Source organism: Chryseobacterium soldanellicola (assembly GCF_900100115.1).
GTDB classification, from domain to species: Bacteria; Bacteroidota; Bacteroidia; order Flavobacteriales; family Weeksellaceae; genus Chryseobacterium; species Chryseobacterium soldanellicola.
Genome location: NZ_FNKL01000004.1, coordinates 692056 through 749726 on the forward strand (window position 1 = coordinate 692056; position 57671 = coordinate 749726).

Genomic DNA, 57671 nt, shown 5'->3' on the forward strand with positions numbered 1-57671 from the left:
TGTCGTCGATTTTCTTCCAAATATAAAATTCAAACTTTTCTAATAATTTTTCGATCAGGTTATTGCTTAAAATCGGGAAAATTTGATTGGTATAAGTGTCAGAAAGAAATTCTATTTCTTTTTCTTTCATAACATTTTTAATTTTCATGGCCTGTTGATTCGCGTGTTTTGCAAGATCAAAATACAGATCATTTTTCATCAGTTCCACAAACTGTATTCCCAACAATCTTCCTTTTGCCAGCAAAGCACCTTTTTGTTTAATATTAAAAGCAAAATCCTGTTGAAGTTCCTGATTATTAATGACAATCGCCTCTCCTATCAATGCTCCGTTTTTTGTTCCGCCCAAGTAAAAAACATCGGTTAATTCGGCAACTTTTTCCAAGGTAAGATCACTGATTTCTGCAGTCAGCCCTTGTCCCATTCTTGCTCCGTCCATGAACAGGTATAAATTATTTTCTTTACAGAATTTTGAAAGATCTTCCAATTCTTTTAAGGTATAAATCGTTCCTAACTCCGTAGAATTTGAGATATAAACCAATTTCGGCATTACCTGATGCGGAACATTTTTATGGCTTTCCATAACAGGAATAATATCTTGCGGAGTTAATTTTCCGTCTTCTTTTTCAATGCTTAAAATTTTGTGTCCGGTCGCTTCGATCGCTCCGGTTTCATTATTCAGGATATGTCCTGTTGATGCGGAAATTACACATTGATAAGGTCTTAAAATTGAAGAGATTACAATCAGATTTGCCTGAGTACCACCTGAAACAAAATAAACATCCGAGTCTGGATTATCGATTTTTTCCTTAATTAATTCTTTCGCCTTTAAAGAATATTGATCTTCTCCGTAACCAGCCTGCTGATCAAGGTTATGACGTAAAAGTGCTTCTAAAATATGGGGATGACAACCTTCTGAATAGTCGTTTTTAAATGAAAATTTCATAGATCAAAAATAAAAAAAGTTAAACGAACAAGCGTAAATAATTAATAATATTTTGTTAGATTTGTATTGAAAATCATCTAACATTTTGAAAACAACATTAACAGAAGAGAATTATCTGAAGGCTTTGTTTCACTTAGTTGACAATGAAGGAAAAGTGACTATTAACGAGCTCAGCAAGTTTTTAAACGTAAAAATGCCGAGTGTTAATAATATGATGAAGAAATTTGCAGACAAAAGCTGGGTAATTTATGAAACGTATAAGCCGCTGAAAGTCACTGACAAAGGCAAGCGTGAAGCTGCACTTGTCGTAAGAAAACATAGGCTTACCGAAATGTTTTTGGTTAAAAAAATGAACTTCGGCTGGGAAAATGTCCATGAGATTGCAGAACAACTGGAACATGTTCATTCTCAGGTATTTTTCGATAAAATGGATGAAATTTTAGATTATCCTAAATTTGATCCGCATGGTGAGCCGATTCCTGACAAAGACGGAAATATTATTGCTCAGGATTTACAAAAACTAAGTTCGTGCAATGTTGGCGAAACTGTTATTTTTGCTTCTGTAACGCTATCTGATGACGCTTTTTTGAATTATTTAACGGAAAGAAAACTGCTTTTAAACACCAAAATTAAAATCAATAAAATTGAAAATTTTGATAAATCTATAACTGTTGAAGTTAATGGAAAACAGGAAGTTTTGAGCAGAAAAGCGACTGAGAAAATATTGGTGAAAAAGTAAATTATATTTTAAACCATTAAGATTTTATTAAGGAATTAAGAATATTAAGTTTATTGAGATGCTTCGACAGGCTCAGCATGACATCGCTACAAAATGGCAATAGTATTAAGAATGTCATGCTGAGCCTGTCGAAGCATCTCAAATTTTAAAACCAGATTAATTTTCAAAATTACTTCAAGCTATTCTTCAAAATCTCTGAAACTTTTTCAATTTCTTCCATCGTATTAAAGTAATGTGGTGAAAGTCTTACTATTCCATTGATGTTTTTATTTGTAAAATCAATCAAAGCTGAGTTTTTATACGTCACGGAGAAAAATATATTATTATCCTTAAGAACTCGTTGAATATTTTCAAGATCACCATCAGGACCACAAAATGTAATAATACTGCTCAACCGGTTTCCTATATCCCAAATTTTGAAACCACTGTTTTGAAGATTTGTTCTAAGCTTTTCTGAAAGTTTTCTGTTATAATTTTCTATCGTATCTAAACCGATAGTATTGGCATATTTTATAGCTTCCATAAAGCCTAGCAACGAACCGTAAGAAATTTCCCAATGCTCAAATCGTTTTGCCGTTTTGAATAGTTCGTAGTCATCATATTCTGACCAATGAGCTCCTCTCATATCCAATAATAACGGAGCATAATTTTGTTCTAAAACCCGATCCGAAACATATAAAAATCCTGTTCCTCTCGGTCCTCGCATGAATTTTCTTCCGGTCGCCGTTAAGAAATCACAACCAATTTTTTCAACATCCACAACCATCTGGCCAACCGACTGACAGGCATCTACTAAATATAAAATATCATATTGACGGCAAATTTTACCAACACCTTCAACATTTTGAATCAATCCGGAATTGGTCGGAATATGAGTGACCGCGACCAATTTTGGATTGTGTTGTTTGATTAAATTTTCCAGGTCTTCCAAATCTAATTCATTATCTGAAAGATTTTTCGTTCTTATCACTTTTACATTTAATTTTTTCTGTAAAGAAATAAAAGTGATCTGGTTAGAAATATAATCATCAACGGTTGTAATAATGCAATCCCCTTCTTTAAAAACAATACTTGACAAAGCTTTTACGTAGGCATCTGTCGCACTGTTCGCAAAAGCAATATTGGAAGATTTACAGTTGATCATTTTTGCTGTTTCTTCATAAAATTCTTCCAACAAAGTTGCATTGCGGTTGGCAACTTCATATCCTCCGAACTGCTCTTCCTGATGAAAATAATCAACCATTGATTCTACAACAACTTTTGGCATTAATGATGAACCGGCATTGTTGAGGAATATTTTATTATCGGATAATCCTTTTGTGTCTTGTCTTATTAATTCTAAGTTCATTTTTTATTTATAAATTTTAAGAAGAATCTATTTAACTTGGTCTGGATTCTTATGGAATAACAAATTTAATGTATAATTTAATCTAACAATTTTATACAAAAAATCCCGAAATTTCAATAACGGGATTTTATATTTTTTAGCTTTAATTTGCATTAATCTAAAACGCTCCAACCTCTCTTTGGATTGTTGTTTGAAGAAACTTCCTGTTCGTTAACAATGATATTTTCTTTTCTCTGACCGATGTAATCCAGCTCGCTCAATTTAGAGAAAATTGTTTCTAAACTCCTCAGCATCTGCTGAATATACAACAAAGGTTCTCCGCAATTGTGATGGTCATAATTTGTTTCAGCAACGATAGAAAGTTGGTTTAGCAACGTATGAGGAGCAATTTCACTCCATTCTAAGCTATAATTCAACATTTCTTCCAACTCTGCAGGCACCAAAACCTGAGTCGAATTGTATAAATGAAGCGCCAGTTTGGCAAAACTTTCAATCAAAAACACGGGCGGTTGCCATGGAATGATATTTCTGAACTGGAAATACATATCCCCAAACGTATTTACCATTGTGGTACACAGAAACTTAACGTTTTGTGCCAACGCAGTGTTTTGATTTTTATGGGAAGCTTTTTGAATGATTTTAAATGCATATTGCTGCAAATTTCCGATAGATTTTGCATAGCTGTTGTAATAATCCAACAACGCCGGATGACTTTGAATAGAAGTGCACGGCGGAATAAAATTAGAATCTACCTGCGCAATATTGGCTCTTAAGTCAACTTTTCCGACAATAAGATAATTTCCTCCTGAATAGCTGCTGTTCAGCGAAGTTACGGGAAGTAATTCGATATGATGATTCGGTTGTGCATTCGGATGGCGCGGTGGAATCTCTTCCGGATCAATATCTCCAAACGGAACTTTATCAAACGGATTAACAGAAATTAAGATATAATATTCACCATCAGCCTGATCTTCATTCATTGATTTTGCCAGTGATTTTACACTTACTCTTCTATCATTCAATTCAACCCTGTAACCTGCCAAAGTAACTGCGCTACAATGCTTTATAACCAATTGAACATCATTTGTTGCCGTATTGTGAACATCAAAAATCGTTTTATCCGTAAACTCGTTCGGAATTGGTAAAAGCCCGTAATTATATGTCGTAATGCCCAGAGAATTTGAATCTCTGATTGTGTCAATTAAAAAATTATCCTGATCGTTTAGGTGTCTTTGAGAAACCTTCATCCCGTCAACCCAATTGATTGCGAAATGCTTTATCGGCTGTATCATAGTAATACTTTTTAAAATTTGTGATTATGATTTTCTGGCTCCTTCTTCCTCATGCTGGATCACTCTTTTGCAGATCACCACGTCATTTTCCGAAATACCATTATTTGTAATATCCTGGTTGAAATCAATATATCTCCTAAAGCTGAAAAACGACTTTTTAATGTAAAAAATCCAGTAATAAGGTTCTTTTTCCTGATCCGAAAGATGAATAATTGATCCCGGATTTTTATGATTATAATCGTCTACCACTCTATAAAACCAATCCCCGAAATTCACTCCCGTCGGTAAGGTTTTAGCTTTAATTCTAAATCTGTTGGCGTCTTCTAAGTTCTTGCTTAGCTCAACATTCAATACCATTAATTTGTCAAAATCCACCCCATCAAAATCCGGCGGTTTCTGATCCGGTGAATACCTCCATGTTTTATAGATATCAAAAGGTATGCTGATAAACTGAATATAACAGTAATAAAATACCATCGGAACAACAAAAACAAACATACTTGTCGCAGCCATGATCGGATATCCGGTTCCTTTGCTGATCCAGTTAAAAATTAAGTAAAAAAGATAGCCTCCGAACGCAATACAGGTCAATGAAAGTATAGATTCAAACAAAATACTCATTGCCAGAGATTCGATATGCTTTTTGAAATATTTATCTAATAAATTGACGTGAATAATCCCGAAAATAAGGTAAAAAATCTGCGCAATAAGATACCAGTAAGGGTTAAATAAATTGCCCGCAAACCCGAAAAAACCGGGCAAAGCAAGACACAAGCTGCATAGCAGAACGTAAATAATAATGACTTTAATTTTAATGGCAGGCTTATTTCTTCTGATTACTCCTAAAATAATCATCATGATCACTGCAATCAGAGGCATTAAAATATACCTTAAAAAGATTCCTTTTACTGAAGAAATTTCCATTGTTTTTCTTTTCGAATTTATATTTTGTTGGTGATTGTAAATATAATAAAATATTTTACAGAAAAGTAGAATATCCCAGACGGCTGGCGTTTCTTTCGTCATCTTCGAGGCAAAACGAATATTCTTTTTTTTCTGTTATAAAATTTTCCTCCACATCCACGGTTACAGGTAAAAAATAATCATATAAAGCATTAAGCACTTTTCTGAACGCGCTTCCCGGAATATATTTTTTCATGTCCTCGTACGGGATCGGCCCAATATTGACCACCCAGTTTCTCTGCCCGTCCATATGACTTCCACTCGGAATATACGTCACTCCCAGCCTCGAATTTCCCAACAGCATTGAATCGTCTCTTTCTTCAATATCATCAATAATATTCGGGGTAAAAGTGATTTCTACAGGAACCTGCAAAAACGCGCTGATGCATTTTTCAAACCACTTTTTATCTCCTCTGATCTGGTGAAAAAACGGCAAAATATGAATGAAAATATAGGCATTCTTTTTGTCAAGCATTTTTAGCAAAGGCCAAAGTTCGCTCACCGTATCCAGCAGGCTGTCGGTATCACTGGCAATATCGAAATCAAATTCTTTAAGCAAAGCACTGATTTCGGTGAAAAATATTTCTAATTCGAAAGGTTTGAAAAATTTTCGGGCGTCATCTTCTACCCTTTTCTGCTTGCGGATTTCGCGAACTACATTTTCAACATTTTTGCGGGTTGCTCCTAATGACGGAGGGTGAAATAACCCTTCCGGAAGATAATCATAAATCCCTTCCCTATACGTTTCTATCGTAAAAACCTCTTCATCAAATCCCAAATAACTGCTCGTGATACTTTTAATATCCTTTAAATAAGCTCTGTCATTGATGCCTATTCTTTCGATAAAAATATTACTTACTGCTCTGTGATATTTCAAAAGATTGACTGCTACAGATTCTGCCCTGAAATCTGTCTGCAGCTTATTGTAATGCATATCTACAATATTATTCTCATACATATTGTGCTCCTTAGTGATTTGATTGTAAAGATAATATATCTCTTATGTTTGAAAAAATAATTTTAAATTAAATTTATTCTAAAAATACTAATTAATTGATAGTAAAAAGAATAATTTTCTACGAAATTAAAAGTTTATAGTTTAATTTTCAAATTTTCAAATTCTGAGCCGGGTATCTCAATGATTTAGAGATAAATAAAAAATAAATTTTACTTATATTTTATTTAGATTAAATTTTATTAATCCATAAGCCGTAAGAAATTCTTAATATTTAATTTTATTTCGGAAAGCGAGCCGTATCTTTGCCCTTCGAAAATGTTATTTAAAATGAAAAGTATTTATTCCAAAATTTTGCTTTTATTATCCATTTCTTCATCGTTATACTCTTATGCATGGGGATTGACGGGGCACCGTGTAATCGCAGAAATTGCCGAAAATCATCTCTCGGGTAAAGCAAAAAGAGAGATCAAAAAAATTATGGGGAGAGAACGCCTTGCATATTGGGCAAACTGGCCGGACTTCATCAAATCTGATACCACAGGTGCCTGGAAACAGGCTTCAGCTTGGCATTACGTAAACATCGACCCACAAACGGATTTCAAAGCATTTGAGCAAAATTTGAAAGCTCAGGCCGGACCAAGTCTTTACAGTCAGGTAAAAACATTGTCCGGTCAGGTAAAAGATGAAAAAACTTCTGAAAAAGACAGAAAAATAGCATTAATTTTCTTAATTCATATCATGGGAGATCTTTCTCAGCCTTTACACGTTGGAAGAGCAGAAGATTTAGGAGGAAATAAAATTAATGTCACTTATTTTGGTGATAAAACAAATTTACATTCAGTTTGGGACAGTAAATTAGTAGATTCGCAAAAATACAGCTATACGGAATATGCTACTCTTTTAGATATCAAATCTAATGACGAAGTAAAGCAAATCCAGACTGGAACATTGGAAGACTGGCTGTACGATTCTCATAAAATTGCGAATAAAATTTATGCTCAGACTCCAAACGATTCGAAATTATCATACGATTATCAGTATAAATTCAATGATACGCTTGAAAGACAGCTTCTTTACGGAGGTTTGAGACTGGCAAAATTATTGAATGATTTATTTTAATAATTAAGAATTTACGGTTGCCGATTGACACTCAATTATTACAATCTTCACGTTAATTTTCAATCATTTATTCTTGACTATAAAGGCGGAACTTCGGTTTCGCTTTTTTATTGTCACAAAGTTTGTCATGCTGAAAGCAACTAGACTCAAATCTTTTCAGATATTTTTAACTATGCTTAGATGCATGACAAACTTTGGATATTTTCCCTAATGTTTAATTGATACCTGCAACCCTAGCCCCGATTGCAGTGAAAATCCCGCAATGGAGCGGCGAAGCGAAGCGGAGCCGCGTAATGAGGAATTGCAACGGAAAGCGGGAAAAAGCTTCAAATAAAAAATAAAACAGCTTTTCGATGTAATCAAATAGCTCCTTAAAAAAATAGTAAAACTTATAATTTAAAAAACACTGCTCAATAATTCAAAGTACGATATGATAAAGTCACCATCTGAAACACAAGAGCTATAATCTACAACTAATTTTCCAGACTCAATTTAATTAAATGAAAAATATTGAAATAAGTGTAACCTTTTTACCTTTTCAAACGTATAATATATAGTAACTCTTTTTTGAGGATAAAATAGATGAGACAATTAAAAATCACTAAGCAGGTAACCAACAGGGAAACTGCTTCATTAGACAAGTATTTGCAGGAAATTGGTAAAGTAGAGCTAATTACTGCGGACGAAGAGGTAGAATTGGCACAAAGAATACGTGCGGGCGACAGAGCAGCACTTGAGAAATTAATCAAAGCCAACCTTCGTTTCGTGGTTTCAGTATCTAAACAGTACCAAAATCAAGGTCTTTCTTTACCCGATTTGATTAATGAAGGTAATTTAGGATTGATGAAGGCGGCAAAAAGGTATGATGAAACAAGAGGTTTCAAATTTATCTCTTACGCAGTTTGGTGGATCCGTCAATCAATTTTACAGGCGTTGGCTGAGCAGTCAAGAATTGTAAGATTGCCGTTGAACAAAATTGGTTCTATCAACAAAATTAACAAAGCATACGCTCACTTGGAGCAGGAAAATGAAAGACCACCTTCTCCGGAAGAGTTGGCTGAAGTTCTTGATATGAGCGAGGAAGATATCAAAGAATCTATGAAGAATTCCGGAAGACATTTGTCTATGGATGCGCCTTTGGTAGAAGGTGAAGATTCTAATCTTTATGATGTATTACGTTCAGGAGAATCTCCTAGCCCGGATAAAGATCTGATGCTTGAATCTCTTCAAATTGAGATCGAAAGAGCATTGAATACTTTAACTCCAAGAGAGGCGGATCTGGTAAGATTATACTTTGGACTGAACGGTAAACATCCGATGACGCTTGAAGAAATTGGTGAAACTTTCGATCTTACAAGAGAGAGAGTGCGTCAGATCAAAGAAAAAGCGATTAAGAGACTAAAACATAATACCAGAAGCAAGATCCTTAAATCTTATTTAGGTAAATAATTTTTAGCGAAACAATTTATTAAGCGGAGTTTGATTTTCAAGCTCCGTTTTTTTGTATATTTTCACGGATACTCACTAACTAGAAAATAATTTGGTATTTCGTAAGAATCTAAAGGATGCTTTTATTGTAAAGGTGTAAAAATTCTTATAATTAATTGTAAAATTATTTACTTTCAGAAATTTCCTTTCTGTATCGTACAGGTGTTGTTCCCGTATGTTTCTTGAAATAATTACTAAAATGCGCAGCTTCAGAAAAACCCAGTTTAAAAGTAATTTCCTTAATAGAGATCGAGGAATTCTCCAATAAAGCTTTAGCTTCGGAAATGGTTTTTTCGGCAATCCATGTTGCGATTGATTTTCCTGTTTTAGACTTTATAACGCTGCTTAAATAGTTAGGATGCAGATTTTGAGCTTGAGCGTAATCCTGAACCCTGAAAACAGTTTCCACTTTATCCGAACTTAAATCTCTGTAATGCCTTTCTAAAAGCTGTTTAAAAGATTTCACGATCTGTGAGCTTCTGTTTCCTTCGTAGATCGGGTTGTAATCCTGCCAGAAATATTCTTTAATCTTGAAAAATAAAACCGCGAGAAGATGCCCGATAATTTTATATTTATGAACGGAGCTTCCGATATATTCAGAACGAATTTGAAGATAAACTTTTTCCACGCTTTCATAAAATTCATCAGTAACGATTTTAGGCTTTACAGTTTCCGTTAAAAGAAAAGGAAAAGTGTTGAAAATTTCTTTACTAATGTATTTTTTAAGAAAAACTTCATCAAAAGTAATAAGATAAATTTCCTCGATTTTTTTCCAGCAAAAAGTCCTGTAATTGCTGGGATTGGTAAAATAAACCGAATGCGCTTTGACCTCAAACGAATAATCATCGATGGTATAATTCCCAGCTCCTTCTTTTATAAACAGAAAAGAGAAAAAATTCGGGCGGTAAGGTGTCGATTGATAAGGAAGCTCAAACCCGACTTCTTTCAAATTAAAAATAGAAAAACCTTCCGCCGTATCGATAAGATTGACAGGAAGGTTTAAATGCTGGTATAATTCAAATAAAGAATTGGATTCAAAATTCTGCTGCATCATGATCAATAGGTTTTCAGGATAAATTTACTAATCTATTTGTCATTTCCAAATTAGTTATTGCTTAAAATATTTTGTTTTTCTGCAATATTTATAGTTTGATTTAAAACTCCAATAATATTCTGATAAATAAAATCCAGTTCGTCAGAAGTAATACAATATGGTGGTACGAGATACATCACATTTCCCAAAGGGCGCATGATAATTCCTCTTTTTAAAAATTCGTTGTATAAAATCTTTCCGATTTCGTTAAAATAAGAAGTTTGTTCATCATTTTTAATTTCCCAGGCTAATATTGTTCCTGTCTGTCGGATATTTTCAACTTTTGAATGCTGTCGTAATGTTTTAGAAAAATTTAAATGCTTTTCACAGATTAAGTTGATGTTATTCAGAGTTTCTTCTTTCAAAAGAAGTTCCATACTTGCCAAAGCAGCCGTACAAGCCAACGGATTTGCCGTAAAAGAATGCCCATGAAATAAGGTTTTATATTTATCATCAGACAAAAAAGCATTGAAAATCTCGTTTGAACAGGTTGTGATTCCCATTGGCATCGTTCCGCCTGTCAAGCCTTTTGAAAAACACATGATATCGGGCTTTTCCGAAAGATAATTGGCGGCAAAAAGCTTTCCTGTTCGCCCAAAACCTGTAAAAACTTCATCCTGAATCATTAAAATTTCATTTTCTCTGCAAAATTTCATTAATTCATCTAAATGTTGAGCTTCATACATCAACATTCCCGCCGCGCCCTGAATTAATGGTTCGTAAATGAAACATGCAATTTCATCCGCATGATTTTCAATCTGATTTTTTAAGCTTTCCAAATTCTCAGAAGTCGGAGTATCAATGAAAATCACTTCAAACAACATTTCCCCGAAAGGTTTTGTCCAGACACTTCGCCCGCTTACAGACATTGCCCCGAAAGTATCACCGTGATAAGCATTTTTAAAAGCTAAAATTTTATTTTTTTCCTTTTCCTTATTATACGCGAATTGAATGCACATTTTTAAAGCAACTTCCACTGCTGTCGAACCGTTGTCAGAATAAAAAACTTTTTCTTGATTTTCGGGTAAAAGGTTTAATAAATTCTCTGAAAGCTGTATTGCAGGTTCATGGGTAAAACCGGCAAAAATAACCTGTTCCAATGTATTCAGCTGTTCAGAAACCCGCTGTGCAATATAAGGATGCGCATGACCGTGAAGTGTCACCCACCACGAAGAAACAGCATCAATGTACTTATTTCCCTGATCATCAAAAAGATAGATTCCTTTTCCTCTCACAATGGGAATGGCGTCGTCAGCAGTTTTCATTTGAGTGTAAGGATGCCAGTTGACGGCTCTGTCGCGTTCTTGTAAGTTCATAAGTAATGGGGTAATTGGTAATGAGTAATTTTGTGAATGGTCAATAATGAATTGTGAATTTTCCAGCCTTATATTGACAATTGAGTATTCACAATTCATAATTTCAGAAATTAAACTAGGCGTTAGTTTTCCAGGTTTCAAATTGATCCATCACTTTTTCGGCTTGTCTTTTCATCGGCTTTAATCCTAAAGTCTGCAACATTTGCATATCTTCCGAAACTCCCGGATTTGGCGTTACCAACAAGGTTTCTCTCTCTCCCGTAAAAATAGAATTGGCGCCAGCCATGAAACACCAGCCTTGCTCAAATTCAGTCATTTCAATTCTTCCCGCGCTTAAACGAACCATCGAAGAAGGCATGATAATTCTTGCAGTAGCGATTATTCTCACCATTTCCCAGGTATCCGTTTTTTCATTGTTTTCAAGCGGAGTTCCGGCTACTCTGGCCAATGCGTTGATAGGAACAGATTCCGGATGTTTTGGCATTGTTGCTAAGGTTAAAAGCATTGAAATTCTGTCTCTGTGCGTTTCTCCTAATCCGATAATTCCTCCTGAACATACTGTAATTCCTGCTTTTCTGACATTGTTTATGGTATTAATTCTGTTGTCAAAAGTTCTTGTAGAAATAATCTCTTCATAATATTGCTCCGAAGTGTCAAGATTGTGATTGTAAGCATATAAACCTGCTTCCTGCAGACGAATTGCCTGTTCTTCCGTCAACATTCCCAATGTACAGCAAACTTCCATTCCCAATTCATTTACACCTTTTACCATATCGATTACGCGATCAAAATCACGGTTGTTACGGACTTCTCTCCACGCTGCAGCCATGCAGAAACGGGATGAGCCACTGTCTTTTGCTTTTTGAGCATGCTCAATAACTTGTTCGGTCGGAAGCAAAGCCTGAACTTTAATATTGGTGTGATAACGCGCTGCCTGTCCACAATAAGAGCAATCTTCCGGACAGCCGCCCGTTTTTATTGATAATAATGTCGACATTTGAATTTCTTCAGGATTATGCCACTCGCGGTGAACGGTGGCAGCTTTGTAAATGAGCTCCAGTAAAGGTAAATTGTAAATTTCTTCTATCTCTTGTTTTGTCCAGTTATTTCTCAATTTTGTTGTATTCATTATCCTATTTTTGTTAATTGTTCTGTAATATTTTCTATATTTTCTCTTGTTAAATTTTCGATGTTGGGAATTCTGATAATTTCGGTTTCAGGTTGAATATTTTTACATATGATTTTTTCTGTATCGGGTGGAAAATTTCCATTAAGAATCAAATATTTTAGATTAATTTTTCTTTGATTTAAAGCCAATATCGACAATAAACTGTGATTGATACAGCCTAAATAATTTCTCACCACCAGCGCAGCAGGAATATTTAATTTTTCAATTAAATCAATCATAAATTCGGTGTCATTTAGTGGAACCATTAATCCGCCCGCTCCTTCTACGATTAAATTATTTTGAGTTTCAGGAAGTTGAAAATCATTGATCGTAATTGAAATTCCTTCTTCTGCGGCCGATTGGTGAGGCGATGCAGCGAGTTGTAAGCGATAGGTTTCAAGATGAATAACAACATTTTCACCAACCCAGTTTTGAATTTTCATGCTGTCTGAAAAATGTAAATCCCCTGACTGAACCGGTTTCCAATAATCAGCATTAAAATATTTCGTTAAAATTGCCGAACAAACGGTTTTTCCTACTTCCGTTCCGATTCCGGTTATGAATAATTTCATATAAATTCTTTAATAATTCTCGTTAGCTGTATAATTTCCTCTTCTGTATTGAAACTATGCAGGCAAATTCTTAATCTTTCGGTTCCTTCTTTTACAGCCGGACTAAAAACGGCATAGGTCAAAAATCCTTCATCCAATAAAGTTTCCTTTAAGGTTCTTAATTGATGATTATCAGGAACTATAATCGCCTGAATCGGGCTGTTTTCAGAAGAAGGAGTTTTTAAATTCTGTTGACGAAAAATTTTAATGTTTTCCTGAAGTTTTATTGATATTTCATTTTTTACTTTTAAAAACTCATAGCCTGTTTTTATACTCGCCCACTGAACGTCTTGCGCTGAAGTTGTGTAGATGAAAGGTGATGCAAAATTAATGAGATAAGAGCTTATGATATTATTACTTAAAATGGCTGCACCATGCGCTCCTAAGGCTTTTCCATAAGTTATAACGGTAGCTGTAACTTTACTTTGCAATTGATATTTTGTAACCAAACCATATCCAAAAACCCCAAAAGCATGAGCTTCATCAACAATTAAATGAGCGTTATATTTCTCAGCGATTTCTGCAATCTCTCGAATGGGTGCAAAATCCCCATCCATCGAATAAAGACTCTCAATAGCGATATAACAATTGCCGTTTTGTCTCTTTAAAATCCGCTCTAAATCTTCAGAACTATTATGCTTAAATTTCAACTTTTTCGCATGGGACATTTTACAGGCATCATGTACGGAACGATGAATTTTTTCATCAACGATAATCGTATCGTATCGAGTCGGAAGCGTCGAAAATAAAGCTAAATTGGTATTATAACCCGAAGAAAAAAGCAAAGCAGAAGAATAATTATGTTCTTTTGCAATATAATTTTCGGTTTCAATAACAATCGGACTGTTTCCGCTTATCAACCTGGAGCCGGTACTTCCAGATATTAATTGAGGATTTTTTATAATTTGCTTTACTAGTAAATTTTGTAATTCATTATGTCTTGCCAATCCCAGATAATCATTAGAATAAAAATCTATTCCTTCTGATTTTGGCTGTAAAATTCTCAAAGTCCCCTCTTCTTTTCTTTTTTCTAATGCTTCCTGAAAATGGCGAAAATTTTTAAGCATAATTAAACTTTGCAACTTCTTCAACGATAGCGTTGATCCATTGATCATGAAGTTCATGTTCGATTTTTAAAATATTTTCAGCATGAGGTTTCCAATTTTCTAAAAACTCATCCAATTGATTGATCATTTCCTCCAAATGTCCTTCTTCTTCAAGAATTATTGATTTAACCATAATTTTAGATGAAGTTTTTGTCAAAATATCCTGATAAACCGGATACAATTCATCGGCGCGAACTTCAATCGCGTAAGTCACAAAAAGATAGGCCGCATATTTTAATTCTTCTTTTGTTAAACTGAAATTATTCTGAAGATATTTACAGGCTTTTATATCCAAAGAATGAAGATATTGCCGTGTAGCAATCGGTGCCAGAAGCTCTTGCCCTTCATAACTTTTACAAAATTGAGAATCTAATTTTCCAATTTGTTTTTTTAGATAATAAGCATGACGATGCTCTTCTGCAGCATGTTTTAACTGAATTAAACTCACTTTCGTCGGATGTTCACAGGCAGAAATTTTTCTTGCGCCGGCATTTTCCATAAAAGAAAGCGTGTTAAGCCATTTAGCATGCGTTTCATCATCTTTTACAATTCTTTCAAGCAGATTAAAAAATTCCATATGTTTTATTTTAAAATCAAATGTAGTATATTGCCGGATGGTTGAATGGTGCCAGTTTTAATATTATGGATAGTCCGGTTGAAATTCCTTATAAAAGCTTCATTAAAGTTGATAGAAAATCTGATATTTCTATATATATGCAGATTACGAATCAACTGATTAATGCTATTCAGAGAGGTTATCTTCCATTTGGAACAAAACTTCCCGGAACAAGAATCTTGAGTCAAACCCTTGAGGTTCATAGAAATACAATTGTAAATGTATATGAAGAACTGTATGCTCAGGGTTGGATAGAGATTCAGCCCAATAAAGGAACTTTTATCATTGGAAAAGATCAGGAAAAGCCAATAAAAATTAGAGATTTTGAAAATAGTAATCTCGAAAATTATCCGAAAACAGCAGGTTTTTCTTTTAAAACTTCAAATATTTTAGACAATCCTTTTGAGCATTCCAATTGTGAATATATTTTTAATGACGGGATTCCTGATATTCGCTTAACTCAGATCGATCAGCATTCCCGGATTTACAGTTCAATTTTGAAAAGAAAAGCGCATAAAATAGGACAATACAATCAGGATGGAAGTGAATTTTTTAAACAAAATCTTTCTCAGTATTTAAATTTATCAAGAGGTTTACCTATTTCAAAGAATAATCTTCTGATCACCAGAAGTACAGAAATGAGCATTTATATTGTTTCTGAAATACTGTTATCTCAAAATGACACAGTTTTGGTGGGTGAATTAAGCTATTTTTCTGTAAACATGATTTTTCAGAAAACAGGCGTGAAAATCGAGACGATTTCTATTGATAATGAAGGGATTAATGTAGAAGAAGTCAGAAAAATATGTGAAAAACAAAAAGTAAGAATGCTTTACCTTACACCACATCATCATTATCCTACAACTGTGGCATTAAGTGCACAGCGAAGATTGGAATTGTTAAATTTAGCTCACGAATTTGGTTTTATTATACTTGAAGATGATTATGATTATGAATTTCATTACGATAAAAGCCCTATTTTGCCTTTGGCCAGCGCAGATACTAGCGGGATGGTTATTTATATCGGTTCTTTCGGAAAATCTCTTGCACCGGGTTTTCGAACGGGATTTATTGTTGCTCCCGAAAATCTTATGATTGAAATGAGAAAATATCTGGGAATCATTGACAGACAAGGAGATGTATTGATGGAACATGTCTTGGGTGAAATGATTTCTGAAGGTGAAATTAATCGTTATCTTAAAAAATCTCTCAAGATTTATCAGGAAAGGCGGGATCATTTTTCTTTACTTCTTGAGCAAAATTTAAAAGAATTTATTAATTTTCAAAAGCCTTCCGGCGGCTTAGCTATTTGGGCGGAATGGAAATATCCGGTTAATTTGATGCATTTTAGCCGTGAATGTGCAAAAAATAACCTATTTATTCCAAAAACATTGCTTTATCAAAATAAAAATCTTACAGCAATGAGATTAGGCTATGGAAATTTTAATTTCAATGAAATGGAAAAAAGTATTGAAATTTTTCACAAAACTTTAAAATCACTTATTTAATTCAAGTAATTGGTTAGATTTTTGAATAATAAATCCAAACCAATTATCCATTGAAACTAATCACATTCACAAATAAAGGAATTTATTGCCCGCAAGGAAAATTTTACATTGACCCTTGGCGGCCTGTCGATTTGGCAGTAATTACCCATGGTCATGCCGATCATGCCCGTTGGGGAATGAAAAAATATCTTTGCCATCATTTTACAAAACCAATTCTGCATCAGAGGATTTCTCCCGATATTGAATGTCAAAGTGTTGAATATGGGGAGGTTATCGATATGAATGGGGTTAAAGTTTCACTTCATCCCGCGGGCCATATTATTGGTTCTGCACAGATTCGTCTCGAATATAAAGGTTACGTGAGTGTGATTTCCGGAGATTATAAAGTTCAGGATGATGGTTTAAGTACTCCTTTTGAGCTTGTAAAATGTAATGAATTTGTTACAGAAAGCACTTTTGGTTTGCCGATTTACAATTGGCTTGAAGTTGAAGATTTAAATAAAAAGCTTCAAAATTGGGTTTTACGAAATAAAGAAAATCAAAAAACTTCAGTGTTCATCGGCTATTCGTTGGGTAAAGCTCAAAGAATTATGAAGGCTGTTGAAGGATTGGGAAAGATCCACGTTCACTACTCTATCGGAAAATTAAATGAAGCTTTTGAAACCGTAGGGATCGACCTTCCGGACTATGAAATTCCTGATTTTAGAGAAAGTGTGAAACATGTGCAGAATGAAATTGTGATCGTTCCGCCGGCTTTGCTGGACAGCAATGTGATTAAGAAAATTCCTAATGCTGCAACGGCAATTTGTTCAGGCTGGATGCAGGTTCGCGGTGCCCGAAGATGGCGAAGTGCAGATGCGGGTTTTCCTATGAGTGATCATGTTGACTGGAAAGGGTTATTACAGGCCATACAAGCCACAGAAGCGGAAATTGTTCATGTAACGCACGGACAAACCGAAGTTTTTTCTAAATATCTGAATGAATTAGGAATAAAATCCGACGTCGTTGAAACGTTATATGGAGATGATGAAGAAGAAGAAACCGAAAAAGAAACCATAGAAAATCCTGAGCCATGAAAAATTTTGCAGATCTGATCAATGCTTTGGAAAGCACCAATAAAACCAATGCCAAAATTGATGCAATCATTGATTATCTGGAACGTGCTCCGGACGAAGATAAGGTATGGTTCATTGCATTGTTTACAGGGAAAAGACCAAAACGGAACGTCAATACAAATTATATGAAAGAATGGGCCCTGGAGATTACAAAATTGCCCTTTTGGTTATTTCAGGAAAGCTATTCCTCGGTTGGAGATCTTGGTGAAACTCTTTCGCTGATTTTGCCTCCTCCGGCGAAAAAAATTGACCGTACACTTTCCCAATGGATGAATGATATTATTAATCTGAAGGGTAAAACTGATGTAGAAAAAAAAGAATTTGTGTTAAATTCCTGGAATGGTTTAGATTATACGGAACGGTTGATCTTCAATAAATTATTAGGAGGAAGCTTCAGGATTGGAGTTTCTGACAAAACATTAATTAATGCGTTAACAAAATTCTCAGATCAGGAATCAAGCACGTTAACACACAGTTTAATGGGAAAATGGCTGCCAGATGAAATTTCATTTAAAGAACTGATTTCAGCGGAAAAAATTAACCCCGATAATTCTAAACCCTATCCTTTCTGTTTAGCGTATCCTTTGGAAAAAGAACTGGAAGAATTGGGCAGTCCCGATGAATGGCAGATTGAATATAAATGGGACGGAATTCGTGGGCAAATCATCAAAAGAAATGAAGAAGTTTTTATCTGGTCAAGAGGTGAAGAACTAATTACAGAACAGTTTCCGGAAATTGCAGATGTTGTAAAAGCAATGAACGGCAACTTTGTTTTAGATGGAGAAATACTTGCGGTAAAAGATGATAAGGTTTTAAATTTCAATGAATTGCAAAAAAGATTAAATAGAAAAACATTAACTAAAAAAATGCTCTCCGAAATTCCTATTCAAGTTTTTGCTTATGATTTATTAGAGTTGGAAGGCACAGATCTGAGGGAAAAGCCAATCTCTGCCAGAAGGGCAATGCTGGAAGAATTATTACTAAATGAAGCTCCCGAGAATATAAAAATATCTAAAATTATTGATTTTGAAAACTGGCAGGATTTAAATGAAGTAAGAGAAAATTCGCGGGAAATAAACAGTGAAGGTTTGATGCTGAAACAGAAAAATTCCCCTTATCATTCCGGACGGAAAAAAGGCGATTGGTGGAAATGGAAAATCAATCCGTTGACTATTGATGCCGTTTTAATTTACGCTCAAAAAGGTAGCGGACGACGAAGCGCTTATTATACTGACTACACTTTTGCCGTAAAAAACGGTGACAGCTTGGTCACAATTGCAAAGGCATATTCCGGGCTTACTGATAAAGAAATTATGGAAGTCAGTAAATTTGTCAACAAAAATGCCATTGAAAAATTTGGACCTGTGAGGACAGTTAAAGCGGAGTTAGTTTTTGAAATCGCTTTTGAAGGAATAGGATTTAGCAATCGTCATAAAAGCGGTGTAGCATTACGTTTTCCGAGGATTGTAAGATGGCGGAAAGATAAAACAGTAAATGAAATTGATGATTTAGAAGAAGTTAAAAAATTGATACAATAAACCTGATATAATTAAAAATATAAATTTGACCACTTTTGAAAATACCAACGGATTCAACGTCATTCAGCAATGGATGGAGGGAAAAGGTATTTCACCATTTAGATTTCAGATTGAAACCTGGAAAAAATTCGGAAATGGCTACAGCGGAATGGTCGTAGCGCCTACGGGTTTTGGAAAGACATATTCCGTTTTTTTAGCTTTAATTTCAGACTTTCTAAATTATCCAGAAAAGTATGGTAAAGGATTAAAAATGATTTGGATAACTCCACTTCGATCACTTTCAAAAGATATTGCAAAAGCAATGCAGGAAGCAATTGACGAGATCGGTCTGGACTGGGCGGTAGGTATAAGAAATGGAGATACCGATCCAAAAGTAAGGCAGCAGCAGGTCAAAAATATGCCCGAAATTTTAGTCGCAACACCAGAAAGTTTACATTTGCTTCTCGGACAAAAAAATCATCCGAGATTCTTCCAAAATCTACAAAGTATTGTCATTGATGAATGGCATGAATTATTAGGTTCAAAACGTGGAGTTATTGTTGAATTAGGTATTTCCCAGCTCAGAAAATATGTCCCGAAAATTAAAATCTGGGGAATTACAGCAACCATCGGAAATCTTGATGAAGCCATGGAAGTATTGATTCCTTATCATATTAAAAAAACAAAAGTTACCGCCAAAGAGCATAAAAAGATTGATATTATTCCTGTTTTTCCGGATGAAGTAGAAATTTTGCCTTGGGCAGGACATCTTGGGCATAAATTAGCAGACAAAGTTGTTCCTATTATTTTAAATTCAAAATCGACAATCGTTTTTACGAATACCCGGAGTCAAAGCGAAATGTGGTATCAATTATTATTAGATGTTTACCCTGATTTTGCCGGCCAGATTGCAATTCATCACAGCTCGATCGATGCTCATTTAAGAATTTGGATTGAAGAAAATTTGAGTAATGGAAAATTAAAGGCTGTTGTTTCTACTTCATCTTTAGATTTAGGTATCGACTTCAAACCTGTTGATACTGTGATACAAATAGGTTCAGCTAAAGGTGTTGCAAGATTTCTTCAGCGAGCCGGGCGAAGTGGCCACTCTCCTTTTGAAACGTCAAAAATTTACTGTGTTCCCACCCATTCTTTGGAATTGATTGAAGTTGCTGCATTGAAGGAAGCGGTGAAGCAAAATGTTATAGAACCTCGTGAGCCTCAGGTGTTATGTTTTGATGTTTTGGTTCAATTTTTAATGACTTTAGCGATTGGCGATGGATTTTATCCTGAAGAAACCTATGAAAGGATTAAACAAATTTATACCTTTCAGGAAATGACCGATGATGAATGGAAAAATATTCTTGATTTTCTTACAATTGGCGGAAGCGCTTTAAAAAGTTATGAAGAATATCATAAAGTCGTTGTAATGGAAGATGGCCTGTTTAAAGTAACTTCAAGAAGAATTGCAATGCTTCACCGTATGAATATGGGAGCGATTGTAAGTGATGCGATGTTAAAGGTGAAATTTATTTCAGGCGGCTATATCGGAATGGTTGAGGAATATTTTATCTCAAAATTAAAAAAAGAAGAAAAATTTATATTGGCCGGAAGAGTTTTAGAAGTCGCAATGGTAAAGGATATGACGGTGTATGTTCGATTGTCAAAAGGAAAGGCTTTAGCACCAAGCTATTTAGGCGGAAGATTACCCTTAAGCTCAAATTTAGGACATTTTTTAAGAGAAAAACTATCCGGAGCATTGAATCCGAAAGCTTCAGAGAAAGAACTGAAATTTTTACATCCATTATTAATAAATCAGGAAGAACGTTCACATATTCCAAAAGAAGATGAATTTTTGGTTGAATTAATTAAAAACCGTGAAGGCTATCATTTATTTATGTACCCTTTTGAAGGGCGTTTGGTGCATGAAGTGATGGCTGCGCTGATTGCATACCGGATTTCAAAACTGGCCCCGATTTCTTTTTCAATGGCGATGAATGATTATGGCTTTGAATTATTCAGTGATAAAGAAATTCCTTTAAACGAAGAAAATTTGAATAAAATTTTAACACGCGAAAATTTGATGGTTGATGTTATTTCAAGCATTAATTCTGCGGAAATGGCCAGAAGAAAATTTCGTGATATTGCAGTCATCTCAGGAATGGTTATTCAGAATTTTCCCGGACAACAACGTTCAAATAAAGCGCTTCAAAGTTCTGCAGGGTTGATTTTCAAAGTGTTGGAAGATTACGATCCTAATCATTTTTTAGTAAGACAGGCTTATACGGAAGTTTTTAATATGCAATTGCAGGAGCAAAGATTGGTGGAAGCCTTTAAACGAATTGAAAAATCAAAAATTATATTGAAATTTGCCAATACTTTTACGCCTTTAAGTTTTCCTATAAAAGTTGATAGTTTACGACAAACTTTAACAAGTGAAAATCTTGATGCAAGAATCAAACGTTTGGTTGATCAGGCGAAAAAAATACGGTGAATTAAGATGAAACCATGATTATTTAAGATTAATCAAAAAATGAATTTAGCTACAAAAAATATACTCATTAAAAAGGAAACTTTTACTTTAACAAATCAGCGTGCAGTATTTTGGGAAAAAGAGAAAGCATTAATTTTATCAGATCTTCATATCGGAAAAACAGCGCATTTTCGCAAAAACGGAATTGCTTTGGCAAATCACATCATGAAAAATGATTTAGAGCGATTATCTATTTTGATAGAATATTTTAAACCAGAAAAGTTTATCGTTGTCGGTGATCTGCTTCATGCAGGAAATAATTCAGATGTTGATGAATTCTGTCATTGGAGAAATCAATATTCAGATTTAAATTTTTATTTAATTGAAGGAAATCATGATAAAATATCAAAGCAGCTTGAAGAAAAATTATGTTTAGATTTTAAAGCAGTTTCATTGGAAATAGATGATTTTATTTTTATTCATGATTTTGAAAAAAATCAACCGAAATTTCAAATTACAGGGCATATACATCCCGGGGTTGTCATAAATTCTACAGTTAAAAATATTAAGCTTCCATGTTTTACAGTAACTGCAAATCAGTTGTTGCTTCCTGCGTTTAGTGAATTTACCGGTCTGGATACAAAAAATCTTCCGAAAGACGGAAAGTTTTACGTTTTTACAGATTCTGAAATTCATGAAATTTAAAAATATTAAATTTCCCTTTTTAATCAATTCGTAGTTTTTATTTAATCCAATACTAAAAAATCATTTACGCAATCCATTTATTTTATCTTAAATAAATGATATTATTCTTTTTTTTAAATTTCACGAAAAAATTAAATTATTTAAAATGAGATATTTACGATGTATATTTGTGTAATTTTAGAATTTCAATGATTCAGTCGAGTTTACAGGGAAGTTATGCGCTACCCACTTTTTTTGATCTTTTTGCCGTTTTTCTTTTTGCCTTTTCCGGGTCCATAAAAGCGATTGATAAAGAGTATGATTTTATCGGGATTTTTATTATTGCAATGGTGACAAGTACCGGTGGCAGCTTGATTCGGGATACGCTTCTGCAGCACGGAACTCCCAGTCCGTTATTGGATTATCGCTATCTTTTGTGCGTTTTTGTTGCGGGTATCGTTGCCATGTTTTTGTACAAATACCACAAGCATTTTAATTTTCTGATTAATATTATTGATGCTATTTCCTTGGGAATGTATGCTGTTTTTGGTACTCAAAAAGCGCTGTTTTTAGGGTTGAGCATTTTTTCTGCATTTATTATTGGCTTTATAAATGCAATTGGCGGCGGGATGCTCCGCGATATATTAATGAAAGAAGAATCTCATTTTTTTAAAGCCGGCCAGTTTTATGCTGTTAATTCCATTGTAGCTATTACAATATTTTTGATTTTGGGAATTGGGATGAAATTACATGCGGAAACTTCTGCCACAATAGCTATTGTCGTCGCCACCTTACTTCGGTATCTGGCTGTAAAATTTGATTTAAGAACAGTTGCCATTAAAAAATGGTATTCTAAATAATCAACAAAATATCATTTTCAGTTAAAATTTTTCAAAGTACATCTGATGAATAAATTGTTATTAAAATTATTTAATACCGAATAAATTATTCCAAATCTTTATTATTGCTTTCATTCATTGGTTTTAACAATAATTTGCATTGAAAAAAAACACTTCATAGATTTAAAAATTATGAAGAACTTTACAAAATGAAAGTTATACCATTAAAGGAAGGTAATTTCTCAGCAAGCACAACCAAAGAATTTACGCTTCTTACTGAGGAAAATATTAACAGGATTGATGGAATAAAAATGTCTGTGCAGCCTTTTCTGATTATTACGGAAAATGATTATATTATTTTGGACGCCGGTATCGGATGGAAAAATGAAGCAGGAAAAACAGTTATTTTTGAAATTCTTGAAAGCGAAAATATTAAACCTGAGCAAATTACAAAAGTCCTGCTTTCCCATCTCCATAAAGATCATATTGAAAATACAATAAAACGCACAGAAAATGGTTTTGAAGCGGCATTTCCTAATGCAGAAATTTATATTCAAAAACGTGAACTGGATTTTGCGATGGAAAACAAAGAAAGCCATTCTTTCAATTTTGACACCCTTGAAAAATTGATTGAACTGGAAAATATTATCTGGATGCAGGAAGATAAAGGGCAGATTACAAATGTGATAGCCTTTGAAGTTGTGGGCGGCCATACCCCTTTTATGCAGGTTTTCTGGATCCGTGAAAATGGAGAAACTGTTTTTTATGGTGCAGATAATCTTCCCCAAGCATCTTATTTAAAATATCATCTTGCTTATAAAACTGATTTTGATGGCAGAAAAGCAATGGAATTAAGGCTGAAATGGGAGAAAGAAGCTGCCGAAAATCATTGGAAAGTATTGCTGTACCATGATTTGGAAACGTCAGTTTTACAATTTTAATTAATTTCCAAAATATTGTTAAAAAAATAAAGGGCAACATGTTTAATCATGTTACCCCTTTTTATTATAATTATGTGTCTTATAAATCATTAAACCATTTATAAATATCCATTTCAGATGGAATACTAAGCTTTTTCCTTAATCTGTTTTTTCTGTTTTGAATTGCTTTTGGTGTTACAAAAGTGTATGTAGCAATTTCTTTTGTCGTTAAATTTAATTTTAAATAAATGCAAAAAATCAGTTCAGAATTCTTTAAATTGCCTTGTATGGCAGATAATTTATTAAAAAAATCCGGATAAACTAATCTGAATTTATTCAACAAACGAGGTGAGTTTTCTTTCGCCAATGCAAGGATTTCGTCCTGTACAAAAATCTTTTGGTTTAAATCTTCTAAATTGAATTCAGGTTTTTCGTTTTTCATATTTTTTCATCTCTTCTAATCTCTGTTGCACCATTTTGCATCAGAACTAATCCGCTTTCTCACTATTCATCACCTATTTATTTAATTTTTGCGAGAAATGACACCTTTTAGGCTTTACTATTTATAATCAACTTCGTCATATCTTTTAAAAAAAAAATAATCTGTGGGGTTGATGTGATCCTTTTGTTTACAGTTTTTAAAAAATTCTAACGAAAATAAAATACAGTTAATAATTTTTTAATGAAACAAAGAAAGAAAAAATGATTAAAATTTTCTTCAATTAGAATACCACATACATACCACGAATAGCGTCAAACAAGTAATTATTCTATTTTTTCTAATTACGGGTTATTTTATTTGAGAATTCAAATGTAAAAGATTCTTACTGTATTTTTTTATGATCGTAGTCAAGGATTTTGACATTTTTTTATAGTATGGAAGTTGTCTCTACCTAATTAATTTTTTCTTCTGCGTTTATGGTATGCTATTTGGATGAATCTGACGGGAATTATTCTTTCTTTATGCTTTGTAATCAAGTCTAGTAGGCATAACCGGCATTCTTGAAAGTGAAATATCACATAAAATATCTACTATGAATATCGAAACTTTGGAAGGAGATCTTTGGATTGCCAAAAAAATTGAGAACAGCTATGTTGTAAGCGTAAAAGATCAGTCAAGCCTCAAAATTGCGTTTACGGATTTCTTACATTCACAACAGATTTCTGAAGGACAAATTACGGGGATGGGAAATGTAAACGAAATTGTTTTAAGGTTTTATAATCCTTCGAGTAAAGATTTTTTTGATGTAAAATTTAATGAAACAGCAACAGTTTCCGAAGTTTCGGGAAGCTTTTCAATGCTACAGGAAAGGCTGATTTTTAATCTGGAAATTATTCTTGAAAGGGAAAATCATACTTCATTGACCGGAGGCTTCGTAGATGCTAAAATCAACGGGATGAATAGTTTTTTCCTGTTTCCTTTAAAAACTGAAGTGATTAAAAAGGAAAACTTTACAAATAATTAATTCCTTCACATTTTGAATTATATAGAATTTTTTATACTGAAAAAGTAGGTGAATTATTTTCTTTATTGCTTAAAATTTCATTCTAAACATCAAGCTGTCTTTGAAATTCTTCTAAATATTTTGCAATGTGAAAACCATCTGCCAGACCATGATGCAATTCAACAGAAACAGGCAAGAATTTTTTATTATCTCGGGTTATAAATTTCCCGAAAGTAATTTTGGGCACAGATTCTGTCTTATCAAGCGGCGTCGGATGAAGTAAAGCGCTGAAAGAATTCCATGGAATAGTAGAATGCCTGATCAGATTTTTGCCCAACTCGCCATTATTCATTCTAAGTCCGGAACAATTTTGTACTTCCTGAATTTCTTTTTGTAATTCAGCATTAAAGACTTCAGAATTTTCTGAAAAATGAATGAATGCAAAGCCAAAAGTTCCGTCTGTCCTGCCAATAGTCGTTCCGGCATGGATCTCGTCAAATAGAACGATCTGATTATCAAGTATTCTTAATTTAAATTCATCAACAGAATTTGCTGCAACCATCGATTTATGAAGATAATAGGCAAAAAATGAATCGCCGTTTTCTTTTACTTTTTCATAGGCTTTTGTACATTCAACCTCGGTTGTGAAGCCGAAATACGGACTTGCCATTTTCGAGAAAAACTCAAAGTGCTCCTTTCTGTTCCATTCCTCAATATCTATAACCTTCATTTTCGTTTAAATTTATAGGCAAATTTCTGAAAGTTTTATTGTTTTTTTCACTTGTAAAAAAGGAAATTTATGGTAAGGCTAAAAAAAATCGAGGATCAGCTTTCTCATTTTATCAGCAGATAAATTATATAATTTTCTATTTATTATGGTAAATTTACATCATCTTAATTCTTTTGCAGGAAAAATTAAACTAACAATCAAATTTTAATGAAATGAACGAAGAGAAAATAGGATTTATCGGTTTAGGAAATATGGGCCATCCAATGGCAAAAAACTTAGAAAAAGCAGGATTCCCGCTTGCTGTTTATAATAGGACAATTGAAAAAGCTGAAGATTTTAAAGAGAAATCAATAGTTTACACCAATGTTCAAGATCTTGTTAAAAATAGTGATATTATTTTCACAATGCTGACAAACGATGATGCCGTAAAATCTGTTTATGAAGAAATTTTTTCATTAGATATCAGCGGAAAATTATTCATTGATATGAGTACAATTTCTCCTGAAAAAACCAATGAAATAGCGACTGCTCTTTTCATAAAGGAAGCTTCTTTCATTGATGCTCCCGTTGCGGGAAGCACAAAACCTGCGGCCGATGGCAGTTTGATTATTATGGTGGGTGGTGAAGAAAAAGATCTGCAAAGAGCACTTCCCTATTTAGAAAAATTAGGAAGGCAGATTAAGCATTTGGGTGAAAATGGAAAAGGAATTGCTGCAAAGTTGTCTGTTAACTATTTTATTTCAATTATTTATCAAGGTTTGGCGGAAACTATTCTGTTTGCAGAAAAACTGGGAATTGATCGTAAAGAGATGCTTGACATTATCAATGAAAGTGCAAGCGGAAGCGGTGCCACAAAGGTGAAAACTCCTCTTTTGATCAGTGAAAATTACGAGCCGGCTTTTGCATTGGATTTGATGTTAAAAGATGTTCTTTTATCTAAAAATGCAGGTGCTAATTTTCCATTGTCTGCTGTTTTAACAGAAACTTATCAATCCGCGCATGATGCAGGTTTTGGAAAAGATGATGTAATTGGAATTATTAATTATCTTAAGAAATAATTATTGTTTATTTGATTATTTAGTTAATAATTTTTTTAAAAACATTCTTAAAATTTTCTGAAACTTGTAATTTTCAGATCCTTTATTTTATTTGAAATGAACAGTAAAAATCGTTTCTTTGTATAAATGAGCATTGTTTAATGAAGAAATCAGAAGCTACCCGTTTAAATATTCTCCAAAAAGCATTTGAATTAATCTATATTAACGGGTATCAAACAACCAGTGTTGATGAGATTATTGCGACCACTCAGGTCACAAAAGGGGCGTTTTATTATCACTTCAAAACTAAAGACGAGATGGGTTTGGCAATCATCAATGAGCTGATGAAGCCTAACTTCGAAAATACTTTTATTAAACCGCTTCAAGGTGTTGAAAATCCGTTGGATAAAATTTATCAGCTGATGTATTATATTTTGATTGAAAATGATGTTTTAAAAGTTGAATATGGCTGTCCGGCATCCAATTTTACCCAGGAAATGGCTCCCTGGAATGTTGATTTCACAAAGGCTCTAAATGAACTTTCGCTTCAATGGGAAAAAGCAATAATAGACTCTATTGAAAAAGCAAAAAACAATGGGCAAATCAAACCTTTTGTTGATGCCAAAGAAATTGCTGTTTTTGTTATATCCGGCTATTGGGGAGTAAGAAATTTAGGAAAACTTGAAAATTCTAAATCAGTCTATCTTGTTTATTTAAAAGGACTTAAGTCTTATTTTGATTCGTTGAAATAATTTTTTTATTAAAAAACATACTAATTAGTATGTTTTTGTTTTACCTTTGTTGCGTTATTAAAAATTTGATAATGTATCAGACGCTTACTTTTTTGCACTCCACTTTTAGATGGTTGGTTTTATTGAGTTTAGTTTACGCCATTTTCACGGCTTACAAAGGTTATTTTTCAAATAAAAAATTTTCAAAAACAGATAATTCCGTCAGACACTGGACTGCAACGATTGCTCATATTCAATTGGTTTTGGGCATTACATTGTATTCTCAAAGTCCGGTTATCAGGTACTTTTGGAAAAATTTTAACGAAGCAAAAGAATCATTGGATCTTTTATTTTTTGGCTTGATTCATATTTTTCTGATGCTGTTTTCAATTATTTTAATAACAATTGGTTCGGCAATTTCAAAAAGAAAAACAACTGATCAAGAGAAGTTTAAAACAATGTTGATTTATTTCATTATTGCTTTGGCTATTATTTTCATTGCCATTCCGTGGCCGTTCTCCCCTCTCGCTAACAGACCTTATTTCAGATAATTATGATTAATTTATTCAAAACTAAAATCGGAAGATTAAGAATTATTGCTATTCTTGAAGGAATTTCATTGCTGACCTTAGTCTTTATAGCCGTTCCAATGAAGTACGGATTTGACAATCCTGCTTTTGTAAAGGTAATGGGACCCATTCACGGGGCATTATTCTTACTTTTTTTATTTAACACTTTAAGCGTCGGTGTAGAGCAAAACTGGAAGTTTAAAGAAATAACCTGGAAAGTACTTTTAGCGTGTATTATTCCGTTTGGAACATTTTATATTGACAGAAAAATTTTAAGTAAATTATGAAAAACGTATTAATTTTTTGCGGAGTTCTTCTTCTCATTTATATTGTTTATCGTGTTTATACCTATCAAACTTTAGACAATGGCTTGGATAAATTAATTAAAAACGGAGCTGTCATTCTCGATGTAAGAACCGAAAAAGAATATGAAACCGGTCATATCGCCGGTTCCCAAAATATTTCTTTAGGAACAATTAGAGAAAGATATGTTGAGCTTGATCCTGAAAAGACCTATATCACTGTCTGTTCTCACGGGTTAAGAAGTGTGAAAGTTGAGCATATTTTAAAGGAAAAAGGCTTTAAAAAGGTTTACAACGGTGGAGCCTGGAGTGATTTGCAAAAAAGCTTTAATTTAAAAACTTCAGAATAAAAATAATTTTTTGTGTACAGATTATTGACTGTAAAAGAAGAAACAGTGGATTTTATAGAATTTTAATTAAATAAAAATGTTTTCTTACTATTTTAAATTATGGTCGGATTTTTGAATAATAAAAAATATTAATTAAATGACTCATTTCAGTTAATTTATTATTAGTTCAAACAAATCACTTAAAATATAATATTATGTCAACAGAAAATCTTAGCCATCTTGAGGCAGTCAAAAAAATCAAAGAACTTTCAGAAAGCGCAAGAATCTGCATGTTTTGTACAGATCTGGAAACTTTGCCCATCAATTCCCGGCCGATGACGCTTCAGGAAACTGATGATACCGGAAATTTATGGTTTATCAGCAGTGAAGCAAGCAATAAAAATTTTGAAATTAAAGAAGACCGACGTGTGCAGCTTTTCTTTATGAATAACGGTGATTCTCAATATCTTTCTGTGTACGGAACTGCTTCTGTTTACAAAGACAAAAGTACAATTGAAGAAAAATGGTCGCCAATGGCAAAAGCTTGGTTTGATGGAAAAGATGATCCGAATGTCTCAATTATCCGTGTAGAGCCTAAAGAAACATACTATTGGGACACAAAAGCCGGCAAATTAGTAAGCTTATTAAGTTTTGTAGCTTCTGCAGTTACCGGAATTAAAACAAATAATGCTGATGGCGTGGAAGGAAATGCAACAGTTTAATTAATTGGTAATTTTTTATACAAAAATAAAAAGCAGTGAAAAATTTTCACTGCTTTCTTTATTTATTATTTTAATTATATTTTAAATTTTAAAGAATTATTTTAAGGTGTTTCATCGTGAGGCATGTCGACAGGCTTCGATTCCGGGGAACCTTTTTCACGAAGCCAGATAGAAAGGATTACGATTGAAAATACAGCTAAAAATTCACTTTGCCAGTTTTGAAAAGATTCAAACCAGAATCTGGAATCAGAAATGTAATGAATGGCTGTGGTAGTGGGCTGTTCTTTAGAAATCTGCTCTTCATTATAATCTTTTAAACTTCCGTAAAAATGCATTCCAAAACTCAGTAAAAATAAAATCGCGAATGCTATCGAAAGAGAATGATTGTATAATTTGAGCCAGATTCCGCCTTTTTTTACGGGCCACGGTGCTTTGGGATGCGGTTTTGGTTCTTTATCAACGTCTTCTTCACCTTCTAAAGATTTTGATTCGCTGGAACCTTTTTGCCTTAGTGAAACGGTAAGTACAATATAAAGCATCATCTGCAGGAATTCACTTTCCCAGTTTTCAAAAGTGGCCTGGATAAAATGCCCGCTGTGAATATATTGCCCAAAACTGAGCAACGCATTTCCGTTTTCGGCCAATTCTTTATTTTCTGTTTTCCAACCTGTGAAAAACTGTCCTAAAAGGCATGAAAGCATCAATGCCAGCAAAACAATGCTTAAACTATTGCGATAAAAAAAACTGTTTTTAGACATTTTAGCTTAATTTTTAGTGTTAATTTTTATTTTCAATTCTTTGCAGGCCTTTTACAGTGGGACCTGTGAGTATTTTTCCGTTGACATTAAACCTTGATCCGTGGCAAGGGCAATCCCAGCTTATTTCGGCACTGTTCCAGCGGACTTCACATAAGGCATGCGGACAGGTACTTTTTAGCACATGTGACTTCCCGCCGGATTCTTTATAAACGGCATAAGATTCACCTTCGTGTTTTACCACCTTTGCCTGTCCGTCCTTAAGCTCTGCCAGAGATTCTATCTTTTCAATGAAAATTTTATCTTTTATAAAATCAAAAACAACACTGGCCTGCTCTTTTACAAATGTTCCGGCTCCTGCCATTGGCTTTATCCTGGCAGGATCAAATAATTTTTCATATTTATTAGGAATATTAAGAATTAAATCACATATAATCTGTGAAGAAATTGTACCGAAAATCATCCCGTTTCCTCTGAAGCCTGTTGCAGTGAAAATTTTTCCATTGCTTCCGGGAAGCTTTCCGATATACGGAAGGCCGTCAACAGGCTCGTAATACTGACTTGACCAGCTGTAAACTGCAGCATTCACATCAAAATATTCCCGGACATAATTTTCCAGTTTTGAAAAACATTCGCCGGTATCTTCTGTATGGCCTGTTTTGTGGTCTTCACCTCCAGCAATTAATAAATTTTCACCATTAATTTCCTGAATTCTATAATAATGATAAGGATCCACAAGGTCATAACCCAAATCTTTAGGATAATGATCTCCGTTTAAGCTAAAAGCAATCGCATAACTTCGGTAAGGAGCATTCATAAAATGCAGAATATTGACTCCGGGAGGAATGTGGGTGGCATAAACGACATTTTTAGCCTTAATAATTCCTTTTGAAGTTGTTAAAATCACTTCTTCTTCCTGCTCTTCATGGCTTTCACAAAGGCAGTTTTCTACAATAAAACCTCCGGCGTTAAGGAATGCTTCTGCAAGTGCTTTGATATATTTAACAGGGTGAAATTGTGCCTGATCAGGAATAACAGCCGCTTTTTTAAAAGGTACCGGAAACGGAATATCATTTGTATAAATCATCTGATGACCGACTTGCGCGGCTCCATCAACAATATCGATGAGCTGTTTTTCCTGTTTTTCGTCTAAGGCAAAAAGATAGCCTGTTTTCTTCTCATAATCACAGTCGATGTTAAACTCACGAATATTATTTTTAATAATATTGTTTGCCTCAATTCCGACAAATTTAAGGAGCTTTGCATTATTTAATCCAAAATCCTTAATAGCTTGAGCGTAAGTCGTATCAAAGAAGTCATTTAAATGAGCGGTTGTACCTCCTGTTGTTCCGAAACCTATATTTGCAGCTTCCAGAAGAATGCATTTTTTTCCGGAAAGCTGAAGTTTTAAAGCCGTGGAAATACCCGTAATACCGCCTCCGACAACTGCAACATCAAACAATTGATCGATGTCGACATCTGCAGAAAATGTTTTAATTTCTTCCTGCCAGATGCTTTTTCTTGCTCCGTCCCTGTTCATGTTTAATTAATTTTTAAAGTATCATTTTCAGCAACCAGGTCATATTTATTTGTTGTATCCTCATCTTCACAAGGCAGATTACAGGATGTAGCGCTTAATGAGCATAGTGTTAATAAGATTGTTGTTTTCATAATAATATTTAAATGGTGTTTTTATTTTATCCGTTTACAATAATTCCGCCGTTGGGATGCAGAACCTGGCCTGTAATCTGAGCCGCGGCATCAGTTGCGAGAAATAAAAAACTTGCTGCAACTTCTTCCGGCGTGGCATTTCTCTCAAAAGGAGGTTTATTAGGATCCTCTTCCTCTTCACCAAAAGTTTCTTTGGTAAGCGGAGTGGCAACAGGCCCCGGAGCGACGGCATTCACCCGGATTCCTTTGGGCTTTGACTGCAAAGCGAGAGATCTTGTAAAGGAAACGATCGCGCCTTTTGTAGCCGAATAATCTAATAATTCTTCATGCCCCTGATAAGCGACAGCTGATGTCGTATTAATGATACCGGCACCTTCTTTCAGATAAGGAAAAGCAACTTTTGTCAGTAAAATCATTCCGATAATATTTGAATTAAATGTTTTACGAATATTTTCTTCCTCTAAATTTTCAATATTATCTGAAGGAAACTGTACACCGGCATTGTTAACCAGAATATCAATTCCACCAAATTCTGAAACGGTTTTTTCGACACATTTTTTGCAAAATTCGTAATCATTGATGTCACCGGAAAACATAATGCATTTTCTTCCGAGCGTTAAAATTTCATTTTTTGTTTCTTGAGCAGTTTCATCGTCGTCATAGTAGATGAAAGCAATATCGGCACCTTCCTGAGCAAAAAGCAAGGCAACGGCTTTACCAATTCCGCTGTCAGCTCCGGTGATTAAAACAGATTTATTTTGTAATTGTAAATCTCTCATAAACAGTTATTTTTCGTTAACGGGTTTTTGCATTTCTCCCATTCTGTGAGCAGCCATACTGTCGGTTGCAATATTGGTCATGGCCACAGAAAGCTTATTTTTTAAGCCTGAAATTACTTTATCATCGCCATTCATTAAGGCATTATATCCGTCTAATGCCACTTCTTCTGCCGGCGCCAAATTATCTTTATCCTCTAGGATTTTACTTTCATTCATATCAGCTTTATTGAAAAAATCGGTGTCTGTAGGACCTGGCAAAAGTGCTGTTACAGTGATTCCGGTATCTTTTAATTCCTCTCTGATCGCTTCAGACCAAGATAAAACAAAGGCTTTCGTTCCGTGATATACAGAATGCCAAGGCCCGGGCGCTTTACTTGCAATAGAAGCAAGATTTAAAATTTTTCCGGAACCTTTTTCAAGTCTGTCTTTTAAAAACAGCTTTGTTAAAATAATCACTGAAATGATATTCAGATTTACAATATCTACTTCCCGATGAATATCTGTATCCTGGAACTTGCCGTAAACGCCTTGTCCGGCATCATTTACCAGAATTTCAGGACTGATTCCGTTTAATTTTAAATCAGCATATAATGAATAAGCATCTTCTTCAATAAATAAATTTTTTGAAATAGAAATGACATTAACTCCAAATTTTTTAAACTCATCAGCTTTTACCTCTAATTCTTCATGATTTCTGGCAACAATAACAAGGTCATAGCCGTTTTTAGCAAATAATTTGGCGAGCTCATAGCCTATTCCGCTGGTTGCGCCTGTGATAAGGGCATATTGGTTCTTACGTTCCATGTGAGTTTACTTTAAAATTAATAATTGATTAAGCTCACTTTTAAGACATCCTAAAATGAATTCTGTGTAATACATTTGCGCATTCAAAGCCTGAGTTTTAGGATGTAATTCTAATTTTTTCGTTAAAACAATTTCACCTTTATATGAAAATGAGAAAAAAGCAAAAATTTTATACATTGAATTTCTTATGGGCGTACAATATCCTGTTGTAGCAATTGACCAGTCGGATTTAAAAAGTTTTGCAATATTTAAAGCCATTGTTTCTGCAATCGTATCTGAAACGCAATCGCATTCTTCAGCTTCAGATCTGTCGACATTTAATAGTCTTACTTTTTCGGGTAAAGTATAGGCTGTCATGCCGCCTTTATAAAACAAAGATGCGTTTGGCATTTGTGAAAAAGCAAGCTGTAAACAACCTGAAGTAACACTTTCTACGACTGAAATCGTTTCTCCTGCTGTCAGTAATGACTGACTTATATATTCTAAAAGATTTTTTTGGAATTCCATAATTTTAATATTTGAGTGGTTTTTAATTAAATTTAATTACATTTTCCAAGGATCTAAGACAACTTTTACACATTCGTCTTCTTTCTTATGGAAAATTTCGTAGCCTTTTGCAACTTCATCCAGAGCGAGACGGTGTGTGATAATATCGTCTAATTTCACTTCGCCATTTTCTACATGTTTCATTAATTTATCGATAATCGGATGTACGGGAGCCTGGCCGGCTTTTAAGGTAATTCCTTTGTCGAAAATCTGTCCTAGCTTAAAATTGTCATAATTAACGGGATAAACTCCTAAAATTGAAACAATCCCACCTCGTCTGACTGCGCTCATACAGGCTTCCAAGACTTTTATAGATCCTTTTTCAAAATTTAAAACAGCCTTGGCTCTGTCCAGTAAATTTCTTTCAGGCTCAAATCCTACGGCATCAATACAAAGATCTCCACCGCGGCCGTCTGTAAGGTCTCTGATTTGCTTAACGGTCTGGTCTGCATCTTCCCAAAGAATTGTTTCGCAGCCTGTTAAGGTTTTAATTTTGTCAAGCCTGTACTGTAACGTATCAACTACAATGACTTTTTTTGCATTGTGTAAAATTGCACTTTTCACAGCCATTGAACCTACAGGGCCGGCCCCGAAAATAACAACAGTTTCTCCACCTTTTAATTCACCCCACATAACGCCTGTGTAGCCTGTCGGGAAAATATCGGTTAAAAATAAAACCTGTTCATCGGTAAGATTTTCGGCAACTTTTCTTGGGCCGAAATTGGCGTAAGGAACTCTTACATATTGTGCCTGTCCGCCATTATAACCTCCGTAAAGGTCTGTATATCCAAACATTCCACCGCCTTTTTCAGTTAAAATCCCGCCTTCAGGGCCATAATGCTCGGGATTACTGTTTTCGCAGGCTCCCGGAAGGTCGTGCTGACAAAAATAACATCCTCCGCATGCTATCGGAAAAGGAATAACAACCCGGTCACCGACGCTTAGGTGAGTAATGTTTTTTCCCACTTCTTCAATAATTCCCATAAATTCATGTCCCATGACCATTGGTCTCAGCTGTGGAAGCCCACCGGAATACATATGGAGATCACTGCCACAGATGGCTGTAGAAGTTACTTTTAAAATTATATCATTAGGATCCTGAATGATAGGATCATCAACGGTGTCGCAGGTAATGGTACCTGGCGCGTGAAAAACTGCAGCTTTCATACTATTAATATTTTGTTGGTGTGTGTGATTTGATTTTTTAAGATGATTTTATGCCAAATTATTACGTTCTTTTTCAAGTTCCCAAACCCTGTGGGCGGCAACAGCTTTAATAAAATCGGCATCCGGGTTTTTGCTTTTATCCGTAACAATTGCGGGATCTTCATGTTTTTTACCGGCTACATCGCTTGCATTATAAATTTCTTCTGTTCCTGCTCCGAAATAAATGGCTTTACAATGGCTGTAAGCATCATTTATAAATTCTAAAACATGCTTTTTATTTTCAGGATTTAAAAGCTCTTTTGCAGAATCTGAACCCGCAGAAATGTATAAGGCGTCGAAGCATACGCTTTTAATGCTTGTCAATGAATGCTTTGGAATAAGTGGATTTCCGGTATTTGTTTTAACCGGAGCCAAACTTGGTGCAATAATTTGTACGCGTGCTTTTTCTTTTTCGATTTTTTGCTTTAGAGAAATGACTGCATTTTCGTCTGCTCCATTTGCCATAATAAAACCTATTGTTCTGCTCGAAATGGTATCTTTTACGGTATTTTGCATACTTAAAGCCTCAGAAATTTTTGTTTCCGGTTCTCTTTCTTCGCTTTGCAAATCTTTCGGATTGGCATCTGCCGGAATACTTTGGTTAGGCTGCGCTAGTTTTTTAACTTTTACGCCTAATTTTTCCGCTACTTTTGTTGCTAAATCTTTATCAATAAATGCCAACTGACCGATTACTCTTTCTCTGATTTCAGGAATGGTAACCTTAGACAATTCAAATGTCAGCGCTTTCTGAATATGGGTTTTTTCCGGAAGTGACTGGCTGTTGTAGAATAATTTTGCCTGAGAATAATGATCAACAAAACTTTTGCTTCTTTGTCTCACTTTAGCTCCGGACATCGGCTCCTGATGTGATGCAAAACCACCCTCTTTCATCATCGCCTGAAATGGGCAGCCACCACCGATAGAATTAGGCTCATAGCTTACCTTTCCTTTTGCAATCTGCTGTCTCATGTGGCCATCTCTTTGGTTGTTATGAACAACATTGATTGATTTATTGATAGGAATTTCATGGAAATTGGGTGAGCCTAATCTTGATAATTGCGTGTCTGTATAAGAAAATAATCTACCCTGCAATAAAGGGTCATTACTGAAATCAATGCCGGGAACCAAATGACCGGGATGGAAAGCCACTTGCTCTGTTTCAGCAAAGAAATTATCCGGATTTCTGTTAAGTGTCAAAGTTCCGATGATTTCTACAGGAACCACTTCTTCGGGAACTAATTTTGTAGGATCTAAAAGGTCAAAGTCAAAATCATGCTCTTTTTCTTCAGGAATAATCTGTACTCCAAAGTCCCATTCCGGGAAATTACCGTTTTCTATGGATTCCCATAAGTCTCTTTTGTGAAAATCCGGATCAACACCAGAAATTTTCTGCGCTTCATCCCAAGCCACAGAATGGACTCCTAATTTTGGCTTAAAATGAAACTTTACAAAATGTGAAGCTCCTTCGCTGTTAATAAACTTAAATGAATGTACCCCAAAACCTTCCATCATTCTCAAGCTTCTTGGAATCGCTCTGTCACTCATTACCCACATGATCATGTGCATGCTTTCGGGCATTAAAGAAATAAAATCCCAAAAAGTATCATGCGCTGAAGCTGCCTGCGGAATTTCATTGTCCGGTTCCGGTTTTACGGCATGAACAAGGTCGGGAAATTTAATCGCATCCTGAATAAAAAATACAGGAATATTGTTGGCCACAAGGTCATAATTCCCTTCTTCAGTATAAAATTTTACGGCAAAACCTCTTACATCTCTTGCAAGATCTGTACTTCCCTTACTTCCTGCCACAGTAGAAAATCTTACGAAAACAGGAGTTTCCTTTCCGACTTCTGTTAAAAATTTTGCTTTGGTATATTTTTCAATGCTTTTATTAAGCTTAAAAACCCCGTGAGCACCCGAACCTCTTGCATGAACAATTCTTTCAGGAATTCTTTCATGGTCGAAATGTGTAATTTTTTCTCTTAAAATAAAATCTTCAAGCAAAGTCGGCCCGCGGTCTCCCGCTTTTAAAGAATCCTGGTTGTTATTAATTTTTAGTCCTTGATTTGTAGTGAGTTTCTGATCTTCATTTGAAGTTTTAAATGAATCTAGCTGGTCTAGTTTTTTGTTTGGGTCTTCATTTGTTTTCATAATAATTAAATTTGTTTGTGGTGTGAATGACTTGTGTCAATTTTTTAATTTTAGATTAAGCAATAGCAATACTAAACAACAATTAATAATTTGATGTTTAATTTATATTTAACAGGAAAAAATTAAGAGGGATCTGCTTTTTTGGCAGTAAAAGTAATTTCTATACCAAATATACCTTATTTAGACCCTCTTTGTTTATGATCTGGATCATACATTTAATATAATATTTGCTTATTTTCAATTTTTAATGCATTTTCTTTTTCCATTTTTTTCAAGGTTCTGATAATCGTTTCTACGCGAAGACCCGTAAGATCAGCAATTTGCTGCCTTGTTAATTGTATGTGAAATGAAAAAGGATCAATCTTCTCATGAAAACTTTTCAGATAATCCATTAATCCTTTTATTCTTCTTATAGGATTTTGTGATGCCATATTTTGCATCATAAGCATCTGATAATGTAATCGATGAGAAAAGCAGTTATTAAGTTCTATTGAGGTTTCAGGATATTCTTCAAGGATTTGAAAAAAGCGGCCTTTCGGTAATTTATAGATCACGGATGGTGCTAATGCAACGGCATTCATCGGATATTCTTTGTCAAGAAATAATGGGGAATCACCAAAGCTTTGATTTTCACCCAAAATATTGTGAATAAATTCTTTTCCGTCTTCATTATAATGATTTATTTTAACCGTTCCGCTAATGGTTTGATAATAAAATAAAGCCATATCACCTTCCTGGAAAATAAATTCCTTTGGCTTATAATTTTTAATCTCAGCACCAAAAGATGTTAAAATTTTTTCATCAATTTTCATGCAGCTAATAGTTTTCATAGTTTATTTGGTGTTTAGATTTAAATTTTCAGGGTTAATATAAAATTTTTCTGTTTTCAATTTGTACCATATTATCTCTTTCCATTTTTTTGAGCGCTCTGATAACGGTTTCCACACAAAGACCGGTGAGGCTTGCCATTTGTTGCCGTGTCAGTGGAATTTTAAAGGAAAAGGGCTTATCTTCATTGTGAAAGCTTTTAAGATAATCCATCAAGGTTTTAAGCTTTACGGCGGGATTTTGAGAAGACAGTGTTTGCCCCATAAGTAGTTTATAATAAAGGTTTTGTGAGAGATGAGTATTCATATCAAAACATACATCGGGATTTTGCTTCAGCAAATCCATAAATATATTTTTTGGAAGTCTGATTATGTTGCAAGAAGTTGTAGTAACTGCATTAATCGGATATGGCTTATCCATAAATAGTAAAGATTCCCCAATGCTCTGCCCGTCTTTAAGAAGATTTTGAATGATTTCTTTACCATCTTCATTATAATTGTTGAGCTTTACCTCCCCTGTAATGATCTGATAGTAAAAACATGGCGAATCACCTTCGTTGAAAATAATTTCTGCGGGATCATACTGTCTGACATTTGCTCCCATAGAATACAAAATTTCTTCACTAATTACCATAATAATTAATTTTTTAATATTAAATGTGAGTCAAAAATTTGTACAACTTTATAAATTTTTCCAAAACTATATATAGCATTACAAAAAATGAACCGCAAATGTGATTTAAAATGTTAAAAAAATGTTAAATTGAATTGTAATACATTGATTGATAATACGTTTGTGTGGTATGTATTACTTTTAGAACATTATATAAAAGAATTGGTATCCATAACATTGTTAAGGATACCAATCTCATTTTCAATAATTTGAAAACAAATGTTTAAACCGGAAATTTATTTTTTTGTTGTAACAGTATCTTTTTGCGGAGTACTGTTGGCAGCATTAATTTTAGAATTTTCAGTTTGTCTCGCTGTATCTGTCGCCATTGTATCGGCGGTAGAAGACGGCGGAGACACTGTTGTCGTTGTATCAGCAGTTGACAAGCTGTCTGCGCTGTTATACGTTTTGTTTTCCGTTTCTTTTTTGCAACTTAAAACTAAGAAGCCTGCGACAAGGCTTAATGATAAGATCGTTTTCATAATAATTTATTTTGTGATATGTGGGTTTTGTGTGAAATTACTAATAATATAAGGCTTTAGCCAATTATCAAATTATAATTTCAAAAGTAGACATATAAATCACAAATGATTTATGATTTGAATCATAAGCAATATTATTAACGAATTTTTAGATTTAAATATTAAAATTTTTATTATTCTGTAACGAAATTTTTTCTTGCCAATTCTTTTCTTACACGGCTCAAGCTTTCCGGGGTGATGCCTAAATAAGACGCAATCATCCATTGTGGAACTCTGAGAAGCAAATCAGGATACATTTTGATAAATTTCATATACCTTTCTTCTGCTGTTTCTGCCAACAGAGAATTGATTCTGTCCTGAAGGCTTTTGATATGCTTTTGGATTAAAATATCGCTTTTTTCAAGGCTATTGGGAAATTCACCAATTAATTTACTGATAAAATCGGGATGTAGTAAAAGAATTTCAGAATCTTCAACCGCTTCAATATAATAATTTGATTTTTCATTAAAATAAAGACTGCTACGGTCTGATATCAACCAGCTTTCCGGGGCAAATTGAATAATATGCTCTTTCCCGTTTTTATCAATGGAGTACATTTTTAAAAGTCCTTTTTCTACAAAATAAATATTTCTGCAGATCTCACCATATTGTAAAATAAATTGATTTTTCGGAATTTTTTTTACTTCATAGTGTAAACTACACATATTTACCTTTTCAAGAGGAACATTTAAAACTTTTGCTAAATAATTGTTTATATTCTTCATTGTGTTATTTGACTTACGGATATATTCTGATGAGAAGCATTGTCGATGGCTTTCCCATTTTCTATTACAATTAATTGCGGGCTTTCATGACGAACCCCTAAATCTTCTGCAATTTTATTCGAGAGAGATCTATATACCAACAAATCTAAGTAATATAACTCCACTTTTTGATCTATATTTTCTATTTCTCTTTCAAAGTTTCTCAATACTGTTTTGCTGATGAAGCAACTTGTTGAATGCTTGAAAATTGCAATGTTATTAATGTAAGATTTCTCGAGGGCTTTTGCCAGATCTTCTTCAGATTCTATCTTTTTCCAGAACGATTTCTGTTCCGGATTTTCTTCTTTTCCGCCAAATATTTTATCAAAAAAACTCATACATTAAATTGTTTTAAATGATGATTAAGATGTTTGTATTCTAAAAATCCCCAGTCCTTCTCGGTCATATTCCCGAAAAGCGAATGTTTTTGGGGTAAATGATGATTTTCATACGCGAGACGGTATTCATCCAAAGTTTTCAAAAGCTGACTCCGGGAATCGTTAAAATCACATTCAAAATTAACGATTAGTTTTTTAAAAGTAGGCATGTTTTTGGGAATTCCGTTGTTAAAAAACTGCATTTCTATTTTTGTAGCCCAGCCTATTGTCTCAAAAAAAATATTAATCTTCGGAAGATCAATCTTTTGCAAAGGAACCTGTAAAATGAGATTACAATGACAAAGCATTTGGGAAACATTCATTTTTCCCCATTTCTTTTGAGAATCTTCTGTGAGCTGAAAAATTCTGTCAATTATTTCATTAAAACAAACTAAATTATGTAAACTTTTCCTTACCAACCCTTTTCCGTCTTTAAATTATCAATATGTGCAAAATGATGATTACAATGCCACGCATAAGATGCAATATAATATCTAAGATCGTGATCTTTTTCTTTTTCAGGATGATGAAAAGTTCGCTCAAGCTGTTTATTGGTAAGGCTTTTAAGTAAGGCAACCCATCTTTGGTGCGTTCCTTTGAGCATTCTCATGGCAGGTTTTACGGGCATATTGATGCTGTCCTGAAGCTCGGCCCATTTTGCTTCGTTGTAAGGTTTTATGGTAGGATTTTCTTCAGTTAAAGCTAATTTGAAACGAATGAAGCTATTGATATGACTGTCAGCAAGATGATTGACAACCTGTCTTACCGTCCAGCCGCCATCTCTGTAAGGTGTATCGAGCTGTTCATCTGTAAAATGTTCAATTAAATTTTTAAGCTTGCCCGGAAAATCTTTAATGATTTTAATGTTTTCATCTAATTTTGTATCACAAATATTTTCAGGAGCTTCAAATTCTCCTATAGGAAATCTTTTTTTATCTAAATCATTCATTGTATACTATTGGTTAATAAGTTCTGTAAAATTATGGCATCTTTATCTTTCAGGTGATAAAGCAGTTTATTGTTGTAATTGTCTTGTTTTGAGTAGATCATGAAATAGTGATGATATTTTTTAATGGCTAAATCATCAAACAATATTTCTTTTTTATTAAATTGAATTCTATCGTTTAAAATTGTGATGCCGGCAAGCTCAAAAGATTCCTTATTTTTTAATTTTTGAATATAAGAATTTAAAATTTCATTAAAATATTTTTCCCAAAGATGATTAATAATATCAACAAATAATTGATGTTTTTCACTTAATTTTCTTTTATAAAACAGTTTAAAGTAAATTTTTGTTTCCGTATTGTCTTTATTTCTGATAAAAATCTGATATTCTCTTCCAATATAAAATTTGTATCCTTTAATAAAGTGAATTCCATACCGGATGCCTGCAATATTTTCTTTATTGATCGTGATAAAAGAATTTTTCCGATGGTCGTTATGGTCAAATTTTATAAAATTATCATCGATAATCAGTTGTCTTTTTCTGTTATCAAATAGGCCGCGAACAATCGTAAATTCTTTCATAAATGCCGTTTTGTCCGATATTTTATCTGAACAATGTTGAGTATAAGTTTCTGTAAATTTATCAAAAATCCGAGAATTTTGAATAAGTCTATTTAAACTAATTAAAAATTTAACCACAAAAGTCATAAAAGATTAATAAATAAGTTTTTGAAATCTTTGATTTTCTTTTTGTGATCTTAATTATTTTCAAAATTTTAAAATTTCTTAAATGCTCTGATATTAATCTTTTATGACTTTTGTGGTTAAAAAATAAAAAGCTCCAAATCTATTAAAATTGAAGCTTTATATTTAAATTAATATGCTAATATCCGTGTAAATCAATATCTCCCGTTCTTTGTAAGGTCACCTTCTTCCCCATTTTCTTTTGGATCACTCTGAAATGTTGCAGCTCGTCATCCGTAAGAATATTAATGGCAGTTCCTTTTTCGCCGGCACGCCCCGTTCGGCCAATCCTGTGAATGTAGTCTAAAGGCGAACGCGGCAACTCATAATTGATGACACAAGGCAAGGATTCAATGTGAATACCACGGCCAATTAAATCTGTAGCAACCAAAATCTGAGCACCGTTTACTTTAAATTCTTCCAGATTATTTTTACGGGCGCCTTGTGATTTCTGACTGTGAATGGCCACGGCTTTTATTTTATTCTTTTTCAGCTTTTCGACTAAATTATCTGCAGATCTTGTTGACGAAACAAATATCAACGCTTTTTCAACCTTCTTTTCTTTAATTAAATAACGCAGAAACGGACCTTTATTTTCCGGGGAAACGTGATAAGCCAGTTGTTCGATATTATCAATTTCAACTTCTTCTTTTTTAATCTCGATCATCACAGGATTAATTGACAAACGTTCCTTCATTTCAGAAACTTTATCATTTAATGTGGCAGAAAACAGAGTTATTTGTTTCGCTACAGGCATCATAGCGAAAAGCTTATTCATTTCATCACCAAAGCCTAACTGAAACATTTTATCGGCTTCATCAATCACCAAATGTTGGATTCCTGAAATACTTAAGGCATTATGATCAATCAAATCCAATAAACGGCCGGGAGTTGCAATAAGAACTTCTACCCCGAACATCCCTTTCATCTGTGGATTGATAGAAACGCCGCCATAAACAGCCATCGTACGGATCTCACGTTTCAGATTTTCTGTGAAAGCTCTGAAAACTTCATCAATCTGAATGGCCAGTTCGCGGGTAGGAACCAATATTAAAACCTGAACATTCCGGTCTTTTTTGACTTCAGCATGCTGTAATTTTTCTAAAATTGGCATTACAAAACAGGCTGTTTTTCCGGAACCTGTCTGTGCAATTCCCATCAGGTCTTTTCCTTGTAAAATAACGGGAATTGCCTGCTCCTGAATTGGAAACGGTTTTAGATAACCTAATTTTTTGACAGAACGAATAATATTGTGTGATAATCCTAAAGACTCAAATGACATAAAAATACTTAATTTGCTGCAAAGATAAGCTATTGATATTTGGTTTTATCTTGTGAAATGAATTACAGATTGCCGTTTTGTCCGATATTTTTATTTTGGACAAATTTTTGAGTATTAGTTTTTGTAAATTTATCAAAAATTCGATAATTCTTAATATGAAAAAAGCGTTAATAATCGTAGATGTGCAGAATGATTTTTGTGAAGGCGGTGCATTGGCAGTTCCCGGAGCAAATGAAGTGATTCCGTACATCAATCTTCTGATGGAAGAAAATGAATATGATCAAATAGTTTTAACACAGGACTGGCATCCTGCAAATCATAAAAGTTTCGCCAGCAACAATGGCAAAAAGGTAGGAGAAAGCATTATTTTAAATGGTGTTCCGCAGTTTATGTGGCCTGATCACTGTATTCAGGATACTTTCGGAGCAGAATTCCATAAGGATCTGAACAGAGAAAAGGTAACTCACATTATTCAAAAAGGAAAAAATACGGAGATCGACAGCTACAGCGGCTTTCAGGACAATAATCATTTTATGAAAACTGGTCTTGATGATTTCTTAAAATACCATGATATTCAGTTGGTTGAGATCGTAGGTTTAGCCTTAGATTATTGCGTGAAATTCACCTGTACAGATGCCGTTGCCAACGGATATATCACATGTCTGCACTTCAACGGGACCCGCGCCGTGAATGTAAAACCGGATAACGGAAGAGATGCGATTTATGAAATGATACAAAAAGGGGTGACGGTTTTAGGATAATTTCTAATTGAAAATTTATATAAGAGATTTTTCTTTAATTTGTATTAAAAAACAAAAAAGACGTTGAAAATTATTCTACGTCTTTTTTATGTTTAAAATCCCCGAACACGCATCTCGCAACCCGTATTAAAGCATTTTTAAGTTATTCACTTCAAGATCCGTAAGGATTCTCCAGTGGCCTCTTTTGATATTTTTCTTTGTTAATCCGGCAAACATTACTCTGTCTAATGCTTCCACTTCATAACCTAATCTTTGGAAAATTCTTCTGATAACGCGGTTCCAGCCAATGTGGATCTCGATTCCGACCTCATTTTTAGGTTTTCCTTCGATGAATGAAATCTGATCAACTTTTGCCACCCCTTCATCTAAACGAATACCTTCAACAATCAGCTTCATGTCTTCATGCGTTAATTTTTTATCTAATGTTACATGATAAATCTTTTTCGCTTCAAATGACGGATGCGTTAATTTTTTCGTCATATGACCGTCATTTGTTAAAAGAATTACACCTGTTGTGGAACGGTCCAGCCTACCGACAGGAAAAACACGGTAAGGAGATGCATTTGCTACCAAATCCATTACTGTTTTTCTTGCTTTATCGTCTTTCGTAGTAGAAATATAACCTTTTGGCTTGTTTAATAGTACATAAACCGGTTTTTCAGGAGTAATATTCTGTCCGTCAAAAACTACTTTGTCGATTTTCTGAACCTGATAGCCCATTTCGGTAACGACTTTTCCGTTTACTTCTACCAACCCTTGCGTGATCAGCTCATCAGCTTCTCTCCTGCTGCAAATTCCTGAATTGGCAATGTATTTATTTAAACGGATCGTATCTTTATGAATATCTTTTTCTATTTTATTCAGTCTTCTTTTTTGCACGAAAGATTTTGCACCATCTTGATTTCTATCATCTCCACTTCCCTGTCTTCTTCCGTATTTTAAACTGCCTCTTTCATACTTATCTCTGGTATCGAAGCTATTTGGTCTACTTCCGCCTCTTTTCGGAGCAGATTTTACGAATGGCTTTTTTTCTTCACCTGGATTAGTAATAAATGGCTCTTGATCAGTTTTCCCAAATTTCTTATCCATTCGGGCTTGATAACTTGTATCAGTACTTTTTCTAGAATCAGAATTTCTCTCTCCAGCCTTTGGAAATGGTTTTTTAAAAGGTTTTGATCCCGAAGAACCTCCAGGTTTTGACGCGCGAGAATTAACAGGATTATTTCTTGTTGAACTTCTTGGTTTTTTTGGTTTTCCTGAATTATTGTCTCTGCTCATGCTAAATATTTATGCAAAGATAGTTAATTTAGTTACGAGTTAAAAATAAGAACATAACTTTGCAATATACTTTTACGATTAATCTTATAGAAATTCTGGAAATGACAACAATAGTAGACGATAATTTTTCTCAGTTAAACGACTTTTTACACGGAAAAACTTTCAGTAAAATCTTTATTTTGGTTGATGAAAATACCCACGAATATTGTCTTCCGATCCTTTTAGGAAATCTGGAAACCGATCTCAGTTTTGAGATCCTGGAAATTGAAGCGGGTGAAGAAATGAAAAATATTCAGACTGCCAATCAGCTTTGGGAAATTTTAACTGAAATGCAGGCGGACAGAAAAGCATTAATTATCAATCTCGGCGGCGGCGTAATTACGGATATGGGAGGTTTTGTGGCTTCTACTTATAAAAGAGGGATTCAGTTTATTAATATTCCGACAACGCTTTTATCGATGTGTGATGCGTCAATTGGCGGAAAAACAGGCATTGATTTAATGCATTATAAAAATATGGTGGGAACTTTCACCTTACCTGAAAAGATTTTTGTGTATCCTAAATTTTTGGAAACCCTTCCTTTTAAAGAATTGAGAAGCGGTTTTGCTGAAATGCTGAAACATGGCTTAATTGCTGATAAAAGCCATTGGGAAAACCTTACTGCCATTCAGAAGCTGGATATAGAAGGAATAATCCCGCATATCAAGACTTCAATGAATATTAAGCAAAATGTTGTGGAAAAAGATTTTCATGAAAAAAATATCAGAAAAACCCTGAATTTCGGTCATACGATCGGTCATGCAATTGAAAGCCTTTGCCTGGAACAGGGAAATCCGATCCTTCACGGAGAAGCGGTTGCCATGGGAATGATCTCTGAAACGCATCTTGCCGTTCTTGAAGGATTGATTTCTCAGGAAGACGCACAAACTATTATTGAAAATATTCAGAGATATTATCCTTATTTAGATATCAGTGATTTTAATGATGAAGATATTTTCGGGCTATTATTTAATGATAAAAAGAATACGGACAGCAAAATCAACTTTTCACTGCTTTCAGGAATCGGCGAATGTACCTTTGATTATCAATGCAGCCGTAAAAATATTTTAGAATCTTTAAATTTCTACAGAAAACTGAACGATTTTAATCTGAATTAGCATTTTTATCCTCAAAAACTAACTTTTTAATAGCTGCAAAAGAAAAATTTTTAAAAATTTAAACAAACATTTAATTAGTTTTATCCTATTGATTTACAATTAAATAAAAAGAAAACAATTTATAAAAGCAGATGGTTTTGTTTATATTTTTCATTAGAAATTAAACTTTGGCAAACATTTTGAAAGATACTCCACGTCAAACGGTAAAAAGTTTTGACGGAATAGTAAAATTTAAAATTAAGAATAGTAAAATATTAAAATTAAAGTTATGAAAAAGTTAATTTTAGGATTGGCAGTTACTGCAGGTTCATTAGCATTTGCTCAGACAACTACGACAACGACAACAACATCTTCTAGTGCAGTTAGATTCGGTATTAAAGGTGGAATGAACGTTTCTTCGCTATCAAATGATGCGGGTCTTGATGATTCAAAATCTAAAATTGGTTTCAACGGAGGTGTATTTGCGAATATTCCTGTAGGAAGCTCATTTAGCGTACAGCCAGAGGTTTTGTATAACAATCTTGGGTCAAAAGTTACGCTTACAGATGTAACGACTCCTGGAGGTACAAATTACACGGCAGAATATGCGAGACATTTGGATTATATTTCGGTTCCTTTGATGTTCCAATATAACTTGGTGCCTAATTTTTATCTTGAAGCAGGTCCCGAATTCAGTTTTATGATTGATGCGAGAGATAAGTATAAAAGTACTAAAAACGGGAATACAACCGGAGCTGAATCTTATAGCTTAGATAAAGATGATTTCAATACATTTAATTTTGGAATCGGAATTGGAGCAGGTTATTATTTCACGGATAATATTGGCTTAACAGCAAGATATGTTGCAGGAGCTACTGATATTTATAAAAATAATAACGGAGATGCTGTTAGAAATAACAATTTCCAGGTTGGTTTAGCATTTAAATTCTAAGCGGACTATAACATTCAGTTAACAAATTTTATTTAATATAAGAAAGTCGGGTTTTTAATCCGGCTTTTTTTGTTTTAATAATTAAAATAACTGATTTTAAAGTTTTTGATTGATTTTTTTCTTAAAATAACATGTTTTGTATTTTTAAATTAACAATTAAAAGGTGTTTTTATTGATAATATTATTAAAAATAAATCTTTTTATTTAATGATAAGTATCATATTTGGGCTTTTGGCATATAATTTGAAAATCCTTTTGAGTCAAACTTAAAAATTGACTTAAAAAGTAAAACAATTATGAAAAATTTAATTTTAGGAGTAGCATTGGTAGCTGGCTCATTCACATTTGCACAGAAAGCAACTTCAAAATCAATTACCTATGGTGTGAAAGCCGGATTAAATGTAGCTTCGGTTTCTAAAGATAACACATCTGACAGTCAGAGTTCAAAAGTAGGCTTCAATGTCGGAGCATTTGCCAACATTCCTGTTGCAACCTCTTTTAGCGTTCAGCCTGAAGTTTTGTTTTCTCAATACGGCAGCAAGTATGATAAAAAAATATTAGGACATAAATTTTCTTACGCTAATAACTTAAATTATATTGCAGTACCGGTTATGCTACAGTATAATGCACTTCCTAATCTTTATTTGGAAGCAGGCCCGGAATTCGGTTTTTTAGTGGGATCGAAAGTTAAGATTAAAGATGAAACGGCTAATAACGTTCTTGCAGAAGGTAAAGCAGATGTAAAATCTTTCAACTTAGGACTAGGTCTGGGTGCAGGTTATTATTTTACTCAAAACATTGGAGTTACGGTAAGATATGTTGCCGGACTTACAGATATTCAAAAAACAAAGCCTGTAGGATCTGATTCAGTTAAAAATAATGTGTTTCAGGTAGGAGTCGCTTACAAATTTTAATTAGACAGTTTTCAGATAACAAATTTAATTCAATGAAAAGTCAGATATTTTTATCTGGCTTTTTTCATGTAAAAATATACTATTATTAAAATTAATGGAAATAAGCAATATTTAATTATTGATGAATGAATTAAAATAACAACACTCAGGCATTGAAAAATTTTACTATAAATAGCTGAATTTTAAGATTATTATTAAGTGAGATTTTCCCGTCAATGTCTATTTTATACAAGGTTAAACGTATAATATTTACTGTTTGGCAAGCATTTTGCAAAATACACCAAGTCTGATTGAAAAATGAGACAGAAGTTTAATAGTAAAATTAAAAAAACAAAATTATGAACAAGTTATTTCTAGGACTGGCAATAGTCACTGGCTCATTAGTATTTGCTCAGGAAACTGCAGTTTCTGCTAATCCCGTACATTTATCAAAAGAATCGGTAAGATTTGGTATCAAAGGTGGTGTAAATGCAGCTTCTTTTGACGGCCAGCAATTAAGTGTCAAAAATCAGAAAATAGGATTCAATGCAGGTGCTTTTGTTAATATTCCGCTTTCTCAAAAATTTGCAGTTCAGCCCGAGGTTTTATATAACCAGCTGGGAGCAAGAAGCGTGGCTTCGGTTTCTGAGATGACATCAGGAAATACAACAGTAAAAATGGAAAAAGAAAACCAGGCTTATCTTAATTATATCTCTGTACCGCTGATGGTTCAAATGAAGCCTGCCGATAATTTTTATATTGAGGCCGGCCCTGAATTCAGCTATTTCCTAAATGGGAAAACAAAAGGCGAATCAAAAACGACAACAACTGTGGGGAATAATACAACCATTAAAAATGAGTCATTTTCTGAAAGTATAGACAAAAATGATGTAAAGAAATTCAATATCGGATTAGGACTTGGTTTAGGATATTATTTTACACCTAATTTAGGAATCAATGCGAGATATGTAAACAGCTTAACGCATGTTGCCAATAATTCCGGTGTTCCTGAGCAGGATAAAGATAAAACGACCAACAGAGTTTTCCAACTGGGATTAAACTATAAGTTTTAATATAACTACCCAATTTTAACCTTACTAAAAAAGGTCAGACTTTGTAAGCCTGACCTTTTGTTTTTATGTGATATTTAAAATTAATTAAATAATTCCACTTCTTCCCCTTTTTCTACGGGATATTGCTCTGTGAAGCATCCGAAGCAATGGTTTGAAGATCCTAAAATCTCTTTTAAATTATCTGTACTTAAAAATTCTAAAGAATCAACTCCTAAATAATTTCTAAGCTCTTCAGTCGTCATATTTGCAGAGATCAAATCGTCTTTTGAAGGGGTATCGATTCCCAGATAGCAAGGCGCAATAATAGGTGGAGAGACACTTCTGAAGTGAATTTCCTTAACACCTGCATCTTTTAATATCTTTACCAATCTTTTAGACGTCGTTCCACGTACGATAGAATCGTCGATAATTACGACTCTTTTGCCTTTGATCTCAGAGATAATAGGGTTTAATTTAAGGTTCACTACCCTTTCTCTCATTTCCTGAGTCGGCACGATGAAACTTCTTCCGATATATCTGTTTTTAATCAAAACCGGTCGGAAAGGTATTCCTGAAGCCTTAGAAAAACCAATTGCAGCCGGAACTCCCGAATCCGGAACTCCAATCACAACATCGGCATCTACAGGAGCCTGCTCCCAGATTTTTTCTCCTGATTTTTCTCTGATTTCGTAAACGTTGATGTTTTCTAATGTGGAATCGGGTCTTGCAAAATAAATATATTCAAAGGAACAGATTCTTTGTTTTCCTTTTTCCTCATTCATCATATAAGAATGAAGTTTTCCGGGTTCGTTTTCATTGGTATAAATGATTTCTCCCGGTAAAATATCTCTTACGTATTGAGCACCCACAGCATCTAAAGCCACAGATTCAGAAGCTACAACGTAAGATTTTTCATCGATTGCTCCCAAAACCAAAGGCCTGATCCCGTTAAAATCTCTGAAAGCAAAAAATTTATTTCTTGTCATTCCGACAACAGAATAGGCACCTTCGATTTTCTCCATTGTTGCTTTAATAGCGCCACGAAGTCCCAGGTCAAGATTTTTTTGGATTAATCTTAAAATAACCTCAGAATCGGAAGTCGCCCTGAAAACTACGCCTTCAGCTTCCAATTCATTTTTCAGTTCTCTCGCATTGGTCAAATTCCCATTGTGAGCAATAGAAAGTATAATCTGGTCGTATTCGTTTTTCGCGAAAAATGGCTGAAAATTATATTTCTTTTTGTCTCCTGCAGTCGTGTAACGGGTGTGCCCGATTGCAGAATTTCCCATAAAAGCTTCAGGATCCTGGATCTCTTTATAAACATCCAAAACCAACCCTTCATCTTTCATATTGGTGATTTTTCCGTCTTTAAGAACAGAAATACCACAAGCTTCCTGACCTCTGTGCTGTAGCGCAAAAAGCCCGAACTGTGAAAGAGAAAACGTATCCAAATCATTGTCTGAATACATTCCGAAGATACCGCACTCCTCATTCGGAGCATCAAGCCTTTCTTCTTCCTGCGTTCTGAAAAGATTTCTTCCGTAGGTCTGGTTTTCAAATTGTTTTAAATATTCACTTTTATGAATGTCTAAACTTTTCATTTCTATTTTTTCTAAATTAGAAGTTAGATATTAGATGTTAGAAATTAGTCTAAGTTAACTTCAATTATAATTTTAAACTTGTCTTTAATGAATAAATCATTTTCTGTATCTCAGCTAAAAGTGATTTTAAAGGAACTATTTTAGTTTCAGAAATAAAATTTAAATCAATTAATAATTGTAATTGAGTTTGCAATTCATAAGTTGATCCAAACGCAATACCAAGAATTGATAAAATTCATTCTTATTATTTCTTCCTGCTCCTTCTGCAATATTTGAAGGTATTGAAATAGCACATCTTCTAATTTGAGACAATAAACCAAATTTTTCTTCACTTGGTAATTCTGCAGTGGCCAAATAAACTTCTTTTACCAAAGCCATTGATTTTTTCCAAACTATAAGATCTTCTATGCGGTGCGATTTCATCTAACCTCTAATATCTAACTTCTAACTTCTAAAAATTTACTTACCAAGTAAATTTTTCAATCTATTGTAAATCTCAACATACGCTTCAGTAACTTCTCCTAAGTCTCTTCTGAATCTGTCTTTATCTAATTTCTTCATTGTATCCTTGTCCCAAAGTCTGCAAGTGTCAGGAGAAATTTCGTCTGCCAGGATGATTTCACCATCTGAAGTTTTACCTAATTCAATTTTGAAATCAACTAAAATAATGTTCATTTTATCAAAAAGATCAATTAAGATTTCGTTGATATCAGAAGTTAGCTCGTACATTTCATCAAGCTCTTCATAGGTTGCAGCACCCAAGAAAACAGCGTGGTGATCGTTGATCAACGGATCTCCCAACTCGTCTTTTTTATAGCAGATATCGAAGATGGTAACCGGAGATTTAATTCCTTCTTCAACGCCTAATCTTTGCGCCATGCTTCCTGCGGAATAATTTCTTACAACCATTTCCAAAGGAATGATGGATACTTTTCTTACCAATTGCTCTCTTTCGTTCAATTGTTTAATGAAATGAGTCTTAATCCCTTTTTCATTTAAATATTCAAAAATAAGAGTTGTAATGGCGTTGTTCATTTCACCTTTCAAATCAACAGATCCTCTTTTCTGAGCATTAAATGCTGTAGCATCGTCTTTGAAACGTACCACTACCTCATCAGGATTATCAGTTGCAAATACTTGTTTTGCCTTACCTTCGTACAACATTTCTTTCTTTTGACTCATAATTTTTACTTTTTTTTGTTAAGGAATTCGCGAATCTTCGATTTCCATTTTCTAAATGTCTTATTAGATTTATATTATTTACTTAATTAAAATTCCTGTTAAAACAGCCATTCCAAAGCTCAGAAGTGTACCGATCAATACATATTCTGTCAGTTTTCTTTGTTTTGCCTGTGCAAGATCGCTGAATCTGAAAACAGATTTTGCAGCCACCATAAATCCTACGCCTTCCCAGTGATTTACCAAAATAAAGGTGAAAACCAGTAAACGTTCTAAAATCCCAATATATTTTCCGGCACTTGATAAAGACTCGGTTTGTATATTGCTCTGCATCTCCGGAACGGGTGTCCACGAAGACAATAATATTTTGATAAAAATCGAAGCAGGTGTCGTTAAAAACAATGCTGCCATTATGATTTTTAAGGTATTCTGATCTTTTAAAAACTCAAAATTAAATTCATTACAATAAAAAGAAAATCCCGCAATTACTGAAATATGAAGAGCCTGATCAATAAAAAACCAGTTTTTTTTGTTCTTAACCGTTTGAAAAGTCAACTTGCACGCATCAATAATAAAATGTGAAATTCCTACCAAAACCGCCATCCACCAAAGCTGAAGATCCCAAAGGAAAATAAAACTTAAAACCGTGTGAATCAGAACGTGAAGATACAAATACTTGCTCTTTAATTTTTTGCTTTCTTTCTCTGCAACCCAAGAATTTGGCTGGAGAATAAAGTCTCCAAGTAAATGTGCCAATATGAGTTGAGTAAAAATCATGCTTACAGTTCTGAAATTTTCTTTTTAAAATATTGATTGGTTTCCACGATAAGCTCGTAGTTTGCCCGTTTAAGTCGCTGACTTATTGATGATTGTGAAATTGTGAATTTTTTAGCTAAATCTTCCTGCGTAATCTCTTTATTCATGATCATTTCGTGAATAATCTCGGAAGTTGCCATCGTCCAGTTGTCAAAATCTTTGGAAGACCATTTCAAAAGGATGTTCAAATCTCTGTCGACCGAATCGTTTGAGGTTTTGATAGAAACGGTATGGCCGTCACTTTTTAAATCATTCAGTAATCTTCCGGAATATACATAGGCTGTTCCGTTGGATTCTGTGATTTTTTCAGATGAAAAATTTTCCTCACCAATACCAATGGCAATTCTTACATCTAAATTTTCCTGACTTTTTATAAGTGATTTTATGGCTAGAAAACGCCAGAATACGTCATCGATATTACATTTAAACTGAAATTCATCGCCTCTGTAGATTTCCCATGTTAAGGGTGCGCTTCCCCAATTTTCGAGAAGATTTTTAAGCTTGGTGATCCAAACTTCTGTTTCCGCGTGTTGTGAATTTATAATATCTCCGGTAATGACCGCTATCATTTTGCAAATATAAGCATAATTACTTATAAATAAAAGATATAAGCAGAAACACTTATAGATATTGATTATTAGTGAATCTGCTTATATCAATGATGCCGTAATAATAAGGTTTTATGATGTTTATTAAACACAAACGACACTGATTATTGTATGAATTTTCACAAATTAGAGCGTTTGTTATGAAAATATTAGTTAAAATTTAAAAAAGAGATGCTTCGACTCCGCTCAGCATCTTATTATTATATGAACCACAATCCTATTTTTTAAGAAACTGATAGACTTTTTCATCAAGCTTCAGTAAATAAGAACCAGTCGACAAGTTTTGTACTGAAATATTTTTCTTATTCTTAAATGGATTTTTTTCAGTATAAATTACTTTTCCTGAAAAGTCTAAAATCTGAGCTGATTTTATATCTTCCGTTTTTCCGCTTACAAAAATGTTTTCATTAACCGGATTTGGATAAATTTTAAAATCTTTTTCCGCCAAAATCACATCAGAAGCGGAAAGTGTTCCTAAATTTTGACAATAATCACTGGCGTAAGAATCCCATTCAGAAATATTGAATGTAGTCGTTGGCTGATTAATATTTGTTTTTCTGTATAAAGAAATATTTCCTAAAACAGAAGAATTATTGGTGTTTGAAACCCCGATCGCATCAACAGTAGATGATTTATATCTTAATTCAAGATATTGACTTCCCGAAAAAGTCATTTGCGGAGCCGCCGTAACTAACTTTGCCTGATTGATCGTAAAGCAGGAAAAATTAGCATTAGGATTTAAAACTACAAAAGCTTCATTATTCTGAACAGTTCCTTCCAATTCATAAGGATCAGGAAAATAATAATTGCTTCCGCTCGGGAATTGAATTGACAATCTATAATCGCTCAAATTCACGGGATGCCCTGTCTTATTGGTGATTTCTAATCCTTTATTATTTGAAGTTCCCTCCAGATATTTTGAAACAAAAAGATCTTTCGCATAAATATCAGTCGCTAAAGTTGTTGTAGAAGCAATATTACTGTCCGGTGAGAGCAAATATCCGCTGTCATAAGCTTTAATGGTATAATTATAAGCTGTAGAAGGCGTAAGATGGTCAATGCTGATTGAAGTCCCTTTTGTAGAAGCAACTAAAGTTCCGTTTTGATAAATTTTATATCCGATAACGTCTGTATCTGTACTCGGAGCCCAGCTCAGTGTAGCAAAATAAGCGCTGTTTTGAGTTACCGCTAAATTTGCCGGTGCCTGTGGCGCAACAGAATCCGGGATTTGTCCCCAAATCGTATTCACCCAGGCCGGATTATCGATGAAAGGATTTCTGTTTTTCTGTATAGTATAAACGGAATTATTTCTGTCAATTTCCCTTTGAGAAACAGGATCCTGTGCGTTCCACTGAAGAAGCATTGTAAGATAAGCGGGATCAAAAGATCTTTCTTCGGTTCCGTCCAGAGGATTGGTGTCAGAAGCAGGATTCGCATTATTATTAAAATTAAAAGTTCCTAATTTCCCTTCATATCTTACTGCAAAATACAGCAAGCTTCTCGCAACATCCCCTTTAAATTCATTAATAGGTTCGTAAACACGTCCTGTATAAACAGAATTCGGAATCGCAGAATTTCCAATTCTTGAAGTATTCGTGAAAGTGTAAAAAGTCGTTGCGCCGGCAATTCCATAAGGATAATTGCTTCTCAGCTGATTAATTCTCGCATCCGTCGGGACAATATAAAATAAGTCTGAATACATCGGATAATTACTGTAAAAAGTACTTTGAGGCATCATATGTTCTCTATTCCAACCAAGTCCTTCTGATCCTGCACTTCCAATGATATTGGCGGTCGTATATTCGTAAGCATCCGGACCGGTCGGGATTTCAGAATAAATATCTAATAATAAAGTTGTGTTACTTGCATCATGATCATAATATGTATCTAAATCTGTCTGGTTATAATAATTGGTAAGATCACCATAATTCCAGTTGATATTTTTCGCAGAAATAATATCATGAAGTTTCGATTTTAAGGCATAGCCCGTTAATCCAGCCGTTCCATCATAATATCCAGCCGGAATCTGGGCAGAAATAGATGATGAAATTATAATTATCGGAAGTAAAATTTTTCTCATTCTTTTAAAATTGGGTGGCTAAAGTAGTAAATAAATGTGCTCAAAGTTCTGAAATATTTATTACAAAATAATTAATTTTTAGAATATAAAAAATTGAATATTAAAGTTTTGCGAATAAAACGTTTGGGTCACAATAATTTTCTTGGGCATTCGGTCAATTTGGTTATCTTTGGGAATTAACTATTTTATCTTTTATGAATACAGAAACAATTGACAACATTAAAATGATAGCCGAGACTGCGAGAGAATTTGCAGAAAAAAATATCAGACCTAATATTATGGAATGGGACGAAAGCCAGACATTTCCGAAGGATTTATTTCATCAGCTGGGCGAAATGGGGTTCATGGGTATTGTTATTCCTGAACAGTACGGAGGTTCTGGGTTAGGTTATCATGAATATGTTACAATTCTTGACGAGATCTCTCAGGTAGATCCTTCTATCGGGCTTTCTGTAGCGGCACATAATTCACTTTGTACCAACCATATCTACGAATTCGGAAACGAAGAGCAGAGAAACAAATGGCTTCCTCAGCTGGCTTCCGGAAAAGTAATCGGAGCCTGGGGATTGACTGAGCATAATACCGGTTCAGATTCAGGAGGAATGTCTACAACAGCTGTAAAAGACGGTGATGAGTGGGTTATTAATGGTGCTAAAAACTTCATTACGCACGCAATTTCAGGAGATATTGCTGTAGTAATGACAAGAACCGGAGAAATCGGTGCTAAAAATAATTCTACCGCTTTTGTACTAGAAAAAGGAATGACTGGTTTTTCTTCCGGTAAAAAAGAAAATAAATTAGGGATGAGAGCTTCTGAAACTGCGGAATTAATTTTCGACAACGTACGTGTTTCTGATGCGAATCGTTTAGGCGAAGTTGGAGAAGGTTTCAAACAAGCTATGAAAATTCTGGACGGAGGCAGAATTTCGATCGCTGCTTTAAGTTTAGGAACAGCAAGAGGCGCTTACAAAGCTGCTTTAAAATATGCTAAAGAAAGACAGCAATTCGGAAAACCAATTTCTGAATTTCAGGCTATCAATTTTATGCTGGCAGATATGGCTACAGAAATCGATGCCGCTGAATTGTTGATTCAAAGAGCTTCAACACTGAAAAATTCTAAGCAAAAAATGACAAGAGAAGGGGCTATGGCAAAACTATACGCTTCTGAAGCTTGTGTAAGAATTGCAAATAATGCCGTACAGATTTTCGGAGGTTACGGTTATACAAAAGATTTCCCTGCTGAAAAATTCTACAGAGATTCTAAGCTTTGTACGATCGGAGAAGGTACTTCTGAGATCCAGAGATTGGTGATCGGCAGAGATATTACAAAATAATTTATTTTAAAACATACAAACAAATGATTAAAAAAGCCCTTTTAGGTGAGTTTTTGCATGAGGCAGAAAGCACAAGAAAAATTTTGCAGGCAATTCCTGACAGCGCATTAGACTGGAAACCGTCTGAAAAAAACTGGACGACAGCTCAATTGGCTTCGCACATCTCAGAAGTCTATAATTGGTACGAATCTACTTTCAATCTGGATGTTTTTGATATGGGAGCCTATCAATACGATAAAGGTGATGTTTCTAAAG

General features: G+C 34.1%; 59 protein-coding genes and 2 pseudogenes (2 of these 61 only partly in view). 24 read left to right on the forward strand and 37 right to left on the reverse strand.

Translation table 11 applies throughout. The features are described from left to right. Window positions 1–943: the 5' portion of a threonine aldolase family protein gene (locus tag BLT04_RS17275; protein ID WP_089757038.1), read on the reverse strand. Its footprint begins 89 nt before the window's first position; 943 of the gene's 1032 nt are visible here — the first part of the coding sequence; the start codon lies at window positions 941–943; its stop codon lies beyond the left edge, outside the window. An 85-nt stretch (window positions 944–1028) separates the two neighbouring features. On the opposite strand from BLT04_RS17275, the gene BLT04_RS17280 reads away from it, so the two are divergent. After that, window positions 1029–1682 carry a metal-dependent transcriptional regulator gene (locus BLT04_RS17280; protein ID WP_089757039.1) on the forward strand — a complete coding sequence of 218 codons (654 nt, stop codon included), beginning with the start codon at window positions 1029–1031 and terminating at the stop codon, window positions 1680–1682. A gap of 169 nt (window positions 1683–1851) precedes the next feature. On the opposite strand, the gene BLT04_RS17285 is transcribed toward BLT04_RS17280, so the two are convergent. From BLT04_RS17285 to BLT04_RS17300, 4 genes are all read right to left on the reverse strand, one after another. Next, window positions 1852–3030 (reverse strand): aminotransferase class V-fold PLP-dependent enzyme, encoded by a 1179-nt coding sequence (locus BLT04_RS17285; RefSeq protein WP_089757040.1) that lies wholly within the window; start codon window positions 3028–3030, stop codon window positions 1852–1854. A gap of 152 nt (window positions 3031–3182) precedes the next feature. Beyond that, a complete protein-coding gene (locus BLT04_RS17290) occupies window positions 3183–4322 on the reverse strand; it encodes a hypothetical protein (protein ID WP_089757041.1) in 1140 nt (379 codons plus the stop codon). A 24-nt stretch (window positions 4323–4346) separates the two neighbouring features. After that, on the reverse strand, window positions 4347–5246 hold the full coding sequence (locus tag BLT04_RS17295) for a TssN family type VI secretion system protein (protein WP_089757323.1): 900 nt from the start codon (window positions 5244–5246) through the stop codon (window positions 4347–4349). Window positions 5247–5301: 55 nt separating this feature from the next. After that, window positions 5302–6243 (reverse strand): type VI secretion system baseplate subunit TssG, encoded by a 942-nt coding sequence (locus BLT04_RS17300; RefSeq protein WP_089757042.1) that lies wholly within the window; start codon window positions 6241–6243, stop codon window positions 5302–5304. A 327-nt stretch (window positions 6244–6570) separates the two neighbouring features. On the opposite strand from BLT04_RS17300, the gene BLT04_RS17305 reads away from it, so the two are divergent. Both BLT04_RS17305 and BLT04_RS17310 read left to right on the forward strand, forming a co-directional pair. Beyond that, window positions 6571–7362, forward strand: a complete 792-nt coding sequence (locus tag BLT04_RS17305; protein ID WP_089757043.1) for a S1/P1 nuclease — start codon at window positions 6571–6573, stop codon at window positions 7360–7362. A 582-nt stretch (window positions 7363–7944) separates the two neighbouring features. After that, on the forward strand, window positions 7945–8811 hold the full coding sequence (locus BLT04_RS17310; protein ID WP_002979276.1) for a sigma-70 family RNA polymerase sigma factor: 867 nt from the start codon (window positions 7945–7947) through the stop codon (window positions 8809–8811). 163 nt (window positions 8812–8974) lie between these two features. Here the strand turns inward: BLT04_RS17310 and BLT04_RS17315 are convergent, their stop codons facing one another. The 6 genes from BLT04_RS17315 to BLT04_RS17340 form a co-directional block, all read right to left on the reverse strand. Beyond that, window positions 8975–9904 carry a helix-turn-helix domain-containing protein gene (locus BLT04_RS17315; RefSeq protein WP_089757044.1) on the reverse strand — a complete coding sequence of 310 codons (930 nt, stop codon included), beginning with the start codon at window positions 9902–9904 and terminating at the stop codon, window positions 8975–8977. Between the two features lie 50 nt (window positions 9905–9954). Then, window positions 9955–11259: an adenosylmethionine--8-amino-7-oxononanoate transaminase gene (gene bioA / locus BLT04_RS17320; RefSeq protein WP_089757045.1), complete on the reverse strand. Its 1305-nt coding sequence runs from the start codon at window positions 11257–11259 to the stop codon at window positions 9955–9957. A 115-nt stretch (window positions 11260–11374) separates the two neighbouring features. Further along, entirely contained in the window at window positions 11375–12388 is a 1014-nt protein-coding gene (gene bioB, locus BLT04_RS17325; protein ID WP_089757046.1) for a biotin synthase BioB, read from the reverse strand. Then, window positions 12388–12999 (reverse strand): dethiobiotin synthase, encoded by a 612-nt coding sequence (bioD, locus tag BLT04_RS17330; protein ID WP_089757047.1) that lies wholly within the window; start codon window positions 12997–12999, stop codon window positions 12388–12390. Before bioD ends, bioB begins: the two co-directional genes overlap by 1 nt. Beyond that, window positions 12996–14105, reverse strand: a complete 1110-nt coding sequence (locus BLT04_RS17335) for an aminotransferase class I/II-fold pyridoxal phosphate-dependent enzyme (protein WP_089757048.1) — start codon at window positions 14103–14105, stop codon at window positions 12996–12998. The genes bioD and BLT04_RS17335 overlap by 4 nt, the downstream gene beginning before the upstream one ends. Continuing rightward, window positions 14098–14721: a hypothetical protein gene (locus BLT04_RS17340; protein WP_089757049.1), complete on the reverse strand. Its 624-nt coding sequence runs from the start codon at window positions 14719–14721 to the stop codon at window positions 14098–14100. Before BLT04_RS17340 ends, BLT04_RS17335 begins: the two co-directional genes overlap by 8 nt. 65 nt (window positions 14722–14786) lie before the next feature. On the opposite strand from BLT04_RS17340, the gene BLT04_RS17345 reads away from it, so the two are divergent. From BLT04_RS17345 to BLT04_RS17375, 7 genes are all read left to right on the forward strand, one after another. Next, the gene (locus tag BLT04_RS17345; RefSeq protein WP_089757050.1) at window positions 14787–16268 is read left to right on the forward strand and encodes an aminotransferase-like domain-containing protein; all 1482 of its coding nucleotides are present in this window, start codon (window positions 14787–14789) and stop codon (window positions 16266–16268) included. A gap of 50 nt (window positions 16269–16318) precedes the next feature. Further along, window positions 16319–17344, forward strand: coding sequence for a ligase-associated DNA damage response exonuclease (locus BLT04_RS17350; protein ID WP_089757051.1), 1026 nt, complete (start codon window positions 16319–16321; stop codon window positions 17342–17344). Then, window positions 17341–18921, forward strand: coding sequence for an ATP-dependent DNA ligase (locus BLT04_RS17355; RefSeq protein WP_089757052.1), 1581 nt, complete (start codon window positions 17341–17343; stop codon window positions 18919–18921). Before BLT04_RS17350 ends, BLT04_RS17355 begins: the two co-directional genes overlap by 4 nt. A 25-nt stretch (window positions 18922–18946) precedes the next feature. Then, window positions 18947–21394 carry a ligase-associated DNA damage response DEXH box helicase gene (locus tag BLT04_RS17360; protein WP_262484156.1) on the forward strand — a complete coding sequence of 816 codons (2448 nt, stop codon included), beginning with the start codon at window positions 18947–18949 and terminating at the stop codon, window positions 21392–21394. 39 nt (window positions 21395–21433) lie between these two features. Continuing rightward, the gene (gene pdeM / locus BLT04_RS17365; protein ID WP_089757054.1) at window positions 21434–22078 is read left to right on the forward strand and encodes a ligase-associated DNA damage response endonuclease PdeM; all 645 of its coding nucleotides are present in this window, start codon (window positions 21434–21436) and stop codon (window positions 22076–22078) included. A 188-nt stretch (window positions 22079–22266) separates the two neighbouring features. Further along, entirely contained in the window at window positions 22267–22917 is a 651-nt protein-coding gene (locus tag BLT04_RS17370) for a trimeric intracellular cation channel family protein (RefSeq protein WP_089757055.1), read from the forward strand. A gap of 188 nt (window positions 22918–23105) precedes the next feature. Beyond that, complete coding sequence (locus BLT04_RS17375; protein ID WP_089757056.1) at window positions 23106–23837, forward strand: MBL fold metallo-hydrolase; 732 nt, start codon at window positions 23106–23108, stop codon at window positions 23835–23837. 79 nt (window positions 23838–23916) lie between these two features. Here BLT04_RS17375 and BLT04_RS17380 read toward each other — a convergent pair whose 3' ends face one another. Next, a complete protein-coding gene (locus BLT04_RS17380; RefSeq protein WP_089757057.1) occupies window positions 23917–24258 on the reverse strand; it encodes a helix-turn-helix transcriptional regulator in 342 nt (113 codons plus the stop codon). A 592-nt stretch (window positions 24259–24850) separates the two neighbouring features. On the opposite strand from BLT04_RS17380, the gene BLT04_RS17385 reads away from it, so the two are divergent. Beyond that, on the forward strand, window positions 24851–25282 hold the full coding sequence (locus tag BLT04_RS17385; protein ID WP_089757058.1) for a PCC domain-containing protein: 432 nt from the start codon (window positions 24851–24853) through the stop codon (window positions 25280–25282). 82 nt (window positions 25283–25364) lie between these two features. Here BLT04_RS17385 and BLT04_RS17390 read toward each other — a convergent pair whose 3' ends face one another. Beyond that, on the reverse strand, window positions 25365–25991 hold the full coding sequence (locus BLT04_RS17390; protein WP_089757059.1) for a chloramphenicol acetyltransferase: 627 nt from the start codon (window positions 25989–25991) through the stop codon (window positions 25365–25367). Between the two features lie 209 nt (window positions 25992–26200). Between BLT04_RS17390 and BLT04_RS19190 the strand changes: the two are divergent. The 6 genes and pseudogenes from BLT04_RS19190 to BLT04_RS17420 all read left to right on the forward strand — a co-directional run. Beyond that, window positions 26201–27049: pseudogene (locus BLT04_RS19190) on the forward strand (NAD(P)-dependent oxidoreductase); the annotation flags it as partial. Window positions 27050–27189: 140 nt separating this feature from the next. Beyond that, window positions 27190–27780: a TetR/AcrR family transcriptional regulator gene (locus tag BLT04_RS17400; RefSeq protein ID WP_089757061.1), complete on the forward strand. Its 591-nt coding sequence runs from the start codon at window positions 27190–27192 to the stop codon at window positions 27778–27780. A gap of 71 nt (window positions 27781–27851) precedes the next feature. Then, entirely contained in the window at window positions 27852–28310 is a 459-nt protein-coding gene (locus tag BLT04_RS17405; RefSeq protein ID WP_089757062.1) for a hypothetical protein, read from the forward strand. Window positions 28311–28312: 2 nt separating this feature from the next. Further along, window positions 28313–28615: a DUF3817 domain-containing protein gene (locus tag BLT04_RS17410; RefSeq protein ID WP_089757063.1), complete on the forward strand. Its 303-nt coding sequence runs from the start codon at window positions 28313–28315 to the stop codon at window positions 28613–28615. Continuing rightward, entirely contained in the window at window positions 28612–28980 is a 369-nt protein-coding gene (locus BLT04_RS17415; RefSeq protein WP_089757064.1) for a rhodanese-like domain-containing protein, read from the forward strand. The genes BLT04_RS17410 and BLT04_RS17415 overlap by 4 nt, the downstream gene beginning before the upstream one ends. 194 nt (window positions 28981–29174) lie before the next feature. Then, on the forward strand, window positions 29175–29681 hold the full coding sequence (locus tag BLT04_RS17420; RefSeq protein ID WP_089757065.1) for a pyridoxamine 5'-phosphate oxidase family protein: 507 nt from the start codon (window positions 29175–29177) through the stop codon (window positions 29679–29681). A 101-nt stretch (window positions 29682–29782) separates the two neighbouring features. On the opposite strand, the gene BLT04_RS17425 is transcribed toward BLT04_RS17420, so the two are convergent. The 17 genes from BLT04_RS17425 to BLT04_RS17500 all read right to left on the reverse strand — a co-directional run bounded on the left by BLT04_RS17425 (window position 29783) and on the right by BLT04_RS17500 (window position 43726). Continuing rightward, window positions 29783–30439, reverse strand: coding sequence for a DUF6766 family protein (locus BLT04_RS17425; protein ID WP_089757066.1), 657 nt, complete (start codon window positions 30437–30439; stop codon window positions 29783–29785). A gap of 19 nt (window positions 30440–30458) precedes the next feature. Beyond that, window positions 30459–31976 carry an FAD-dependent oxidoreductase gene (locus tag BLT04_RS17430; RefSeq protein ID WP_089757067.1) on the reverse strand — a complete coding sequence of 506 codons (1518 nt, stop codon included), beginning with the start codon at window positions 31974–31976 and terminating at the stop codon, window positions 30459–30461. Between the two features lie 2 nt (window positions 31977–31978). Next, window positions 31979–32107 (reverse strand): hypothetical protein, encoded by a 129-nt coding sequence (locus tag BLT04_RS19100; RefSeq protein ID WP_262484157.1) that lies wholly within the window; start codon window positions 32105–32107, stop codon window positions 31979–31981. 26 nt (window positions 32108–32133) lie between these two features. Next, entirely contained in the window at window positions 32134–32886 is a 753-nt protein-coding gene (locus tag BLT04_RS17435) for an SDR family oxidoreductase (protein ID WP_089757068.1), read from the reverse strand. Between the two features lie 6 nt (window positions 32887–32892). Then, window positions 32893–33690: an SDR family NAD(P)-dependent oxidoreductase gene (locus tag BLT04_RS17440; protein WP_089757069.1), complete on the reverse strand. Its 798-nt coding sequence runs from the start codon at window positions 33688–33690 to the stop codon at window positions 32893–32895. Window positions 33691–33696: 6 nt separating this feature from the next. Next, window positions 33697–34197, reverse strand: coding sequence for a CinA family protein (locus tag BLT04_RS17445; protein ID WP_089757070.1), 501 nt, complete (start codon window positions 34195–34197; stop codon window positions 33697–33699). Window positions 34198–34233: 36 nt separating this feature from the next. Then, entirely contained in the window at window positions 34234–35403 is a 1170-nt protein-coding gene (locus BLT04_RS17450) for a zinc-dependent alcohol dehydrogenase (RefSeq protein ID WP_089757071.1), read from the reverse strand. Between the two features lie 48 nt (window positions 35404–35451). Then, the gene (locus BLT04_RS17455) at window positions 35452–37593 is read right to left on the reverse strand and encodes a catalase (protein ID WP_089757072.1); all 2142 of its coding nucleotides are present in this window, start codon (window positions 37591–37593) and stop codon (window positions 35452–35454) included. 215 nt (window positions 37594–37808) lie between these two features. After that, window positions 37809–38423 carry a Crp/Fnr family transcriptional regulator gene (locus BLT04_RS17460; RefSeq protein ID WP_228421992.1) on the reverse strand — a complete coding sequence of 205 codons (615 nt, stop codon included), beginning with the start codon at window positions 38421–38423 and terminating at the stop codon, window positions 37809–37811. A 34-nt stretch (window positions 38424–38457) separates the two neighbouring features. Continuing rightward, window positions 38458–39054: a Crp/Fnr family transcriptional regulator gene (locus BLT04_RS17465; protein ID WP_089757073.1), complete on the reverse strand. Its 597-nt coding sequence runs from the start codon at window positions 39052–39054 to the stop codon at window positions 38458–38460. Between the two features lie 275 nt (window positions 39055–39329). Beyond that, window positions 39330–39575: a hypothetical protein gene (locus BLT04_RS17470; RefSeq protein ID WP_089757074.1), complete on the reverse strand. Its 246-nt coding sequence runs from the start codon at window positions 39573–39575 to the stop codon at window positions 39330–39332. 173 nt (window positions 39576–39748) lie between these two features. Beyond that, window positions 39749–40339, reverse strand: a complete 591-nt coding sequence (locus tag BLT04_RS17475; protein ID WP_089757075.1) for a Crp/Fnr family transcriptional regulator — start codon at window positions 40337–40339, stop codon at window positions 39749–39751. Continuing rightward, a complete protein-coding gene (gene ytxJ, locus BLT04_RS17480) occupies window positions 40336–40716 on the reverse strand; it encodes a bacillithiol system redox-active protein YtxJ (protein ID WP_089757076.1) in 381 nt (126 codons plus the stop codon). Before ytxJ ends, BLT04_RS17475 begins: the two co-directional genes overlap by 4 nt. Then, entirely contained in the window at window positions 40713–41174 is a 462-nt protein-coding gene (locus tag BLT04_RS17485; protein ID WP_228421993.1) for a DUF1569 domain-containing protein, read from the reverse strand. Before BLT04_RS17485 ends, ytxJ begins: the two co-directional genes overlap by 4 nt. Further along, entirely contained in the window at window positions 41168–41704 is a 537-nt protein-coding gene (locus tag BLT04_RS17490) for a YfiT family bacillithiol transferase (protein ID WP_089757077.1), read from the reverse strand. Before BLT04_RS17490 ends, BLT04_RS17485 begins: the two co-directional genes overlap by 7 nt. Next, window positions 41701–42282: a hypothetical protein gene (locus BLT04_RS17495; protein WP_139166278.1), complete on the reverse strand. Its 582-nt coding sequence runs from the start codon at window positions 42280–42282 to the stop codon at window positions 41701–41703. The genes BLT04_RS17490 and BLT04_RS17495 overlap by 4 nt, the downstream gene beginning before the upstream one ends. Before the next feature lie 301 nt (window positions 42283–42583). Then, complete coding sequence (locus BLT04_RS17500; protein ID WP_089757079.1) at window positions 42584–43726, reverse strand: DEAD/DEAH box helicase; 1143 nt, start codon at window positions 43724–43726, stop codon at window positions 42584–42586. A gap of 155 nt (window positions 43727–43881) precedes the next feature. Here BLT04_RS17500 and pncA point away from each other — a divergent pair, with 155 nt between their 5' ends. After that, the gene (pncA, locus tag BLT04_RS17505; RefSeq protein WP_089757080.1) at window positions 43882–44487 is read left to right on the forward strand and encodes a bifunctional nicotinamidase/pyrazinamidase; all 606 of its coding nucleotides are present in this window, start codon (window positions 43882–43884) and stop codon (window positions 44485–44487) included. Between the two features lie 126 nt (window positions 44488–44613). Here pncA and BLT04_RS17510 read toward each other — a convergent pair whose 3' ends face one another. Further along, window positions 44614–45765, reverse strand: coding sequence for a pseudouridine synthase (locus BLT04_RS17510; RefSeq protein WP_228421994.1), 1152 nt, complete (start codon window positions 45763–45765; stop codon window positions 44614–44616). Window positions 45766–45866: 101 nt separating this feature from the next. On the opposite strand from BLT04_RS17510, the gene aroB reads away from it, so the two are divergent. The 4 genes from aroB to BLT04_RS17530 all read left to right on the forward strand — a co-directional run bounded on the left by aroB (window position 45867) and on the right by BLT04_RS17530 (window position 49819). Then, a complete protein-coding gene (gene aroB, locus BLT04_RS17515; RefSeq protein ID WP_089757081.1) occupies window positions 45867–46922 on the forward strand; it encodes a 3-dehydroquinate synthase in 1056 nt (351 codons plus the stop codon). A 268-nt stretch (window positions 46923–47190) separates the two neighbouring features. Next, window positions 47191–47853: a porin family protein gene (locus BLT04_RS17520; RefSeq protein WP_089757082.1), complete on the forward strand. Its 663-nt coding sequence runs from the start codon at window positions 47191–47193 to the stop codon at window positions 47851–47853. A 296-nt stretch (window positions 47854–48149) separates the two neighbouring features. Beyond that, window positions 48150–48767, forward strand: coding sequence for a porin family protein (locus BLT04_RS17525; protein ID WP_089757083.1), 618 nt, complete (start codon window positions 48150–48152; stop codon window positions 48765–48767). 338 nt (window positions 48768–49105) lie between these two features. Continuing rightward, window positions 49106–49819, forward strand: a complete 714-nt coding sequence (locus BLT04_RS17530; RefSeq protein WP_089757084.1) for a porin family protein — start codon at window positions 49106–49108, stop codon at window positions 49817–49819. Between the two features lie 80 nt (window positions 49820–49899). Here BLT04_RS17530 and purF read toward each other — a convergent pair whose 3' ends face one another. The 6 genes and pseudogenes from purF to BLT04_RS17560 all read right to left on the reverse strand — a co-directional run bounded on the left by purF (window position 49900) and on the right by BLT04_RS17560 (window position 56082). Further along, window positions 49900–51399: an amidophosphoribosyltransferase gene (purF, locus tag BLT04_RS17535; protein WP_089757085.1), complete on the reverse strand. Its 1500-nt coding sequence runs from the start codon at window positions 51397–51399 to the stop codon at window positions 49900–49902. A 64-nt stretch (window positions 51400–51463) separates the two neighbouring features. Next, window positions 51464–51822: pseudogene (locus tag BLT04_RS17540) on the reverse strand (four helix bundle protein). Between the two features lie 36 nt (window positions 51823–51858). Continuing rightward, complete coding sequence (purC, locus tag BLT04_RS17545; RefSeq protein ID WP_089757086.1) at window positions 51859–52581, reverse strand: phosphoribosylaminoimidazolesuccinocarboxamide synthase; 723 nt, start codon at window positions 52579–52581, stop codon at window positions 51859–51861. A 78-nt stretch (window positions 52582–52659) separates the two neighbouring features. Beyond that, window positions 52660–53355, reverse strand: a complete 696-nt coding sequence (locus BLT04_RS17550; RefSeq protein WP_089757087.1) for a DUF3307 domain-containing protein — start codon at window positions 53353–53355, stop codon at window positions 52660–52662. A 2-nt stretch (window positions 53356–53357) separates the two neighbouring features. Next, the gene (locus tag BLT04_RS17555; protein ID WP_089757088.1) at window positions 53358–53963 is read right to left on the reverse strand and encodes a SatD family protein; all 606 of its coding nucleotides are present in this window, start codon (window positions 53961–53963) and stop codon (window positions 53358–53360) included. A 256-nt stretch (window positions 53964–54219) separates the two neighbouring features. After that, the gene (locus BLT04_RS17560; RefSeq protein WP_089757089.1) at window positions 54220–56082 is read right to left on the reverse strand and encodes an endonuclease; all 1863 of its coding nucleotides are present in this window, start codon (window positions 56080–56082) and stop codon (window positions 54220–54222) included. 194 nt (window positions 56083–56276) lie between these two features. On the opposite strand from BLT04_RS17560, the gene BLT04_RS17565 reads away from it, so the two are divergent. Further along, on the forward strand, window positions 56277–57416 hold the full coding sequence (locus BLT04_RS17565; protein ID WP_089757090.1) for an acyl-CoA dehydrogenase family protein: 1140 nt from the start codon (window positions 56277–56279) through the stop codon (window positions 57414–57416). Between the two features lie 23 nt (window positions 57417–57439). Then, window positions 57440–57671: the 5' portion of a DinB family protein gene (locus BLT04_RS17570; protein WP_089757091.1), read on the forward strand. Its footprint extends 266 nt past the window's final position; 232 of the gene's 498 nt are visible here — the first part of the coding sequence; its start codon is at window positions 57440–57442; the stop codon falls past the right edge of the window.

What these genes read in the sequence shown, in the direction of transcription:
- BLT04_RS17500 (WP_089757079.1), bottom strand. Translation starts at nt 43,726, where the DNA reads ATGTCATTTGAGTCTTTAGGATTATCACACAATATTATTCGTTCTGTC.
- BLT04_RS17380 (WP_089757057.1), bottom strand. Translation starts at nt 24,258, where the DNA reads ATGAAAAACGAAAAACCTGAATTCAATTTAGAAGATTTAAACCAAAAG.
- BLT04_RS17405 (WP_089757062.1), top strand. Translation starts at nt 27,852, where the DNA reads ATGTATCAGACGCTTACTTTTTTGCACTCCACTTTTAGATGGTTGGTT.
- purC (WP_089757086.1), bottom strand. Translation starts at nt 52,581, where the DNA reads ATGAGTCAAAAGAAAGAAATGTTGTACGAAGGTAAGGCAAAACAAGTA.
- BLT04_RS17420 (WP_089757065.1), top strand. Translation starts at nt 29,175, where the DNA reads ATGTCAACAGAAAATCTTAGCCATCTTGAGGCAGTCAAAAAAATCAAA.
- BLT04_RS17565 (WP_089757090.1), top strand. Translation starts at nt 56,277, where the DNA reads ATGAATACAGAAACAATTGACAACATTAAAATGATAGCCGAGACTGCG.
- BLT04_RS17355 (WP_089757052.1), top strand. Translation starts at nt 17,341, where the DNA reads ATGAAAAATTTTGCAGATCTGATCAATGCTTTGGAAAGCACCAATAAA.
- BLT04_RS17340 (WP_089757049.1), bottom strand. Translation starts at nt 14,721, where the DNA reads ATGGAATTTTTTAATCTGCTTGAAAGAATTGTAAAAGATGATGAAACG.
- bioD (WP_089757047.1), bottom strand. Translation starts at nt 12,999, where the DNA reads ATGAAATTATTCATAACCGGAATCGGAACGGAAGTAGGAAAAACCGTT.
- BLT04_RS17440 (WP_089757069.1), bottom strand. Translation starts at nt 33,690, where the DNA reads ATGGAACGTAAGAACCAATATGCCCTTATCACAGGCGCAACCAGCGGA.
- BLT04_RS17450 (WP_089757071.1), bottom strand. Translation starts at nt 35,403, where the DNA reads ATGAAAGCTGCAGTTTTTCACGCGCCAGGTACCATTACCTGCGACACC.
- BLT04_RS17305 (WP_089757043.1), top strand. Translation starts at nt 6,571, where the DNA reads ATGAAAAGTATTTATTCCAAAATTTTGCTTTTATTATCCATTTCTTCA.
- BLT04_RS17290 (WP_089757041.1), bottom strand. Translation starts at nt 4,322, where the DNA reads ATGATACAGCCGATAAAGCATTTCGCAATCAATTGGGTTGACGGGATG.
- BLT04_RS17430 (WP_089757067.1), bottom strand. Translation starts at nt 31,976, where the DNA reads ATGAACAGGGACGGAGCAAGAAAAAGCATCTGGCAGGAAGAAATTAAA.
- bioB (WP_089757046.1), bottom strand. Translation starts at nt 12,388, where the DNA reads ATGAATACAACAAAATTGAGAAATAACTGGACAAAACAAGAGATAGAA.
- BLT04_RS17530 (WP_089757084.1), top strand. Translation starts at nt 49,106, where the DNA reads ATGAACAAGTTATTTCTAGGACTGGCAATAGTCACTGGCTCATTAGTA.
- BLT04_RS17385 (WP_089757058.1), top strand. Translation starts at nt 24,851, where the DNA reads ATGAATATCGAAACTTTGGAAGGAGATCTTTGGATTGCCAAAAAAATT.
- BLT04_RS17400 (WP_089757061.1), top strand. Translation starts at nt 27,190, where the DNA reads ATGAAGAAATCAGAAGCTACCCGTTTAAATATTCTCCAAAAAGCATTT.
- BLT04_RS17300 (WP_089757042.1), bottom strand. Translation starts at nt 6,243, where the DNA reads ATGTATGAGAATAATATTGTAGATATGCATTACAATAAGCTGCAGACA.
- BLT04_RS17310 (WP_002979276.1), top strand. Translation starts at nt 7,945, where the DNA reads ATGAGACAATTAAAAATCACTAAGCAGGTAACCAACAGGGAAACTGCT.
- BLT04_RS17375 (WP_089757056.1), top strand. Translation starts at nt 23,106, where the DNA reads ATGAAAGTTATACCATTAAAGGAAGGTAATTTCTCAGCAAGCACAACC.
- BLT04_RS17560 (WP_089757089.1), bottom strand. Translation starts at nt 56,082, where the DNA reads ATGAGAAAAATTTTACTTCCGATAATTATAATTTCATCATCTATTTCT.
- BLT04_RS17495 (WP_139166278.1), bottom strand. Translation starts at nt 42,282, where the DNA reads ATGAAAGAATTTACGATTGTTCGCGGCCTATTTGATAACAGAAAAAGA.
- BLT04_RS17460 (WP_228421992.1), bottom strand. Translation starts at nt 38,423, where the DNA reads ATGAAAACTATTAGCTGCATGAAAATTGATGAAAAAATTTTAACATCT.
- BLT04_RS17445 (WP_089757070.1), bottom strand. Translation starts at nt 34,197, where the DNA reads ATGGAATTCCAAAAAAATCTTTTAGAATATATAAGTCAGTCATTACTG.
- BLT04_RS17555 (WP_089757088.1), bottom strand. Translation starts at nt 53,963, where the DNA reads ATGATAGCGGTCATTACCGGAGATATTATAAATTCACAACACGCGGAA.
- BLT04_RS17425 (WP_089757066.1), bottom strand. Translation starts at nt 30,439, where the DNA reads ATGTCTAAAAACAGTTTTTTTTATCGCAATAGTTTAAGCATTGTTTTG.
- BLT04_RS17295 (WP_089757323.1), bottom strand. Translation starts at nt 5,246, where the DNA reads ATGGAAATTTCTTCAGTAAAAGGAATCTTTTTAAGGTATATTTTAATG.
- BLT04_RS17415 (WP_089757064.1), top strand. Translation starts at nt 28,612, where the DNA reads ATGAAAAACGTATTAATTTTTTGCGGAGTTCTTCTTCTCATTTATATT.
- BLT04_RS17465 (WP_089757073.1), bottom strand. Translation starts at nt 39,054, where the DNA reads ATGGTAATTAGTGAAGAAATTTTGTATTCTATGGGAGCAAATGTCAGA.
- BLT04_RS17410 (WP_089757063.1), top strand. Translation starts at nt 28,313, where the DNA reads ATGATTAATTTATTCAAAACTAAAATCGGAAGATTAAGAATTATTGCT.
- BLT04_RS17335 (WP_089757048.1), bottom strand. Translation starts at nt 14,105, where the DNA reads ATGCTTAAAAATTTTCGCCATTTTCAGGAAGCATTAGAAAAAAGAAAA.
- pncA (WP_089757080.1), top strand. Translation starts at nt 43,882, where the DNA reads ATGAAAAAAGCGTTAATAATCGTAGATGTGCAGAATGATTTTTGTGAA.
- BLT04_RS17345 (WP_089757050.1), top strand. Translation starts at nt 14,787, where the DNA reads ATGGATAGTCCGGTTGAAATTCCTTATAAAAGCTTCATTAAAGTTGAT.
- BLT04_RS17520 (WP_089757082.1), top strand. Translation starts at nt 47,191, where the DNA reads ATGAAAAAGTTAATTTTAGGATTGGCAGTTACTGCAGGTTCATTAGCA.
- BLT04_RS17315 (WP_089757044.1), bottom strand. Translation starts at nt 9,904, where the DNA reads ATGATGCAGCAGAATTTTGAATCCAATTCTTTATTTGAATTATACCAG.
- BLT04_RS17285 (WP_089757040.1), bottom strand. Translation starts at nt 3,030, where the DNA reads ATGAACTTAGAATTAATAAGACAAGACACAAAAGGATTATCCGATAAT.
- aroB (WP_089757081.1), top strand. Translation starts at nt 45,867, where the DNA reads ATGACAACAATAGTAGACGATAATTTTTCTCAGTTAAACGACTTTTTA.
- BLT04_RS17435 (WP_089757068.1), bottom strand. Translation starts at nt 32,886, where the DNA reads ATGAGAGATTTACAATTACAAAATAAATCTGTTTTAATCACCGGAGCT.
- BLT04_RS17490 (WP_089757077.1), bottom strand. Translation starts at nt 41,704, where the DNA reads ATGAATGATTTAGATAAAAAAAGATTTCCTATAGGAGAATTTGAAGCT.
- BLT04_RS17455 (WP_089757072.1), bottom strand. Translation starts at nt 37,593, where the DNA reads ATGAAAACAAATGAAGACCCAAACAAAAAACTAGACCAGCTAGATTCA.
- BLT04_RS17390 (WP_089757059.1), bottom strand. Translation starts at nt 25,991, where the DNA reads ATGAAGGTTATAGATATTGAGGAATGGAACAGAAAGGAGCACTTTGAG.
- BLT04_RS17510 (WP_228421994.1), bottom strand. Translation starts at nt 45,765, where the DNA reads ATGAGCAGAGACAATAATTCAGGAAAACCAAAAAAACCAAGAAGTTCA.
- BLT04_RS17525 (WP_089757083.1), top strand. Translation starts at nt 48,150, where the DNA reads ATGAAAAATTTAATTTTAGGAGTAGCATTGGTAGCTGGCTCATTCACA.
- BLT04_RS17475 (WP_089757075.1), bottom strand. Translation starts at nt 40,339, where the DNA reads ATGAAGAATATAAACAATTATTTAGCAAAAGTTTTAAATGTTCCTCTT.
- BLT04_RS17470 (WP_089757074.1), bottom strand. Translation starts at nt 39,575, where the DNA reads ATGAAAACGATCTTATCATTAAGCCTTGTCGCAGGCTTCTTAGTTTTA.
- purF (WP_089757085.1), bottom strand. Translation starts at nt 51,399, where the DNA reads ATGAAAAGTTTAGACATTCATAAAAGTGAATATTTAAAACAATTTGAA.
- BLT04_RS17370 (WP_089757055.1), top strand. Translation starts at nt 22,267, where the DNA reads ATGATTCAGTCGAGTTTACAGGGAAGTTATGCGCTACCCACTTTTTTT.
- pdeM (WP_089757054.1), top strand. Translation starts at nt 21,434, where the DNA reads ATGAATTTAGCTACAAAAAATATACTCATTAAAAAGGAAACTTTTACT.
- ytxJ (WP_089757076.1), bottom strand. Translation starts at nt 40,716, where the DNA reads ATGAGTTTTTTTGATAAAATATTTGGCGGAAAAGAAGAAAATCCGGAA.
- bioA (WP_089757045.1), bottom strand. Translation starts at nt 11,259, where the DNA reads ATGAACTTACAAGAACGCGACAGAGCCGTCAACTGGCATCCTTACACT.
- BLT04_RS19100 (WP_262484157.1), bottom strand. Translation starts at nt 32,107, where the DNA reads ATGAAAACAACAATCTTATTAACACTATGCTCATTAAGCGCTACATCC.
- BLT04_RS17550 (WP_089757087.1), bottom strand. Translation starts at nt 53,355, where the DNA reads ATGATTTTTACTCAACTCATATTGGCACATTTACTTGGAGACTTTATT.